Origin of the sequence: Janthinobacterium sp., from assembly GCF_031995485.1 — a bacterium.
Lineage (GTDB): Bacteria > Pseudomonadota > Gammaproteobacteria > Burkholderiales > Burkholderiaceae_D > Janthinobacterium.
This window is the reverse complement of sequence record NZ_DAMAGB010000035.1, coordinates 1-56,919: the sequence shown is the minus strand read 5'-3', so window position 1 is coordinate 56,919 and position 56,919 is coordinate 1. Positions and strand designations below refer to the sequence as shown.

At 66.6% G+C, this 56,919-nt stretch carries 48 protein-coding genes (1 of these 48 only partly in view); 26 read left to right on the top strand and 22 right to left on the bottom strand.

The window, feature by feature from the left end:
* Together RTQ46_RS18475 and RTQ46_RS18470 are read right to left on the bottom strand one after the other, a co-directional pair.
* Window positions 1-510: the 5' portion of an N-acyl amino acid synthase FeeM domain-containing protein gene (locus tag RTQ46_RS18475; protein WP_312438876.1), read on the bottom strand. Its footprint begins 237 nt before the window's first position; 510 of the gene's 747 nt are visible here — the first part of the coding sequence; it begins with the start codon at window positions 508-510; the stop codon falls past the left edge of the window.
* Window positions 511-716: 206 nt separating this feature from the next.
* Entirely contained in the window at window positions 717-1,340 is a 624-nt protein-coding gene (locus RTQ46_RS18470) for an XrtA/PEP-CTERM system exopolysaccharide export protein (protein ID WP_312438874.1), read from the bottom strand.
* A gap of 217 nt (window positions 1,341-1,557) precedes the next feature.
* Between RTQ46_RS18470 and RTQ46_RS18465 the strand changes: the two genes are divergently transcribed.
* From RTQ46_RS18465 to RTQ46_RS18405, 13 genes are read left to right on the top strand one after another with little or no spacing between them, the layout of a single operon-like run.
* Window positions 1,558-3,087 carry an XrtA system polysaccharide chain length determinant gene (locus tag RTQ46_RS18465; RefSeq protein ID WP_312438872.1) on the top strand — a complete coding sequence of 510 codons (1,530 nt, stop codon included), beginning with the start codon at window positions 1,558-1,560 and terminating at the stop codon, window positions 3,085-3,087.
* A gap of 24 nt (window positions 3,088-3,111) precedes the next feature.
* Window positions 3,112-3,960: an XrtA-associated tyrosine autokinase gene (locus tag RTQ46_RS18460; protein ID WP_312438870.1), complete on the top strand. Its 849-nt coding sequence runs from the start codon at window positions 3,112-3,114 to the stop codon at window positions 3,958-3,960.
* Between the two features lie 28 nt (window positions 3,961-3,988).
* Window positions 3,989-5,470: a TIGR03016 family PEP-CTERM system-associated outer membrane protein gene (locus RTQ46_RS18455; protein ID WP_312438868.1), complete on the top strand. Its 1,482-nt coding sequence runs from the start codon at window positions 3,989-3,991 to the stop codon at window positions 5,468-5,470.
* Between the two features lie 9 nt (window positions 5,471-5,479).
* Window positions 5,480-6,628, top strand: coding sequence for a non-hydrolyzing UDP-N-acetylglucosamine 2-epimerase (wecB, locus tag RTQ46_RS18450; protein ID WP_312438866.1), 1,149 nt, complete (start codon window positions 5,480-5,482; stop codon window positions 6,626-6,628).
* The gene (locus RTQ46_RS18445; protein WP_312438865.1) at window positions 6,625-7,470 is read left to right on the top strand and encodes an XrtA system polysaccharide deacetylase; all 846 of its coding nucleotides are present in this window, start codon (window positions 6,625-6,627) and stop codon (window positions 7,468-7,470) included. Before wecB ends, RTQ46_RS18445 begins: the two co-directional genes overlap by 4 nt.
* Window positions 7,470-8,570 carry a FemAB family XrtA/PEP-CTERM system-associated protein gene (locus RTQ46_RS18440; RefSeq protein ID WP_312438864.1) on the top strand — a complete coding sequence of 367 codons (1,101 nt, stop codon included), beginning with the start codon at window positions 7,470-7,472 and terminating at the stop codon, window positions 8,568-8,570. The genes RTQ46_RS18445 and RTQ46_RS18440 overlap by 1 nt, the downstream gene beginning before the upstream one ends.
* 2 nt (window positions 8,571-8,572) lie before the next feature.
* Entirely contained in the window at window positions 8,573-9,835 is a 1,263-nt protein-coding gene (locus tag RTQ46_RS18435; protein WP_312438862.1) for a TIGR03087 family PEP-CTERM/XrtA system glycosyltransferase, read from the top strand.
* A complete protein-coding gene (gene xrtA, locus RTQ46_RS18430) occupies window positions 9,832-11,418 on the top strand; it encodes an exosortase A (RefSeq protein WP_312438860.1) in 1,587 nt (528 codons plus the stop codon). The genes RTQ46_RS18435 and xrtA overlap by 4 nt, the downstream gene beginning before the upstream one ends.
* Entirely contained in the window at window positions 11,408-12,583 is a 1,176-nt protein-coding gene (locus tag RTQ46_RS18425; protein WP_312438858.1) for a TIGR03088 family PEP-CTERM/XrtA system glycosyltransferase, read from the top strand. The genes xrtA and RTQ46_RS18425 overlap by 11 nt, the downstream gene beginning before the upstream one ends.
* Window positions 12,584-12,593: 10 nt before the next feature.
* Window positions 12,594-14,522, top strand: coding sequence for an XrtA/PEP-CTERM system amidotransferase (locus RTQ46_RS18420; RefSeq protein ID WP_312438856.1), 1,929 nt, complete (start codon window positions 12,594-12,596; stop codon window positions 14,520-14,522).
* Between the two features lie 33 nt (window positions 14,523-14,555).
* Window positions 14,556-15,803, top strand: a complete 1,248-nt coding sequence (locus RTQ46_RS18415; RefSeq protein ID WP_312438855.1) for a TIGR04063 family PEP-CTERM/XrtA system glycosyltransferase — start codon at window positions 14,556-14,558, stop codon at window positions 15,801-15,803.
* Complete coding sequence (locus RTQ46_RS18410) at window positions 15,800-18,226, top strand: glycosyltransferase (protein WP_312438853.1); 2,427 nt, start codon at window positions 15,800-15,802, stop codon at window positions 18,224-18,226. Before RTQ46_RS18415 ends, RTQ46_RS18410 begins: the two co-directional genes overlap by 4 nt.
* A gap of 24 nt (window positions 18,227-18,250) precedes the next feature.
* Window positions 18,251-19,060, top strand: coding sequence for a class I SAM-dependent methyltransferase (locus RTQ46_RS18405; protein WP_312438851.1), 810 nt, complete (start codon window positions 18,251-18,253; stop codon window positions 19,058-19,060).
* Between the two features lie 9 nt (window positions 19,061-19,069).
* Here RTQ46_RS18405 and RTQ46_RS18400 read toward each other — a convergent pair whose 3' ends face one another.
* Window positions 19,070-19,297, bottom strand: coding sequence for a hypothetical protein (locus RTQ46_RS18400; protein WP_312438850.1), 228 nt, complete (start codon window positions 19,295-19,297; stop codon window positions 19,070-19,072).
* Window positions 19,298-19,405: 108 nt separating this feature from the next.
* On the opposite strand from RTQ46_RS18400, the gene RTQ46_RS18395 reads away from it, so the two are divergent.
* The gene (locus tag RTQ46_RS18395) at window positions 19,406-19,741 is read left to right on the top strand and encodes a TfoX/Sxy family protein (protein ID WP_312438848.1); all 336 of its coding nucleotides are present in this window, start codon (window positions 19,406-19,408) and stop codon (window positions 19,739-19,741) included.
* A 1-nt stretch (window position 19,742) separates the two neighbouring features.
* Here the strand turns inward: RTQ46_RS18395 and RTQ46_RS18390 are convergent, their stop codons facing one another.
* The 6 genes from RTQ46_RS18390 to RTQ46_RS18365 form a co-directional block, all read right to left on the bottom strand.
* Window positions 19,743-20,747 (bottom strand): 2-hydroxyacid dehydrogenase, encoded by a 1,005-nt coding sequence (locus tag RTQ46_RS18390; protein WP_312438846.1) that lies wholly within the window; start codon window positions 20,745-20,747, stop codon window positions 19,743-19,745.
* A 91-nt stretch (window positions 20,748-20,838) separates the two neighbouring features.
* Window positions 20,839-22,059: a hypothetical protein gene (locus RTQ46_RS18385; protein ID WP_312438844.1), complete on the bottom strand. Its 1,221-nt coding sequence runs from the start codon at window positions 22,057-22,059 to the stop codon at window positions 20,839-20,841.
* Between the two features lie 2 nt (window positions 22,060-22,061).
* Window positions 22,062-23,591, bottom strand: a complete 1,530-nt coding sequence (locus tag RTQ46_RS18380) for an MBOAT family O-acyltransferase (protein WP_312438842.1) — start codon at window positions 23,589-23,591, stop codon at window positions 22,062-22,064.
* Entirely contained in the window at window positions 23,581-24,660 is a 1,080-nt protein-coding gene (locus RTQ46_RS18375; RefSeq protein WP_312438841.1) for a glycosyltransferase, read from the bottom strand. The genes RTQ46_RS18380 and RTQ46_RS18375 overlap by 11 nt, the downstream gene beginning before the upstream one ends.
* Window positions 24,661-24,675: 15 nt before the next feature.
* The gene (locus tag RTQ46_RS18370) at window positions 24,676-26,160 is read right to left on the bottom strand and encodes a lipopolysaccharide biosynthesis protein (RefSeq protein WP_312438839.1); all 1,485 of its coding nucleotides are present in this window, start codon (window positions 26,158-26,160) and stop codon (window positions 24,676-24,678) included.
* A gap of 15 nt (window positions 26,161-26,175) precedes the next feature.
* Window positions 26,176-28,260: a glycosyltransferase gene (locus RTQ46_RS18365; protein WP_312438837.1), complete on the bottom strand. Its 2,085-nt coding sequence runs from the start codon at window positions 28,258-28,260 to the stop codon at window positions 26,176-26,178.
* Between the two features lie 104 nt (window positions 28,261-28,364).
* On the opposite strand from RTQ46_RS18365, the gene RTQ46_RS18360 reads away from it, so the two are divergent.
* Both RTQ46_RS18360 and RTQ46_RS18355 read left to right on the top strand, forming a co-directional pair.
* Complete coding sequence (locus tag RTQ46_RS18360; protein WP_312438834.1) at window positions 28,365-29,645, top strand: putative O-glycosylation ligase, exosortase A system-associated; 1,281 nt, start codon at window positions 28,365-28,367, stop codon at window positions 29,643-29,645.
* Window positions 29,642-30,583, top strand: a complete 942-nt coding sequence (locus RTQ46_RS18355; protein ID WP_312438833.1) for a polysaccharide deacetylase family protein — start codon at window positions 29,642-29,644, stop codon at window positions 30,581-30,583. The genes RTQ46_RS18360 and RTQ46_RS18355 overlap by 4 nt, the downstream gene beginning before the upstream one ends.
* Here the strand turns inward: RTQ46_RS18355 and RTQ46_RS18350 are convergent.
* Genes RTQ46_RS18350 through RTQ46_RS18340 form a run of 3 tightly spaced genes read right to left on the bottom strand, consistent with a single transcriptional unit; the run spans window position 30,495 to window position 35,226 of the window.
* A complete protein-coding gene (locus RTQ46_RS18350; RefSeq protein ID WP_312438831.1) occupies window positions 30,495-32,387 on the bottom strand; it encodes an asparagine synthase-related protein in 1,893 nt (630 codons plus the stop codon). The two genes, RTQ46_RS18355 and RTQ46_RS18350, sit on opposite strands and share 89 nt — an antisense overlap.
* Complete coding sequence (locus tag RTQ46_RS18345) at window positions 32,384-33,619, bottom strand: pyridoxal-dependent decarboxylase, exosortase A system-associated (RefSeq protein WP_409518352.1); 1,236 nt, start codon at window positions 33,617-33,619, stop codon at window positions 32,384-32,386. The genes RTQ46_RS18350 and RTQ46_RS18345 overlap by 4 nt, the downstream gene beginning before the upstream one ends.
* A complete protein-coding gene (locus tag RTQ46_RS18340) occupies window positions 33,616-35,226 on the bottom strand; it encodes an acyl-CoA ligase (AMP-forming), exosortase A system-associated (protein WP_312438829.1) in 1,611 nt (536 codons plus the stop codon). The genes RTQ46_RS18345 and RTQ46_RS18340 overlap by 4 nt, the downstream gene beginning before the upstream one ends.
* 215 nt (window positions 35,227-35,441) lie before the next feature.
* Here RTQ46_RS18340 and RTQ46_RS18335 point away from each other — a divergent pair, with 215 nt between their 5' ends.
* Genes RTQ46_RS18335 through RTQ46_RS18310 form a run of 6 tightly spaced genes read left to right on the top strand, consistent with a single transcriptional unit; the run spans window position 35,442 to window position 40,067 of the window.
* The gene (locus RTQ46_RS18335) at window positions 35,442-36,197 is read left to right on the top strand and encodes a hypothetical protein (protein ID WP_312438827.1); all 756 of its coding nucleotides are present in this window, start codon (window positions 35,442-35,444) and stop codon (window positions 36,195-36,197) included.
* Window positions 36,176-36,436, top strand: coding sequence for an acyl carrier protein (locus RTQ46_RS18330; RefSeq protein WP_312438825.1), 261 nt, complete (start codon window positions 36,176-36,178; stop codon window positions 36,434-36,436). The genes RTQ46_RS18335 and RTQ46_RS18330 overlap by 22 nt, the downstream gene beginning before the upstream one ends.
* A complete protein-coding gene (locus tag RTQ46_RS18325; protein ID WP_312438822.1) occupies window positions 36,433-37,311 on the top strand; it encodes a hydrolase 2, exosortase A system-associated in 879 nt (292 codons plus the stop codon). The genes RTQ46_RS18330 and RTQ46_RS18325 overlap by 4 nt, the downstream gene beginning before the upstream one ends.
* Window positions 37,301-38,161 (top strand): hydrolase 1, exosortase A system-associated, encoded by an 861-nt coding sequence (locus RTQ46_RS18320; RefSeq protein ID WP_312438820.1) that lies wholly within the window; start codon window positions 37,301-37,303, stop codon window positions 38,159-38,161. Before RTQ46_RS18325 ends, RTQ46_RS18320 begins: the two co-directional genes overlap by 11 nt.
* Window positions 38,158-39,420 carry a glycosyltransferase gene (locus RTQ46_RS18315; protein WP_312438818.1) on the top strand — a complete coding sequence of 421 codons (1,263 nt, stop codon included), beginning with the start codon at window positions 38,158-38,160 and terminating at the stop codon, window positions 39,418-39,420. The genes RTQ46_RS18320 and RTQ46_RS18315 overlap by 4 nt, the downstream gene beginning before the upstream one ends.
* Entirely contained in the window at window positions 39,417-40,067 is a 651-nt protein-coding gene (locus RTQ46_RS18310; RefSeq protein ID WP_312438817.1) for an ABC transporter permease, read from the top strand. Before RTQ46_RS18315 ends, RTQ46_RS18310 begins: the two co-directional genes overlap by 4 nt.
* Here RTQ46_RS18310 and RTQ46_RS18305 read toward each other — a convergent pair.
* From RTQ46_RS18305 to RTQ46_RS18295, 3 genes are all read right to left on the bottom strand, one after another.
* Window positions 40,054-40,791, bottom strand: a complete 738-nt coding sequence (locus RTQ46_RS18305; protein ID WP_312438816.1) for a hypothetical protein — start codon at window positions 40,789-40,791, stop codon at window positions 40,054-40,056. The two genes, RTQ46_RS18310 and RTQ46_RS18305, sit on opposite strands and share 14 nt — an antisense overlap.
* Window positions 40,788-42,008: a formate-dependent phosphoribosylglycinamide formyltransferase gene (gene purT, locus RTQ46_RS18300; protein WP_312438814.1), complete on the bottom strand. Its 1,221-nt coding sequence runs from the start codon at window positions 42,006-42,008 to the stop codon at window positions 40,788-40,790. Before purT ends, RTQ46_RS18305 begins: the two co-directional genes overlap by 4 nt.
* Window positions 42,009-42,279: 271 nt before the next feature.
* The gene (locus RTQ46_RS18295) at window positions 42,280-43,173 is read right to left on the bottom strand and encodes a LysR family transcriptional regulator (RefSeq protein ID WP_312438813.1); all 894 of its coding nucleotides are present in this window, start codon (window positions 43,171-43,173) and stop codon (window positions 42,280-42,282) included.
* 117 nt (window positions 43,174-43,290) lie between these two features.
* Here RTQ46_RS18295 and RTQ46_RS18290 point away from each other — a divergent pair, with 117 nt between their 5' ends.
* A complete protein-coding gene (locus tag RTQ46_RS18290) occupies window positions 43,291-44,781 on the top strand; it encodes an MFS transporter (protein ID WP_312438811.1) in 1,491 nt (496 codons plus the stop codon).
* On the opposite strand, the gene RTQ46_RS18285 is transcribed toward RTQ46_RS18290, so the two are convergent.
* Both RTQ46_RS18285 and RTQ46_RS18280 read right to left on the bottom strand, forming a co-directional pair.
* A complete protein-coding gene (locus RTQ46_RS18285; protein WP_312438810.1) occupies window positions 44,763-45,302 on the bottom strand; it encodes a CPBP family glutamic-type intramembrane protease in 540 nt (179 codons plus the stop codon). The genes RTQ46_RS18290 and RTQ46_RS18285 overlap by 19 nt on opposite strands.
* 79 nt (window positions 45,303-45,381) lie before the next feature.
* On the bottom strand, window positions 45,382-46,971 hold the full coding sequence (locus RTQ46_RS18280) for a methyl-accepting chemotaxis protein (protein ID WP_312438809.1): 1,590 nt from the start codon (window positions 46,969-46,971) through the stop codon (window positions 45,382-45,384).
* Between the two features lie 407 nt (window positions 46,972-47,378).
* Here RTQ46_RS18280 and lpxO point away from each other — a divergent pair, with 407 nt between their 5' ends.
* The 3 genes from lpxO (at window position 47,379) to RTQ46_RS18265 (ending at window position 51,408) form a co-directional block, all read left to right on the top strand.
* The gene (gene lpxO, locus RTQ46_RS18275; protein WP_312438808.1) at window positions 47,379-48,278 is read left to right on the top strand and encodes a lipid A hydroxylase LpxO; all 900 of its coding nucleotides are present in this window, start codon (window positions 47,379-47,381) and stop codon (window positions 48,276-48,278) included.
* A 143-nt stretch (window positions 48,279-48,421) separates the two neighbouring features.
* Entirely contained in the window at window positions 48,422-48,886 is a 465-nt protein-coding gene (locus RTQ46_RS18270; RefSeq protein WP_312438807.1) for a MarR family winged helix-turn-helix transcriptional regulator, read from the top strand.
* Between the two features lie 182 nt (window positions 48,887-49,068).
* Window positions 49,069-51,408, top strand: a complete 2,340-nt coding sequence (locus RTQ46_RS18265) for a glucose/quinate/shikimate family membrane-bound PQQ-dependent dehydrogenase (RefSeq protein WP_312438893.1) — start codon at window positions 49,069-49,071, stop codon at window positions 51,406-51,408.
* A 165-nt stretch (window positions 51,409-51,573) separates the two neighbouring features.
* Here the strand turns inward: RTQ46_RS18265 and RTQ46_RS18260 are convergent, their stop codons facing one another.
* From RTQ46_RS18260 to prsK, 5 genes are all read right to left on the bottom strand, one after another.
* Window positions 51,574-52,143, bottom strand: coding sequence for a DUF1439 domain-containing protein (locus tag RTQ46_RS18260; RefSeq protein WP_312438806.1), 570 nt, complete (start codon window positions 52,141-52,143; stop codon window positions 51,574-51,576).
* Window positions 52,144-52,369: 226 nt separating this feature from the next.
* Window positions 52,370-53,314 carry a hypothetical protein gene (locus RTQ46_RS18255; RefSeq protein WP_312438804.1) on the bottom strand — a complete coding sequence of 315 codons (945 nt, stop codon included), beginning with the start codon at window positions 53,312-53,314 and terminating at the stop codon, window positions 52,370-52,372.
* Between the two features lie 37 nt (window positions 53,315-53,351).
* Complete coding sequence (locus RTQ46_RS18250) at window positions 53,352-53,792, bottom strand: hemerythrin domain-containing protein (protein WP_312438803.1); 441 nt, start codon at window positions 53,790-53,792, stop codon at window positions 53,352-53,354.
* Window positions 53,793-53,907: 115 nt separating this feature from the next.
* The gene (gene prsR / locus RTQ46_RS18245; protein ID WP_312438801.1) at window positions 53,908-55,263 is read right to left on the bottom strand and encodes a PEP-CTERM-box response regulator transcription factor; all 1,356 of its coding nucleotides are present in this window, start codon (window positions 55,261-55,263) and stop codon (window positions 53,908-53,910) included.
* A gap of 24 nt (window positions 55,264-55,287) precedes the next feature.
* Window positions 55,288-56,919 (bottom strand): XrtA/PEP-CTERM system histidine kinase PrsK (prsK, locus tag RTQ46_RS18240; protein ID WP_312438799.1); only part of this gene is annotated, 1,632 nt, incomplete at its 5' end.

Sequence of the window (56,919 nt, the reverse complement as noted above, 5' to 3'; positions counted from 1 at the left end):
GTGGCGCGGATTGACTTCGATCACATAATCGGTAAAACCGTGGATATTGTGCGCATAGATATACGAGATATGGATCAGGGCCGCAAACACGCGCTTGCTGACGCCCTTGTCGATCGCCAGGCGCGACGGTTCGCACAGGCGCCGGCCCTGCGCGCGCAGGGTGTCGAGCTTGTCGCGAAAATTTTCGTCGGCGGGCAATCCCGTTTCTTCGTTGTCGAGGCACAAGGTCATGGTGCCCACGGTGTCGCCGGCCGTTTCGGCGAACAGCGTGATTTTATTGAGCGCATGGGCGATGCCGGGATCGACCGCGTAGCCGCGCCAGCCATACATCTTGCGGATCAGCAGGCTGGCCGCTTCGCGGCGGCCGCGCGAGTTGGCCATGCGGATATGAAAGCGCTGCAAGTCGATCTCGTGCTCCATGGCGGGATCGATCTTGCCTTCCCCGACCACCAGGTCGGAAAAGCCGACCGGACTGTCAAAAGAAATAATGGGTTGGTCTTCAAAGCTCATCTTGTCCTCACTGAGACTGGCCGTCCGCCTGATCAACAGCAAACGGACTGATGCCAATGCCTTGTGACAAGGGCTAAACCGAAGAAGTTCCCGCCTTCCGCTAAAAAACAGAATAATTTATCGATGAAATAGCAAATTGCATATCAAAATTTGTCATAAATTGTACTTTAACAAATAAACGTGTCTTTTTGATAGCTCGGCACTGTTCAGAAAAAACTTTCCGGTATCAGCAGCACGTCGCCCGGCCGCATCATGATGTTGGCGGAAATATCGCCGTCGCGCAGCAGGTCGTCCAGCCGCACGCGCAGCTGCCGCTGCCCGCCCTCGCGCATGCGGATCACGCTGGCCTTGTTGCCGGCCGCAAAATCAGTAATGCCGCCGACGGCGATCAGCACGTCCATCAGCGACATGCCCTGGCGGTACGGCAGCGCCTGCGGCTTGGCGGCCTCGCCGATCACGCGGATCTGCTCCGCATACGGCCCGGAGAAATTGGTCACGATCACCGTCACCACCGGCTGCTGGATATATTTGCTCAGCGCCTGCTCGATATCGCGCGCCAGCTGGGTCGAGGTTTTGCCGCTGGCCGCCAGGTCTTCCACCAGCGGCGTGGTGATCTTGCCATCGGGCCGCACGGCCACGGTCAGCGACACTTCCGGATTGCGCCAGACCAGGATATTGACGGAGTCGCCCGGCCCGATCAGGTAATCGTGCAAGGGGGCGCTGTCTTCGGCCGGCGCCAGTTCCTGGCGGGTGCGGCAGCCGCCGAGAAAACTGGCGGCGGCCGCCAGGGCCAGCGCGCGGGTCATCAGGGCGCGACGTAACGGATTCATGCTGGTTCCCTTCAAAAATGTCGGCCATGCGGGAGGCCGGCTGGGCCGATAGCTTCCCATGATTAATAAAACCTGCACGGCCCTGCTTGAGGAGTATCAAGAAGCAATCATCTTGGGAAATTTTGTGGCGGCATCGCCCTATACTTTGCTCTCTCGACAAGAAAAACTGCCGTTTTCGCCCTGCTGCGCCCAGCTACTGTTACCTGAAGGAAGCGACATGGAGGAATTGATACAGCAAGTGCTCTCTGCCCTGAAAGGCATCTGGAAGTACCGCTGGCATGCGGTGCTGGTGGCCTGGCTGGTGGCGATCGCCGGTTTCATCAAGGTGATCAGCCTGCCGGACAACTACCAGACTTCGGCGCGCGTGTTCGTCGATACGCAAACCATCCTCAAGCCGCTGATGGCCGGCATGACCACCGTGCCCAATACCGAGCAGCAGGTGGCCATCATGAGCCGCACCCTGCTCAGCCGCCCGAATGTCGAACGCGTGATGCGCATGGTCGACCTCGATCTCGACAGCCGCACCGTGCGCCAGCACGAGGCGCAGCTCGACGATCTGATGCGCAACATCAAGATCAGCGGCACCAATGCCTACGACATCTACACCATCAGCTACAGCGGCCCGCAGCCGAAGGTGACGCGCGACGTGGTGCAGAGCCTGCTGACCATCTTTGTCGAAGGCAGCTTCCAGGGAAAGAAAGGCGACTCGCAAAAGGCGGTGCAATTCATCGACGAGCAAATCAGGAATTACGAGGAAAAGCTGAGCGCGGCGGAAAACCTGATGAAGGACTTCAAGATCCGCAACAATATGCTGCTGCCGCGCCAGGGCATCGATTACGGCGGCCAGTTGCTGAACATGTCCGACAGCCTCAATGCCGCCAAACTGGAACTGCTGGAAGCGGAACAGTCGCGCCAGGCGATCCAGAGCCAGATCGAGGGCGACGCACCGGTACTGGACCTGGAGCCGAGCGCGGCCGCCATCACAAATCCCGAACTCGACGAGCGCATCGCCACGATTAACAAGAATCTCGACAGCCTGCGCCTGCAATACACGGAATTGCATCCCGACATCGTGGCCGCGAAACGCCTGGTGGAACAGCTGGAACAGCGCAAGATCGAGGAAAGCAAGCTGCGCAACGCTGCCGGCGACCCCGGCAAGAACTACAGCCCGATGCTGCAGCAGCTGAAAGTGGCGCTGACGGAGGCGGACGCCAAGGTGGCCGCAATCAGGGCGCGGGTGGCGGAATATACGGCGCGCAACGAACGCCTGCTGGCGCAAAGCAATGCGGTGCCCGAGGTCGAGTCGCAGCTGGCCCAGCTGAACCGCGACTATGTGATCAACAAGGAAAACTACGAAAAGCTGATCGGCCGGCGCGAAGCGGCCAAACTGTCCGGCGAACTCAGTTCCACCACCGACATGATGGCGTTCAAGATCATCGACCCGCCCACCATCCCTTTGAGTCCGATCGGCCCGAACCGGCCGCTGCTGTTCAGCGCGGCGCTGGCCGCGGCGCTGGTGGCCGGCATTGCCGCGGCGTTGCTGATCAGCCAGATCCGCCCGACCTTCCTCAGTCCGTCCGAACTGCGCGACGCGACGGGGCTGTCCGTGCTGGGCACGGTGGCAATGAACTGGACCGAACCGCAGCAGACGCGCCAGCGCCGCGCGCGCTATGCGTTTGCCGGCTGCCTGGGCAGCCTGTTCATGCTGTATGGCGGAGTGGTGGCGGCCGCGCTGCTCAAATTCTAGCTGCAGGAACGGACAGGAGAGACCATGAACGCGAACCAGCATGACGGGCAGCAGGCCAACGACGCGGCGCCGCTGGAAGTGGCGGAAGCGGCGGCGCCCTACGAGGTCGATGGCGCCGATGGCGCCAGCGCCGCCACGCCGGCCTCGCCGCACTACCGCGCACTGAACCTGGCGCGGCTGCAGGCGCAGGGCATGGTCACCCACGACGGCGGGCGCACCTCGGTGGCGGAAGACTTTCGCATCATCAAGCGCCCGCTGCTGCGCAACGCGCGCGCCACCGGCGCCGACGCGATCCGCCACGGCAACCTGATCGTCGTCACCAGCGCCATGCCCGGCGAAGGCAAGACCTACTGCGCCGTCAACCTGGCCATGAGCATCGCCATGGAAATGGACATGACGGTGCTGCTGGTCGACGCCGACGTGGCGCGTCCGTCCGTGCTCAAGACGCTGGGCCTGGCGCCCGAACCGGGGCTGATGGACGTGCTGCTCGACGAGCGCCTGGAAATGTCGGACGTGATCCTGAAAACCAATGTCGCCACCCTGAGCATCCTGCCGGCCGGGCGCAGCAACAAGCATGCCACGGAACTGCTGGCCAGCCGCGCCATGAGCCGCCTGCTGGCCGAGATCGCCAGCCGCTACGCGGACCGGATCGTCGTGTTCGATTCGCCGCCGCTGCTGATCACCAGCGAAGCCCACGCGCTGGTCGGGCAGATGGGGCAAGTGGTGATGGTGGTCGAGGCGGAAACGACGACCCAGCATGCGGTCAAGGAAGCACTGCGCCAGATTGAATCGTGCGAGCATATCAACCTGATCTACAACAAGACCAGGGGGTTTCCCGGCAACGATTACTATGGCTATGGCTATTACGACTAGCCAGGCCAGGCTATCGCGGCTGGCCCCCATGCTGTTGTTGTTGATAGCGCAGCGCGCCAGCGCGCTGGACTGGCTGGTCGCGCCGTCGCTGCGCCTGCGCGAGAGCTACAGCGACAACGCCCTGCTGGCCCCGCCCGGCCAGGAAAAATCCGATTTCATCACCGAAATTGCGCCCGCCATCGCCCTGATCGCCACCGGGCCGCGCCTGCAGCTGCACCTCGACGCCAGCTGGCGCAAGTTTCTGTCGCGCCAGCGCGCCGACAGCGACACGGTGCAACTGCAGGGCGCGGCCAATGCGGTACTGCTGAAGGACTGGCTGCACCTGGACGCGCGCGCCAGCGTCAGCCAGCAGAACATTTCGCCGTTCGGCGCGCCCGTGATCGATACCCTGCCCGACGGACAGAACCGGAGCACCGTGCGCGCCACCGTGCTGAGCCCCTATCTGCGCCACCGTTTCCCCGCGCTGGGCACGGCCGAACTGCGCTATACGCGCGCCAATGTATCGGGCGGCAACAATCTGCTGTCCACCCACAGCGACGAGCTGCAAGCCCGGTTTGACGGCGAACCGCGCGGACGGGGCTGGACCTGGAACGCCAGCGCCGATGTGCGGCGCACGCAGGACAGCGTGCTGGCGCCTCAGCGCAAGGAACGGGCCAGCGTGGGCCTGCGCTACCCGTTCAGCCGCAAGTGGGCCGGCACGGCCAGCGTGGGCGCGGAAAAGGAAGGCTATGAAGCGAACGACGGGCGCAATCCGCAGGGCCGCTTCTGGTCGCTGGGCGGCGTCTGGACGCCCTCGCCGCGCACCAGCGTGGCCTTCAGCACGGGGCGGCGCTTTTTCGGCCAGACCTACAGCCTGGACGCCCATTTCCTGCAGCGCCATAACAACTGGTCGCTGCAGTACAGCGAAGACATCACCACCATGCCGGCCCAGTTTGCACGGCTGGGCGACAGCGACGCGGCCGGCCTGCTCGACCAGCTGTGGCGCGGCCTGTTTCCCGACGCGCAGGACCGGCGCCTGCGCATCGACGCGTTCTTGCGCTATGCCAATGCGCAGGGAGATGCGGGTGCCCTCAATTACTTCAGCCACCGCTACTACCTGCAAAAGCAGCTCAAACTGAACCTGGCGCGCGCCACGCCGAAGAGCACGCTGTTGCTGGGAGCGACCGCCGTCGACCGCACGGCGCAGACCGACAGCGGCATCGACAGCGCCTTGCTGCCCGGCATCGACCTCGGCAGTACGGATCACACGCGCCAGCTGGGCGCAAGCGCCGGCTGGAGCTGGCGCGCCTCGGCGCGCGGCAGCGTCAATGTCAATGCCGCCTACGCCAGCGTGCGCTCGCTGAGCACCTTGCGGCGCGATGACAACCTCACCATGACAGCCGGCTACAGCCGCATCCTGCAACCGAACATGACGGCGGCGATCGACGTGCGCCGCACCCGGCATCACAGCAACCGCGGCGGCAATTTCCGCGAAAACGGCGTCAGCGCCACGCTCACCATGCGCTTCTAAGGAGACCCCATGTACGATCCTGTCCCGCAGTCCGGCCGGCCGCACCTGCTGTGCGTGGTGGCGGCGCGTCCGAACCTGATGAAGATGGCGCCGATCCTGGCCGCTTTTGCGCAGGTGGCGCCGCAGGTGCGCGTGACCCTGCTGCATACGGGCCAGCATTACGATGCGGCCATGAATGACCAGCTGTTTGCCGACCTGGGCCTGCGTGCGCCCGATATCAACCTCGAGGTCGGCTCGGGCAGCCATGCCTGGCAGACGGCCGAAATCATGCGCCGCTATGAACCCGTGCATATTGAACTGGCGCCGGATGCGGTGCTGGTGGTGGGCGACGTCAATTCCACGCTGGCCTGCGCGCTGGTGGCGGCCAAGCTGGGCACGGCCGTGATCCATGTCGAAGCGGGCCTGCGCAGCGGCGAGCGCAGCATGCCCGAGGAAATCAACCGCGTGCTGACCGATCAGTTGTCAAGCCTGCTGTTTACCAGCGAAACGGGGGCGCGCGCCAATCTGCTGCGCGAAGGCATCGTGGACGAGCGCATCCATTTTGCCGGCAACGTGATGATCGACAGCCTGCTGCGCCAGCTGCCGGACGCCGTGCCGCCGCGCGTGGCCTTGCAGGCACACGGCCACGACTGCCCGCCAGCCTATGGCCTGCTGACCCTGCACCGTCCGTCGAATGTCGACGATGGCGCGCGCCTGGCCGCCCTGATGGCGGCGATGGCGGACCTGTCCCGGCAGCTGCCGCTGCTGTTCCCCATCCATCCGCGCACGCGCGCCATGCTGGACCAGGCCGGGCTGGGCGAGGTATTGCGGCACCGTGCCATCCTGGCGCTGCCGCCGCTGGGCTATCTGGAAATGCTGGGCCTGATGCAGGGCGCGCGCCTGGTGCTGACCGATTCGGGCGGCATCCAGGAAGAAACCACGGCGCTGGGCATCCCTTGCCTGACCCTGCGCGACAACACGGAACGCCCCGTCACTGTCAGCGAAGGCACCAATACCGTCGCCGGCACGCAGCCGGCGATGATCCTGGCGCAGGCGCGCGAGGTGCTGCGCACCGGCGGCAAGCGCGGGCGCATTCCGCAATACTGGGATGGCCATGCGGCTGAACGGATTGCGGCCACCACCGCGCAATGGCTGGCCCGGCGGATGACCTTGCCATGAGCGCGCCGCTGCGCAATGCGCTGACCATCGATGTCGAGGATTACTTCCAGGTCTCGGCATTTGCGCCGCATATCGCGCGTGCCGACTGGCCGCGCATCGCGTGCCGGGTGGAGGCGAACGTCGAGCGCATCCTGCAGTTGCTGGAACAGCGCCAGGTGCATGCCACCTTTTTCACGCTTGGCTGGATCGCCGAACGCCACCCGGCCATGCTGCGGCGCATTGCCGCTGCCGGCCATGAAGTGGCCAGCCACGGCCATGCGCACCTGCGCGCCTGCGGCCAGTCGCGCATCGAATTCCTGCATGACGTGGTGCTGAGCAAGTCCATTCTCGAACAACTGACGGGCCAGGCCGTGCTCGGCTACCGCGCGCCCAGCTTTTCGATCGGCGCGGCCAACCTGTGGGCGCTCGACGTGCTGCAGGAAGCGGGCTACCGCTACAGTTCCAGCATCTATCCGATCCGCCACGACCATTACGGCATGCCCGAGGCGCCGCGCTTTGCCTGGCGCCCGCGCGGCGCACAGGGCGTGCTGGAACTGCCCATCAGCACCGTGCGCCTGGGCCGGCACAACTATCCGGCCGGCGGCGGCGGCTACTTTCGCCTGCTGCCTTATCCGCTGTCGCGCTGGCTTTTGCGCCGCATCAATTCGCATGATGGCCAGGCTGGCATATTCTATTTTCACCCTTGGGAACTCGATCCGCAGCAACCGCGGCCCGCCGGGCTGGGCTGGAAGACGCGTTTTCGCCATTACCTGAACCTGGAACGGATGGAAGCGCGGCTGGCGCGGCTGACACTGGACTTTGCCTGGGACCGCATGGACCGTATTTTTCTAGAAGGAAAATAATGCACGAGGCGAGCCCTTCCACCGATAGCGCAGCAGCCGTGCTTGCCGGCAGCAGCAGCGGCAGCAGCGGCGCCACCACCGTGCATCGCCTGCAGCCGCAAGACCATGGCCGCTGGGATGCGTTCGTGCAAAACTGTCCCGAGGCGACGTTTTTCCACCGCGCCGGCTGGCACACCATCATGGAGCAGGGTTTCGGCCACGCCGGCCATTTCCTGTATGCCGAACAGGACGGCCGCATTACGGGCGTGCTGCCGCTGGTCCATATGCGCGGCCTGCTCTGCGGCAAGGCGCTGGTATCGCTGCCGTTCTGCGTGTATGGCGGCATCGCGGCCAGCGGCGCGCCGGCGCGCCATGCGCTCGACGCGCAGGCCCAGGCGCTGGCGCGGCAACTGGGCGTGGGACACCTGGAATACCGCCAGCGCGACGGCGTGCTCCCTGATGGCTGGCAAGGCAAACCGCTGTATGCGACCTTCCGCAAGACGCTGCTGGCAGACGACGAACAGAATCTGCTGGCGATCCCGCGCAAGCAGCGTGCCGTCGTGCGCAAGGCCATTGCGGCCGGGCTGCACGGCACGCTCGACGATGATCTCGACCGTTTCTACCCTTTGTACGCGGGCAGCGTGCACCGGCTCGGCACGCCCGTGTTTGCACGGCGCCACTTTGCCCTGCTGCGTACCGTATTCGGCAGCGACTGCGACATTCTCACCATCTGCCATGGCAGCGAGGCACAGGCCAGCGTGCTGTCGTTTTACTTTCGCGGCGAGGTGCTGCCGTATTATGGCGCCGGCAGCGTGCTGGCGCGCCGCACCGGCGCCAACGATTTTCTGTACTGGGAGCTGATGCGCCGCGCCGCCGCGCGCGGGCTGCGCCAGTTCGATTTCGGCCGCAGCAAGACCGGCACGGGCGCCTTCGATTTCAAGAAGAACTGGGGCTTTGCGCCGCAGCCGCTGCCGTATGCCTACAAGCTGTTCGGTGCCGCGGCGCTGCCGGACGTCAACCCGCTGAACCCGAAATACGCGTTGTTCATCCGCGCCTGGCGCCGCCTGCCGCTGTCGCTGGCCAACCTGCTGGGGCCGCATCTGGTGCGGCAGCTGGGCTAGCCATGCGCGAACTGCTCTTTCTCGTACACCGCCTGCCGTATCCGCCCAACAAGGGCGACAAGATACGTTCCTGGCACATGCTGCAATACCTGAGCCGGCATTTCCGCGTCCACCTGGGCTGCTTCATCGATGACGCCGCCGACTGGCAACACACGCGCCAGGTGGCGGACCTGTGCGCCAGTACCCGCTTTATCGACTTGCCGCCGCTGTCGGCCCGCTGGCGCGCCGTGCAGGCGCTGCTGGCGCGCCAGTCCATGAGCGTGCAATATTATCGCGACGAGCGCATGCTGGAATGGGTGGCGGGCGTGCTGTCGACCGGACGCGTGCGCCACGCGCTGGCCTATTCCGGGCCGATGGCGCAGTATGTCGATGGCAGCGCCGGGCGCGCGCTGCACCGCGTGATCGATTTTGTCGATGTCGATTCCGACAAATGGCGCCAGTACGGCGACAGCAAGCCCTGGCCGCTGTCGCAGCTGTACCAGCGCGAGGCTCATTTGCTGCTGCAATATGAACGCCATATCGCGCAGCAGTTTTCCGCCGCCAGCTTTGTCTCCGAGGCCGAGGCCGCGCTGTTTCGCCTGTGCGCCCCGCTGGCGCGGCGCAAGACGCGGCATTTCAATAACGGCGTCGACACCGGCTATTTCGCGCCGGGCGCTGGCCAGTCCCATCCCTATCGGCCAGGTACGCAAGTGCTGGTATTTACCGGCGCGATGGACTACTGGCCCAATATCGACGCCGTGCAGTGGTTCGTGCGCGCTGTGTGGCCGGCCCTGCGGCGCCAGTTTCCGCAGCTGGCGTTCTACATCGTCGGCAGCCGGCCCACTGCGCGCGTGCGCGCGCTGAGGCGCGTGGCCGGCGTGACGGTGACCGGCACGGTGGACGATATCCGACCCTACCTGGCCGGCGCCACGCTGGCGGTGGCGCCGCTGCGCATTGCGCGGGGCGTGCAGAACAAGGTGCTCGAAGCGATGGCGATGGGGAAAATCGTGCTGGCCTCGCCCCAGGCGCTGGAAGGCATCGCCGCCCAGCCCGGACTGGAGTTGCTGCTGGCGCGCGATGAAGCCGAATTCATCCACCATGCGGCGCGGGTGCTGCGCGCCGCCGACGGCCAGGCCACACACGCCGCCATGGCCGCAGCGGCGCGCCAGCTGATCGTGCAGGACTACAACTGGGAGCGCAATCTGCAGAGCCTGGGCGCCATGCTGCAGGTGCAGCCCTTTGCCGCCAGCACCACCCAGCCGCCGCTGCCGGAGTTCTTTCCATGAAACTGGCCTCGCGCACGGTGGCCGCCGGCATGCCGGCCCCGCGGGCGAAACCCGCAGCGCCGCCGTCCGCCATGCTGACGCATGGCGTGCCGGCGCTGCTGCTGGCCATGACCGCCATCGTGCTGCTGTACCATGCCACCTTCTGGGGCATGCTGGAAGTGTGGTCGCGCTCGCAGACGTTCGCGCATGCCTTTCTGTTCGTGCCCATCAGTATCTGGCTGGCCTGGCGCCAGCGCGCCCGGCTGGCACGATTGACGCCGCGCCCATCGTGGGCCGGTGCGCTGCTGCTGGCCGGCCTGGGCCTGGCCTGGCTGCTGGCCGACCTGGCCTATGTGCAGGCGGCCGAGCAATATGCGGCCACGGCCATGCTGCCCGCATCGGTGCTGGCCACCCTCGGCTGGCCCGCCACGCGCGTGCTGGCCTTTCCGTTGGCCTATCTGTTCCTGGCCGTGCCGTTCGGCGAGGTATTCCTGCCGCCGCTGATCGATTTCACGGCCAGCTTCACGGTGGGCGCGCTGCAGCTGTCGGGCGTGCCGGTATTCCGTGATGGCAACTACTTTTCCCTGCCGACCGGCAACTGGTCGGTGGTGGAAGCGTGCAGCGGCCTGCGCTACGTAATCGCCTCGCTGGCCCTGGGCGCATTGTTTGCCCATTTGCATTTTCAAAGCCCGGGCCGCCGGCTGGCCGTGCTGGCCAGCGCGCTGCTGGTGCCGATCCTGGCCAATGGCGTGCGCGCCTGGCTGATCGTCATGCTGGGCCACCACAGCGACATGCGTCTGGCGGTGGGGGTCGATCATCTTATTTATGGCTGGCTGTTTTTCGGCGCGGTGGCGCTGCTGCTGTTCCTGATCGCCCGGCGCTGGCGCGAACCGGCGCCCGGCCTGCCGCCTGCCGCCATCTCCGTGCCGGCCCCGGTCACGCCGGCGCCGCGCTCCGGGTTCGCCGCCACCAAGGCCGCCATTGCCTGCGTGATGGTTGCCGCCATCTGGCCGGCGCTGGCCTTGCATAGCAGTGTCCCGGCACCGGCAGCGGGCCAGCCGGTCGGCTGGCCGGAACTGCCGGCGCCACCGGGCTGGCGCTTGGAAGCCGTGGCGCCACCGGACTGGAACGCCGTGTTTGCCGGCGCACCGGCGCGCTACGCCGCCACGTACCGCCAGGGCGATACCGCTGTCAGCGTGCAGCTGGCCTGGTATGCGCGCCAGGGCCGCGATGCGGAACTGCTGACGCATCAGGTGGCGCCGTTCGGACCGCGCTCCCTGCCTCTGGCGCAGCAAACGCGGCAGCTGACGCTCAACGGGCGAACGCAGCAGGTGCGCGAAACCCTGCTGGCCCATGGCGGCAAACGCGTGCTGGTGTGGCGCAGCTTCCGCCAGGGCGGCGTGCCGACGGCCAATCCGGTGCTGGTCAAGCTGCTGCTGGCCAGGGCCAGGCTGTCCGGCACGCGCCAGGACGGCGCCGACATCATGGTGTCGCTGCCTTACGATGAGCTGTCGCCGCCGCCGCGCGCGCAATTGCAGGCCTTCCTGCAGGCGGCGCTGCCAACCATCGAACGCCAGTTGCAGGAGTTGCCTCATGCGCCTTGAGACGGCACCGCCGCTGATCGTCCATGTGATCCACCAGCTCGACGTGGGCGGCCTGGAGAACGGCCTGGTCAACCTGATCAACCATCTGCCGCCCGGGCGCTACCGGCACGCCATCGTCTGCCTGAAAAACGCCACCGCGTTTCGCCAGCGCCTGCGCGCGCCGGGCGTCGATATCATCAGCCTGGACAAGCGCGAAGGCAAGGACCCGCTGCACTACCTGCGCCTGTACCGGGTGCTGCGGCAATTGCAGCCGAGCCTGGTGCACACGCGCAACCTGGGCTGCATCGAAGCGCAGCTGGTGGCCTGCCTGGCCGGCGTGCCGCTGCGCGTGCACGGCGAACATGGGCGCGAGATCAACGACCTGCACGGCGCCAGCCGCAAATACCGGCTGCTGCGCAAGCTGATGCGGCCACTGGTGCAGCATTTCATTGCCGTCAGTGCCGACCTGGGCCAGTGGCTGGTGCAGGCGATCGGCGCGCGGCCGTCTACCGTCAGCCATATCGGCAACGGCGTCGACAGCCTGCAGTTTCATCCGCGGCTTGGGCCGCCGGCCGTGGTCGGGCCGCCCGGCTTCCTGCAGCACGGGGCGTATGTGATCGGCAGCGTCGGGCGCATGGCGGCAGTCAAGGATTTCCAGTCGCTGGTGCAGGCCTTTTTGCTGTTGCTGCGGGAACCGGGGGCACGGGCGCGCCTGCGCCTGATGATCGTCGGCGACGGCCCCTGCCGCCAGGCCTGCCTGGAGCTCTTGGCGCAGGCCGGGGCGCAGGATCTGGCCTGGCTGCCCGGCGCGCGCGACGACGTGGCGCAGCTGCTGCGGGCGATGGATGTGTTCGTGCTGCCATCGCTGGCAGAAGGCAGCTCGAACACCATCCTGGAAGCGATGGCCAGCGCGCTGCCGGTGGTGGCGACCGAGGTGGGCGGCAACGCCGAGCTGGTCCAGTCGGGCTGGAACGGCATGCTGGTACCGCCGCGCTCGCCCGAACTGCTGGCCGACGCGCTGTCTGACTACTGCCGCAGTCCCGAACTGGGTCGCCGCCATGGCGCGCGCGGGCGGCGCCTGGTGCTGGCCGAACACAGCCTGGCCGCCATGGCCGGCGCCTACCTGGCCGTGTACGACCGCCTGACAGGGGCGCAGTCGCCCTCCCCGCTTTCCACTTATCCCTGAAAGGACGTCCATGTGCGGCATCGTCGGCATCTTTGATTTGCAGGGCCAGCGCGATATCGACGCCGCGCTGCTGGCGCGCCTGACCCGCAGCCTGCGCCACCGCGGGCCGGACGAGGACGGCATGCACCGCGAACCGGGGCTGGGGCTGGGCCACCGGCGCCTGTCGGTGATCGACCTGGCCAGCGGCCAGCAGCCGCTGTTCAATGCCGACCGCAGCGTGGCCATCGTCTTCAATGGCGAAATCTACAATTACCGCAGCCTGATGGCCGAGCTGCGCCAGTTCGGCCATCAGTTCCGCACCAGCAGCGATACGGAAGTCATCGTGCATGCCTGGGAGCAATGGGGCGAACAGTGCGTGCAGCGCCTGCGCGGCATGTTCGCGTTTGCCCTGTGGGACCGGCGCCGCCATCTGCTGTTCCTGGCGCGCGACCGGCTCGGCGTCAAGCCCTTGTATTATGGCGAACTGACGGACGGCACGCTGGCCTTCGGCTCCGAACTGAAAGCGCTGTTGGCGCACCCGGCCATGCCGCGCGAACTCGATCCGCTGGCGGTGGAGGACTATTTCGCCTATGGCTATGTACCCGAGCCGCGCAGCATCTTCCGTCATGCGTGCAAGCTGCCGCCCGGCCATACGCTGTGCATCCGCGCCGGCCAGCCGGTGCCGGCGCCGCGCCAGTACTGGGATGTACCATTCACGCCGCATGCGCCGGCCAGCGAGGCGCAGGCTGCCGACGAACTGCTGGCGCGCCTGCGCGAAGCGGTGCGCATCCGCATGGTGGCCGAAGTGCCGCTGGGCGCGTTCCTGTCCGGCGGCGTCGATTCGAGCGCCGTGGTGGCGATGATGGCCAGTGTCAGCGCCGCGCCTGTCAATACGTGCTCGATCTCGTTTGGCGACCCGGCGTACAACGAGGCGCGCTACGCCAGCATGGTGGCGCGCCGCTATGGCACCGCGCACCACGCGCAGCAGGTGGAATCGGACGACTTCGAATTGATCGACCTGCTGGCCACCCTGTATGACGAGCCGTTTGCCGACAGCTCGGCCATGCCCACCTACCGCGTGTGCCAGCTGGCGCGCCGCCGCGTCACGGTGGCGCTGTCGGGCGACGGCGGCGACGAAAGCCTGGCCGGCTACCGCCGCTACCGGCTGCATGCGCGCGAGGAAAAAGTGCGCGCCATGCTGCCGCTCGGCATGCGCCAGTCGCTGTTCGGCACCTTGGGCCGCTGGTACCCGAAAGCGGACTGGGCGCCGCGCTTCCTGCGCGCCAAGACCACCTTCGAAGGGCTGGCGCGCGACACCACCGACGCCTATTTCCACAGCGTCAGCATGCTCGGCGACGCCATGCGCGCGCGCCTGTTCAGTCCGGAACTGCGGCGCCAGCTGCAAGGCTACCGCGCGGTCGAGGTGCTGCGCCGACATGCGCAGGCCAGCCCGGCGCAGGATCCCTTGTCGCAGGTGCAATATCTTGATCTGAAGACCTACCTGCCCGGCGACATCCTGACCAAGGTCGACCGCGCCAGCATGGCCCATGCGCTGGAAGTGCGCTCGCCGCTGCTCGACCATGAACTGGTGGCCTGGCTGTCCGGCCTGCCGCCACAGCTCAAATTGCGCGGCGGCACAGGCAAATACCTGCTCAAGCAGGCGCTGCGCCCGCTGTTGCCGGACGACTTGCTGTACCGGCGCAAGATGGGTTTTTCGGTACCGCTGGCCGACTGGCTGCGCGGCCCGCTGCGCCAGCGCCTGCAGCAGCGCCTGACCAGTCCGGTCATGGCGCAATGCGGCCTGTTCGACATGGACTATGTGCGCCAGCTGGTCGACCAGCATGGCAAGGGCCAGCGCGACCATAGCGCGCCGCTGTGGTCGCTGCTGATGTTCGAGTCCTTCCTGCGCCAGGTCTTGCCGCTGCCCGCGCCGACCGTGTCCGAACTGGCCACCGCCTAGGCACACCCGACCCTCGCTGACACGGACCCGCCCATGCGCATCCTGCACATCCTCGACCATTCGCTGCCGCTGCACAGCGGCTATACGTTTCGCACCGTGGCCATCCTGGCCCAGCAGCGCGCGCTGGGCTGGGACACGGCGCACCTGACTGGCGCCAAGCAGGGCGCGACGGATGCCGCCGAGCAATCGAGCGGCGGCTGGCACTTCTACCGCACCGCCCCCATTGACCGCTGGTGGGCGCGCCTGCCGTTGCTGCGCCAGCTGGGCGTGATCCGGGGACTGGCGCGGCGCTTGCGCCAGCTTGCGCTGCAGCTCAGGCCCGATATCCTGCACGCCCATTCGCCCGCTCTCAATGCCGTGGCCGCGCTCGGCGTCGGGCGCGCACTGGGCATCCCGGTGGTGTATGAAGTGCGCGCCTTCTGGGAAGATGCGGCCGCCGACCATGGCAGCAGCCGTCCCGGCGGCCTGCGCTACCGGCTGACGCGGGCGCTGGAAACGTTTGCATTGCGCCGCGCCGACGCCGTCACCACCATCTGCGAAGGCCTGCGCCAGGACATGCTCGAGCGCGGCGTGCCGGCAGATAAAATCACCGTGATACCGAACGCCGTCGATCTCGCCGCGTTTGGCGCGCCAGCCATCGATGCCGGGCTGGCGGGCAGGCTGGGCCTCGATGGCCATCCCGTGATCGGCTTTATCGGCTCCTTCTATGCCTATGAAGGCCTGGCGCTGCTGCTGCGGGCCATGCCGCGCCTGCTGGCGGAGCAGCCTGGACTGCGCCTGCTGCTGGCCGGCGGCGGCCCGCAGGAAGCGGCCTTGCACGCGCTGGCGTTTGAACTGGGCATTACCGGCCAGGTGGTATTTGCCGGGCGCGTGCCGCACGAGCAGGTGGCGCAGTATTACCAGCTGATCGACGTGCTGGTCTATCCGCGCCTGCCGATGCGATTGACGGAACTGGTCACGCCGTTGAAACCGCTCGAAGCGATGGCGCAGGGCCGCCTGGTGGCCGCCTCGGACGTGGGCGGGCATCGCGAACTGATCCGGCATGGCAGGACCGGCGTGCTGTTTCGCCCGGATGACGCCGACGCCCTGGCCAGTACCGTGCTGGCCCTGCTGCGCGAGCCGGCCAGCTGGCCGCTGCTGCGCCGCCAGGCGCGCGACTACGTGGAACAGGAACGCAGCTGGGCCGGCAGCGTGGCGCGCTATGCGCCGGTCTACCAGCGCCTGGCGGCCGCCCGTACGGCAGAGCGGGCTGCGGGACGGCCTGCGGAGAGCCGGTCATGATGCTGGCTGGCATGCGCATCGCGCTGGTGGGACCCCAGGCGCCGCCGGCCGGCGGCATGGCCAACCAGACGGCGCAGCTGGCGCAGCTCTTGCGTGCCGAAGGCGCGAAGGTGGAACTGCTGGCCGTCAACGCCGGCATGCTGCCGCGCTGGTTCGAGCGCATCCGCTACCTGCGCGCCATGCTGCGCCTGCCCGTCTACGTGTGGCGCGTGTGGCGCGCCAGCCGCACGGTCGATCTGTTCCACGTGATGGCCAACTCGGGCTGGGCCTGGCATCTGCAGGCCGCGCCGGCCATCTGGATCGCCAGCCTGTGCGGCAAACCCGTGCTGCTCAATTACCGCGGTGGCGAGGCGGCCGCCTTTTTTGCCCGCCATCCGCGCCTGGTGGCGGCCACCCTGCACCGCGCCGATGCGATCGCCGTGCCGTCGCGCTTTTTGCAGGAGATCTTCGAGCAATACCGCCAGGCGGCCCATATCGTGCCCAATATCGTCGACCTGCACCGTTTTGTACCGGCCCGCTCGGCTCCCCCCACGCCACAAATCCTGGTCGCGCGCCATCTGCAGGCGCTGTACGACAATGCCAGCGCCGTGCGCGCGTTTGCCCTCGTGCGCGCGGAGATTCCCGGCGCGCGCCTGGTGCTGGCCGGCGATGGGCCGGAGCGGGACGCCCTGGCACGGCTGGCCGCCAGCCTGGACCTGGGCGATGCCGTCGAGTTTGCGGGCCACGTCGACAATGCCGGCATGCCGGCCCTGTACCAGGCCAGCAGCATCGTGCTCAATCCCAGCCTGGCCGACAATATGCCGATCTCCGTGCTCGAAGCGCTGGCCTGCGGCGTGCCCGTCGTCAGCACCAATGTGGGCGGCATTCCGGCCCTGCTGCAGCATGGCGTGACGGCGCTGCTGGTGTCGCCGGGCGACGTGCAGGCCATGGCGCAGGCCATGCTGGCCCTGCTGCGCGCGCCGCAGCTGGCGCAGCAGCTGGCAAGCAGCGGCCTGGCGCATGCCGCGCAATTCGACTGGCGGCAGGTGGCGCCGCAACTGGCGATGCTGTACCGGCGCATCCTGGCCGCGCCGCGGCCCGCCGGCTATGCGCGGCTGGCCGGGCGCTGGCTGTTTCCGCTGCATGAAAAGTTCAAGCGGCACGACAGCGTGCGGCTGCTGCGCCGCATGGAACGGTCGCAATGGTGGAGCGCGCAGCAGCTCGAACGCTGGCGCCTGGCGCGCCTGCGCAGCCTGCTGCGCCATGCTGGCAAGCATGTGCCCTACTACGGCGAGCTGTTCCGGCGCAGCCGATTCGATCCGCGCCAGGTGCACCGCCTGCACGACCTGGCCCGTCTGCCGCTGCTGCGCAAGGCCGATATCAGCGCCGCGCGCGACGCCTTCAAGTCCGACCGCGCCGAGGGACTGCGCCCGTTCGCCACCGGCGGCTCCAGCGGCGAGCCGCTGCAGTTCTACCTGGGCCGGCGCCGCATCAGCCACGATATCGCCGCCAAATGGCGCGCCACGCGCTGGTGGGGCGTCGATATCGGCGAGCGCGAGGTGGTGCTGTGGGGTTCGCCGATCGAACTGCATGCCCAGGACCGGCTGCGCCGCCTGCGCGACTGGCTGCTGCGCAGCACCTTGCTGCCCGCGTTCGCCATGTCGCCCGCCAAGGTCGACGGTTTTATCGCGCAGCTGCGGCGCCTGCGTCCGCGCATGCTGTTCGGCTACCCGTCGGCCCTGTGCCGCATCGCCGGCCAGGCCAGCGCGCGCGGCGTGCCGCTCGACGGACTGGGCGTGAAGGTGGCATTCGTCACCTCCGAACGGCTGTACGATGAGCAGCGCGCGCAGATCGCCCATGCCTTCGGCTGTCCGGTGGCCAATGGCTATGGCGGGCGTGACGCGGGCTTCATCGCGCACGAGTGCCCGCACGGCGGCATGCATATCACGGCCGAAGACATCATCGTCGAAATCGTCGACGCCGCCGGCCGGCCGCTCCCTCATGGCGCCCTTGGCGAAATCGTCGTCACCCACCTTGCCACGCGCGACTTCCCGTTCATCCGCTACGCCACCGGCGACATGGGCGCGCTGGGCGGCGATGCCTGTCCCTGCGGACGCGGCCTGCCGCTGCTGCAACGGATCGAGGGACGCAGCACGGATTTCCTGACCGCCACCGACGGCACCGTGATGCACGGCCTGGCACTGATTTATATCCTGCGCGAATTGCCGCAGGTGCGCAGCTTCAAGATTATCCAGGAAAGCCTGCTTCACACCCGCGTGCTGCTGGTCTGCCAGCCCGCGCTGGACGACGCCACCTGCGCCGCCATCGTGGCAGGCTTCCGCGCCAGGCTGGGCGCGCAGGTCGCGATCGGCATCGAGGAAGTGGCCGAGATCGCGCCGGAAGCGTCGGGCAAATACCGCTATGTCGTCAGCAAAGTCAATTGAGTTACCAACAAGAAGGGGCACATCATGTTCGCACTGTTGACTCCCGCGCTGCTTGCCGCAGTGCTGCTGCTGTGTCTCTGGACCTTGCGCAAGGTGCGCCTGATCCATCTGCTGGCGCATGAGGTGCGCGACCAGGCGGCCAGCGCGCCGGCCACGCTGTTTCGCCAGCTCGAAGCGTATGACGGCCTGCAGCGCGAGCTGCGCCTGGACCGAAGCCTGCCGCCCACGCGCGGCTGGGCCGGCTCGCCCGATTTTCTGCTGGAACTGGCGCGCCATGTGCAGGCCGCGCAGCCGCAGGTGGTGGTCGAATGCAGCAGCGGCGCTTCGACCATCGTGCTGGCGCGCTGCCTGCAGCTGCAGGGCACCGGCCAGGTGTACAGCCTCGAACACGACCCCGTGTATGCGGCGCAGACGCGCGCCGAACTGGCGCGCCACGGCCTGTCGCAGTGGGCGCAGGTAATCGAGGCGCCGCTGCGCATGCATCAGCTGGCAGGAGAACACTGGCCCTGGTATGCCGCCGAGCGGCTGCCGGCCGGCCTGGCGATCGACTTGCTGGTGATCGACGGACCGCCGCAGGCGACCGGCACGCAGGCGCGCTACCCGGCCGGCCCGCTGCTGTTTCCGCAGCTGGCAAGTGGCGCGGCCGTCTTCCTCGACGACGCCGCGCGGCGCGATGAACAGGCGATATTGCGCCGCTGGCGCGAGGAGTTTCCCTCGCTGCGCCAGTCGCTGCTGGCTTGCGAAAAGGGCTGTGCACGGCTACGCAATGACCATTGCGCCAGGCCAGCGCCGCAAGAGACGCGCACCGATGCCATCCTGGCGCCAGCCGATTGATGGTCTGCCCTACTCCGCACTGAATTCGGCCGCCGCCTTGGCCGCCCACAACGCTTCGTCAAAAGCGGCGAACGGCGCATCGTAGCCATCGATGCTGCCGTCGCTGTCGACAAAATACAGCCACCAGCCGTCATCCTGTTGGCGGATCGCCGTCTGGCCCGGCAGGCAGTTGCCGGCGATATCGTCGCCGGCGGCCAGGCTGACGATGGTGATGCCGCGATGGACGAGAATGTTCATGATGGGCGTCCTGCAATGATGGTTGCGCAGTGTAGCCGATTTTTCCGCCCGCGCGGCGCCATGCGCTACACTGGCGGCTGACCAGAACTGGCGAACAAGGAGTGGCGGATGGCATCACAGCAAGGCACGGTCGACTTCCTGCTCGACCAGCTGGGCGGCGCGGGCGCCGTGACGGCAAAAAAGATGTTCGGCGAAGTGGGCCTGTATTGCGACGGCAAGATGTTTGCCATTATCAGCGACGACCAGCTCTACCTGAAACCGACCGACGCCGGCCGCGCCTGGCTGGGCACGCCGCACGAGGCGCCGCCGTATCCGCACGCCAGATCGTGGTTCCTGATCGCCGGCGAGCGATGGGACGAGCGCGACTGGCTGGTGCAGCTGGCGCGGCGCACAATAGGCGCCTTGCCGCTGCCCAAGCCGAAGGCGCCAAAAAAAGTCGGCTGACTCAGTTGAGCGCCACGCTGTTGCCGCAGGCGCTGCCATTGCGGTAGCAATCGACGTTGTGAAACGTGATGGCGGCGATTTCGCGCAGTGCTTCGATGGTAAAAAAGCCCTGGTGGCCGGTGACGAGCACGTTCGGGAACGTCATCAGGCGCTGGAACACGTCGTCGTCGATGATGTCGGACGAGTGGTCGTTGAAGAACAGGCTGCTTTCCTGTTCGTACACGTCGATCGCCAGCGCGCCCAGCTGGCGCGACTTGAGCGCGTCGATCACGGCGCCCGTATCGATCAGCGCGCCGCGCGAGGTGTTGACCAGCATGGCGCCCTTTTTCATCAGCGCCAGGGTGGCCGGGCCGATCAGGTGGCGCGTGCTGTCCATCAACGGGCAATGCAGCGAGACAATGTCGGACTCGGCCAGCAGCTGCGGCAGTTCCACCATGGTGCCCAGCTGGGCGAACTGCGGCGACGGGTACGGATCGTGGCCCAGCACGGTGCAGCCAAAGCCCCTGAAGATACGCGCCGTGGCCAGGCCGATCTTGCCGGTACCGACGATGCCCACCGTCTTGCCGTGCAAATTAAAGCCCAGCAGGCCGTCAAGCGAAAAATTGCCTTCGCGTACGCGGGCATAGGCGCGGTGCGTGTGGCGGTTCAGGGTCTGCACCATGGCCAGCGTATGCTCGGCGACGGCTTCCGGCGAATAGGCAGGCACGCGCGCGACAAAAAAGCCCAGGCGCGCGGCGGCCGGCAGGTCCAGGTTGTTGTAGCCGGCGCAGCGCAGCAGGATCGCGCGCACGCCGTAGCCGTGCAGCGCTGCGAGCACGGGGGCGTCGAGCACGTCGTTGACAAACACGCAGACGGCATCGGCGCCCTGCGCCAGGACGGCCGTGTCGGCGCACAGCAGCGCATTGTGATAGACGAGCTCGATACTGCCGGCATCGGGTTGCAACGGCAAGGCTTCGTCGAAGAAGCGGCGGTCATACGGCTGGCTGCCAAAGAAGGCGATTTTCATGGGACTTCCTGGAATAGGATGCGCGGTGGCGCAAAAACGCCATCATAGCGCAGGCGCGCGCCATCATGCCGATTTGACACCCAATGACACGCTAAGGGTGGACGCGGGGCAGCGTGATCAGCTTGCGCACAAACGCAGTTTCTTCCGGATGCTCGCTGTGGAAACGGTCGCGCGCGGCGCGCATGGCGCTTTGATGCGCGGAAATATTGGCAGCAGTCAGTTCGATGCCGAAGTCGTCGGGCGGCACCAGGCCGTCATCGCCGGCGCCGAACAGGCGCGCGAGGATCATCTGGCCCACATTGTCGCGGTAGTGCGACGCTTCCCAGTAATAGCGCATTTCGCGCAGGCCGCCAAACTGCGGGATCGCTTCGCTGGTGATGCTGTTAAAGCCGGAAAAATCGACCAGGCGCACATCGCAGCCCTGCGCGCGCCGGCGGCCGGCCAGGTCCGTGATGTCGCGCTGCCACTGCTCCATCGCCGGCCATTTGCCGCGCCAGTACAGCACGTCCAGCGTCAGCGCGTGGGTGGGGTTGACATACAGGCGCAGGCGCGTGCCGTCGCGGCACAGCTTATCCACCGTGGCGCCGAACGCCTGCAGGGCGTCTGCCGTCGGCCCGGCGCCGTCGCCGAATTCCTGCAGGCGCGGCACCATCGCCGGCGCCGTGCCGCCCCAGCCCTTGATGCGGTCGCTGAAGCACAGATGGTCGCGCTGGCCGTGCAGGGCCAGGCTGGAGCGGCATACGCTGCCGAAACTGCCGTGCAGCAGGCGCAAGGTATCCTGCGTCATGTCGAGCGTCAGGCCCCGTTTGAGATTGAGCAGGGCGCGCCGCGCAAAGAAGGCGGGGCCGGGATCGGTCAGGCCCGGTTCGACGCCGGCCGAGCCCTGCTCCATCGAAAACGACGGCGCATCGATGCCCCACACCATGGTGTCGACATGGCTGACGCGGGCGGCGTGTTCGGCCAGCAGGATGGCGTCGCCGACCGAGGCGCCCGAGACGGCGCTGTTGAACACGGTCTTGCCGCCGAACCGCTCGCGCACGCTGGCCGGCAAGCCCATCTCCGTGCGCGAATTGCCGATATACACGACCGCCGGCCGGTAGCGCGCCACCGCATAGGTCTTGCCCCAGACGCTGAGTTTTTCGCGGGTCGGCTGCAGCCGCTGCAGCATCGGACTGTCCCACTGGTGCAGCAGGTAGGGATCGACCAGGTAATTGAGAGTGGAAACGAGCAGCAGCGCGGTCGCGGCGCAGCCGCAGAACAGCGCCACATAGCGGCGTGCGGCAAACGTGCCGGCGGTGTCAGGCTTGTCCATGGTCAGAACTGAAAGTAGAGAAATTCGGTGACGCGGTTCATGCCAAAGATGCAGGCGACAAACAGCGCCGCAAAGCCCAGGCTCCAGCGGCGCGTGGGCCGCCATTGAAAGGCCCGGCGGCCCAGTTGGCCGGGCTGAAATATTTTTTCAATACACGGCTCGTAATGACAGAATATTTCTTGCGTATTGGGGGCGCGAAACGCCAGCCAGATGGCAGCCAGCAATACCGGCAAGCCCGGGCCGGCCAGCTGTATCCAGCGGATGCCATCGAATGCCGGCTGCCAGCCCCATTGCGCCAACGCGGCCGCATGGTTTTCCAGGGCGCGCGGCAGGCTGACGCCATTCGCGCCGAACAGCGCGCCGAGGATGTCCCAGGCGGTAGGTACGTCCGGCGCGCGGAAGAAGATCCAGGCCAGCATGACGGCGAGGAAAGTCAGCAGGCCCGGCCACCAGCGCCCTTTGGCCGGGCCGAACAGTTGCTGCCACGCTTGCTGCAGCACCAGGTACAGGCCGTGCAGGCCGCCCCAGATGACAAAGGTCCAGCCGGCGCCATGCCACAGGCCGCCCAGCAGCATGGTCAGCATCAGGTTGCGGTAGCGCATCACCTGCCCGCGCCGGCTGCCGCCCAGCGCGATGTACAGGTAGTCGCGCAGGAAACGCGACAAGGTCATGTGCCAGCGGCGCCAGAAGTCGGCAATATTGGCCGCCTTGTACGGCGAATTGAAGTTCAGCGGCAGCTTGACGCCGAACAGGCGCGACAGGCCAATCGCCATGTCGGAGTAACCGGAAAAGTCGAAATACAGCTGGAAGGTATAGGCCAGCACCCCGATCCACGCCTCGATCAGGGTCGGCTGCGCGCCGGCCGCAAACACGGGGATCGCCAGCGGCGACAGGTTGTCGGCGATCAAGACCTTTTTTGCCAGGCCAACGACAAAGATCGACAGGCCGATGGCAAAATTGGCCGCATGGGGCCGCACATTGGCCGGATCGGCAAACTGCGGCATCATTTCGCGGTGGTGCAGCACGGGGCCGGCGATCAGGTGCGGAAAATAGCTGACAAACAGCACATAGTGGATAAAGCGGTATTCGCGTACCTCGCCCCGGTAGCAGTCCACCAGGAAGGCGATCTGCGTAAACGTAAAAAAGGAAATGCCGATCGGCAGGATGATGTCGAGCGGCGCCAGTGTGCCGGCGCCAGCAGTGGCAGCGACGGCATTGACGCTGTCGATAAAGAAATTGGCGTATTTATACCATGCCAGCAGGCACAGGTTCAGCGCCAGCGCCGCCACCAGCGCACGCTTGCGCGCCGCGCCCGAGCAAGCACCGATCAGGCGGCCACCGAGATAATTGACCGTGATCGAGGCCAGCAGCAGCGGCAGGTAGCGCACATCCCACCAGCCGTAGAAGAACAGCGAGGCGGCCGCCAGCCAGGCCGCCGGAGCCAGTGGCCGCGCGAACCTGCCCAGCAGGAAATAGCCGGCCAGCACGATGGGCAGATAGAAAAACAGAAAACTGAAGGAATTAAACAGCATGGCGTCTCCCGGCCGCGACATGGCTGGCGTGCAGATGGAAATAACTGCCGGCGATCTGGGCCGCCACGCGCTCCCAGCTGAACGGCTGCACCAGTGTCTGCACGCGGCGCCGTTCGGGGCGCTCGGCCACCAGCTGTTCGATCGCCAGCCGCTGGGCGGGACCATCGTCCCAGCGCACCTTGCGCAGCGCAAACGCCGAATCGGGCAGGTCGAGCGCGCTTTGCGCCGTCATCACCACCGGCGTGCCGGCCGCCAGCGCTTCGAGTACCGACAAGGGCAGCACCTCGCCCTGGCTGGGCAAGGCGACCACGGCGGCGGCATGGAAGGCGCTGGCCAGCAGCGGGTCGGCGTGTTCCAGGCTGCCCAGCCAGGTGACATTCGGCAAGGCCAGCACCTGCTGCAGATAGGCCCGTTCGTGGCGTGGCGCGGCGCCGATCAGCACCACGGGCAAGGAGCTGCCTTGCAGCGCCAGCGCCAGCCCCAGCTGGTTTTTATAGGCAGAGATGCTGCCGACCATCAGCACGAACGGGCCGGCAATCCCCGTTTCGCGCCGGAACAGATCTTCATTGGCGGTAAAGAAATGGCCATTGACGCCGTTCGGAAACACGCGGATTTTCCCCGCCGCCACGCCGAAGCCCTGCACGATGGCGTCGCGCTCGGCCTCGCCCAGGGCGATCACCAGGTCGGCCAGCTGCAGCGCGCGCTTGGTCTGGGCGTAGCTGGTCTGCACCATCCATTCCGTCAGCCGGCCCGCCAGCCGGTCGGCCAGCCGGGCGCGCCAGGCGGCGGCGCGGTTCCAGCCGGGCGACAGCAGCGGCGACAGCACCACCGGCAGGCCCAGCTCGCTGGCCATCTCGACCAGTCGGAAATTGCCATTGATGGCGGAAAACACATGGATCAGGTCGTATTCGTTCAGCCGGTCGTGGTTGGCGTCCACCAGCTGCACCTGCAGCGCACGCGTGGCGCCCGGCGCCAGCCGGTTCAGGGCGGCAATGGTTTCGCGCACCTGGATCTGCAAGCCGCCGTCGCGCTGGAACAGCATGGGATAAGACAGGATGCCGACTCGCATGGTGATCGCTTCCCCTCAAGGCGGAGTTCTGGCCGCCAGCAGCTTGCCGGCCAGTTTGCGCTGCAGCAGCACGCATTCGGCCGCCAGCTCGTGTTTCAACAGGAACAGCCCGCCGAGCCAGCACAGCAAGGTCGCCAGACCGGTCCCTACCAGCGCCAGCAGCGGCATGGCATGCGGCAGTTCGTTCGGCAGCAGGATCGACATCAGCAGCGGCGCGGGCGCCGTCAGGCCGCACAGCAACAGGCTTTTGCGCACGGTGCGCAGCAGCAGTCGCCAGTCCAGGCCGTTGACCGTGCGCAGCGCCCGGTACACCAGCCAGCTGCGCAGCAGCAAACTTGCCATCACGGCCCATGCCACCGCCACCAGGCCCAGCGGCGCCGCCGCCAGCACCAGCGCCACTTTCAGCGCGCCGGCCCAGGCATCGATCCCGACCTGCACGCGCAACTGGCCCGTTGCCACCAGCAAATAGCGGGCCATGCTGAACATGCTATACACGGCCGACGACAGGCACATGATGCGGATCAAGGGCACGCAGGCAAGCCACTGCTGTCCGTACAACAATTTGACCAGGGGCAAAGCCATGCAGGCGAGAAAGAAAAAAAACGGCCAGGCCAGCGCCGTCATATAGCTGACCGTGCGCAGATAGGCCGGCGCCGCCCCGCCCTGCCCGCGCTGTGCCTTCTCCCTGTCATGCTGGGCGAACAGCGGGAACACCACCGGCGAAATGGCGCTGGTAATCAACTGGTTGAACATATTGAGCACGCTTTGCGCCTTGCCGAACAGTGCCAGGCTTTCGATACCGATCAGCTTGCCGATAATCAGGTCCGGCGCCGCCACGCTGGCCTCGTCGATCAACCCGCCGCCAGTCGACACCGCGCCAAACGCCGCAATCGCCCGCATGCCTTTCGTGCCCGGCAGCCATGGCAGCTCGCGCGGACGCAGCGCCAGGCTGGCCAGCAAGGATGCCAGCGTGCCGGCCAGCGCCGCCCACACCATGCTCATGTAGCTGTAGCCCAGCAGCGCCAGCCCGACGGCCACCAGCAGATTGGTGACGCTGTTGGCCGCGTTGATCAGGTATATGGCGCGAAAACGCAGTTGCCGGCGCAGCATCGGCATGGTCAGGGCGCTGAACGGGATCAGGACAAAATTAATCGACAGCAGCTGCAATACCAGCCGCAGCCGTGGCTCGTCGTAAAACCGCGCCAGCGGACCGCTGCCCGCCAGCACCAGCGCCGCCAGCAACCAGGCGACCAGCACGCTGGTGGCCAGCGCCGCGCGCAGCTTCGGTCTGTCGAGCTGCTTTTCCTGGATCAGGTATTGGCCCACGCCGAAATCGCGCACCACCTGCGCCAGCGCCACCAGTACCGCCCCCAGCGAATACACGCCCACCTCGGCTGGCGTGAGCAGGCGCGACAACATCATGGTGGCAACGATGCCCAGCAACAGCACCGTGTATTTCTCCGCAAACGAGAACAGCAGGGAATGGCGGGTGGCATTCATGCGGCGCAGCCCCGTTCAGACCAGGCCGGCATAGAACTGGCGCAACTGCCGTTCCAGCCGCGGCATCGAATAGCGCTGCTCCGCCTCGCGGCGGGCCGCCAGCGCCATGCTTTCCCGGCGCGGCGCATCAATCAGCAGGCCGGCCACCAGTTCGCAGGCGGCCTGTTCGTCGTCCAGAGGCAGCAGCAGGCCACCGGCACAGTCGCCCAGGATATCGCGGGTGCCTGGCACATCGGTTCCCACGGCCGGCACGCCGCAGGCCAGCGCCTCAATCGTCGCGATACCGAAGCCTTCGTTGCGGCTCAATAGCAGATGCAGGTCGAAGGCCGGCATCAGCAGCTCGATGCGGGCTTGGTAGCCTGTAAAGATCACGCGCGCATCGAGCCCGGCCGCCTGCACCTGCATGCGCAGCATCGCCTCCAGCGGGCCGGTGCCGGCCAGCACCAGATACAGGCGGGGGAAACGGTCGTGCAGCTGCAGGAACAGCGCCAGCAGCGCTTCGGGCCGCTTTTGCGGCGACAGCCGCGCGACCGATCCCAGCACCAGCGCGTCCTGTGGCAGCCCCAGCTGATCGCGCGCCTGCCGCCTGCGCTGCGGGGAGACAATAAACACATCCGTATCGACACCGTTCGGTATCACGGCCAGCCGCGTATCGGGCGCCAGCATGCCGCGGTACAGCGCCATGAAGTGCTGCAGGGCCGATGGCGATACCGCATACACGCCCCTGACAGTGCGCAGCGCAGTTTCCAGCAGCGGCCGCTGCCAGGCGCTGAAGGCTTCAAAAGGAAAGGCGTTATGCACGCTGATCACGGCCGGCAGGCGCAAGCGGCTGGCCAGCCACAGGATCGAGGCGCCATACGCGGTCCAGCAGAAGGCCACATGCACCAGATCGGCGCGGTAGCGCCGCAGGCGCCAGGCGCCTGTCAGCCGGGCGCGCAGGAAATTGAGGCGGCGCCACGTCCAGTGTTCGATGAACAGCGGCGGTTCATACACGCTGACGCGCAGTTGCTGCTGCTTCAGGCCCTGTGCCCAGCGCGCATAACCGGGAAAGCGCCGCAGCGCCAGCAGGCTGTGATAGCCGGCGCCGTCGAGCATGCGCGCTTCCTGCGCCATGCGCAGCTCCATGCCGCCCAGTTCGCCTGAATAGCTGGTGAGCAGGATGCGCGCGCGCCGTTGCGGCTGCCCGCGCCAGGCTTCATGAAAGTAGCCGCGCAGATTGGCCAGCTCCCAGCGCCGCACAAATACGGCCTCCCGGTTGCGCCGCAGCCAGGCCCCCAGCAAGCCGATGCTTTCCCGCACCATCCGCCCCAGCATCCAGCGCGGCAGGCCCAGCCATCGTGGTGCATGACCCGGCGCTTCCTGGCGGAAGCGTCCCCGGCCATATAGCCAGGCGCGGCGCAGCACCCAGGCAGGCTCGACCTGCGTGGCGCGGATGATATGGGCCACGCATGCCTGCGGACAGAACCAGGCCAGGTGGCCGGCGCGCGCCAGGCGCAGATTCAGCTGCACTTCGCCGCCCATCGCATAGCTGGCGCCGTTCGGTCCGATGCCCTCGTCAAAACGCACGCCGTCCATGAATACCCGCCGCCGCACCGCCATATTGGCGCCCCACACCAGGCCGGGATAGACGGGACCGCCGGGCAGGCCCGGTGCCGTCAGGCCCCAGGTCAGGCCCGGCGGCGTGTGCGCCAGCAGCCACGGCGCCGGCGGCACGCGCCAGGCCGGCACGATGGCGCCGCCAAACAGCGCATGGCCGGGCTGGCGCGCGGCACATCGATGCAACTGTTGCAGCCAGTCCGGCCGGGGCACGGCGTCGTCGTCGCTGAATACCAGCAGGTCCTGGCCGTCGCCGGACTGGCGCAGGAGCTGGTCCAGTGCCGCGTTCAGGGCCGCATTCTTGCCCCGTTTTGCCACCTGCAGCGTGCTCATGGGCAAACGCCCCTGGAAAGCGGCGATCACCTCTGGCGTGGCGTCGCCGCTGCCATTGTCGGCGATCAGCAGCCGCCAGCCGCCGGGCGGCGGCTGCAGCGCCATGTACGCCTGCAGGACTTCGGGCAAGGTGCCGGCGCCGTTATAGGTCGCCATGATGACGGTCAGCAAGCGCTTCTCCTTGAATGTAGCGGCCAGTGTAAACAGCGTATTTTCCGGCCTGTTGACAGGGGTCAAGACCTGCCGCGCGCGATGCGTCGACACTATGCGACACCATGCGCGACATCCTGATTACCCTGATCGTCTTCGGCTCGCTTCCCCTGATCTTCAGGGCGCCCGTCAATGGCGCGCTGATGTGGGTCTGGATCAGCGTGATGAATCCCCATACGCAAGGCTGGGGGTTTGCCACCCAGCTGCCGTTTGCCATGATCATCGCGGTGGTCACCCTGTTCAGCATGGCGCTGTCGCGCACGCCGAAAGGCCTGCCGCTGACGCCGGTCAGCGTGTTGCTGCTGCTGTTCGTGCTGTGGATGAATGTGACGACGCCGTTTGCGCTGCTGCCGGCGCTGTCCTGGGTGCAGTGGAACAAGGTGATGAAGATCATGCTGATGAGTTTTGTGGTGATGATGCTGATCCGCACGCAGCGCGATATCGTCAGGCTGATCTGGGTGCTGGTGGTGTCGATCGGCTTTTACGGCATCAAGGGCGGCATCTTTACCATCCGCAGCGGCGGCACGGAACGGGTGTGGGGACCGGAGGCGACTTTTATCGGCGACAACAATGCGCTGGCTCTGGCGCTGATCATCACGATACCGCTGATGTATTATCTGCAGCAAAACAGCGACAGGCGCTGGATACGCCACGGGCTGGCCGGCGCGATGGTCTTGAGTGCGCTCGCGGCGCTCGGTTCCTATTCGCGCGGCGGCCTGCTGGCGATTGCGGCCATGTGCCTGTTCATGTGGTTCAAGAGCGGCAAGAAGGTGGCGCTGGGCGCGCTGCTGTGCCTGGTCGGCCCGCTGCTGCTGGCCTTCATGCCCGAGCGCTGGGCCGAGCGCATGGACACCATCAATACCTATCAGCAAGACAGTTCGGCGCAGGGCCGCATCAATGCCTGGAGCATGGCCTGGAACCTGGCGCGCGACCGCTTCCTGGGCGGCGGCTTCGAAGTATCCGATCCGGGCATCTTTGCCCGCTATGCGCCCGACCCGCAAGCCGTGCACGCGGCGCACAGCATTTATTTCCAGGCGCTGGGCGAACATGGCTTTGTCGGCCTGGCCCTGTACCTGGCGCTGGGCTGGGCTACCTGGCGCACGGCCGCCGCCATTATCCGGCTCTCGCGCGGCAAGCCCGAGCTGGCCTGGGCGCTGGGCCTGGCCACCATGAGCCAGGCCAGCATGGTGGGCTTTGCCGTCGGCGGCGCATTTCTGAGCCTGCTGTATTTCGACATGCCGTATTACCTGATGGCGGCGCTGATCGCCACGCGCATCCTGGTCGAACAATCCCTGGAGGCCGGCCAGCCGCTGGCGGCGCATGGCCGGCTGGTACGCCAGCCATGAGCGGCGCCGACCTGTCGATCCTGATCTACCACCGCGTGCTGGCGCAGCCCGATCCGCTGTTTCCCGGCGAAGTCGACCGTGTGCTGTTCGAGCGCCAGTTGCGCCTGCTCAGGCGCTTTTACACGCCGCTGCCGCTGCCGCAGGCCTTGCAACGCCTGCAGGACGGCAGCCTGCCGCCGCGCGCCGCCTGCATCACGTTCGACGACGGCTATGCGGATAACGCCGAGCACGCGCTGCCGCTGCTGCAGCGGCATGGCCTGCATGCCACCTTCTTTATCGCCACCGGCTACCTGAATGGCGGCCAGATGTGGAACGACCGCGTGATCGAGGCCGTGCGCCACGCCACCGCCGCCACGCTGGACCTGGGCGACCTGGGCCTCGGTCCGTTGCCGCTGGCCAACATGGCCCAGCGCCGCGCCGCCATCGGGCATGTGCTGGGCAAGCTGAAATACCTGCCGTTCGAACAGCGCCAGCGCCTGGCTGCGGAAGTGCAGCGGCGCGCAGGCGGCGCCATGCGCGGCGATCCGCATGCGATGCTGACCAGTGCGCAGCTGCAGCGGCTGCAGGCGGGCGGCATGGGCATCGGCGCGCACACGGTCAGCCATCCCATCCTGGCGGTGCTGTCGGACCGCGCCGCGCGCAACGATATCGCCAATGGCAAGCGCGAACTGGAACAGCTGCTGCAGGCGCCGGTGACGCTGTTTGCCTATCCGAATGGCAAGGCCGGCCGCGATTACGGGCCGGCCCATGTGGAGATCGTCAAAAGCCTGGGGTTTGCCGGCGCGGTGGCCACCGACTGGGGCGTGGCGCGCCCCGGCCCCGGCCTGGACCTGTTCCAGCTGCCCCGCTTTACGCCGTGGGATCGAGCACGCCTGGCGTTTCTGTGGCGGCTGCGGCAGAACCGCAAACGAACGCCGTCGCCTGTGCATGCGCGCTGAGCCACTGCTCCAGCATCATCAGTATCCACACCATGGTGCCATGATAGGCAGGATGCTGGTGCAGCAGCCGGCCCTGCAGGTCGTCGATAAAGGCCGGCCGCACGATGGCGCGCCGGCGCAGCTGCGCCAGGTTGTCGAAAGCAAACGCGCGCAGCTGCGCATGGCTTTGCAGCCACAGGCCAAACGGCAGGCCAAAACCGTGCTTTTTCTTGCGCACGATGGCAGGCGGCAGGATATCGGCCAGCGCGCGCTTGAAAAACGGCCGCAGCTGCGTGCCCTTGAGCTTGTCTTCAGGTGGCAGGCTGGACGCAAACGCCAGCATGCTCCGGTGCAGGAACGGGAACGCCGCCTCCACGCCCGCCAGTTCGCACGCCTTGCGCACCTTGGGCAGGTCGTTGTCGGCCAGGGTAAACCGCATGTCCAGCGCCAGCAAGGCATTGATCTGGCTCAAATGGCGTTCCGGCCGCTGCCACCAGGCGCTGTTCAGGCAGGCCAGCGCCATGCCGGGATCGATGGTTTCCAGGAAACCGTCTTCCAGTACCGTGCGATGGCCATAGTGCTGCAGCAGGTTATAGCTTTCCAGCCGCCCCGGCAGCGCCATGCTGGCCTGTTCGATATAGCTGCGCGCCTTGTTGCCGAGCCGAGATGGACGGCGGATACCATCACGAAACAGCAGCGGCTCGATCACGCTCTGGCGCAGCAGCGCCGGCAGGCACTCGTAGCGCGACAACAGCGCCTGGCGCGCATAGCGCTCGTTGCCGCCAAACAGTTCGTCGCCGCCGTCACCGCCCAGCATGCGGTGCACGCCGTCGGCGCGCGCCATTTTCGCGCAGTAATAGGCGGGAATGGCCGAGGCGTTGCCGAACGGCTGGTCGAAGATGGCTGCCATGGCGGGAATCGCCGCCAGCACATCGTCGGCCGTCACGTAGTATTCATGGTGCACGCTGCCCGCATGCCGGGCGGCCAGGCGGGCATAGTCCATTTCGTCGTAGCCGGGCGCATCAAAGCCGATCGAATAGGTGCGCGCGCCCCGCCCTGTTACCTGCTTGATAATGGCGGCAATCGTCGAACTGTCGGTACCGCCACTGAGGAATGCCCCGGTGGTATCGGCCGCGTCGCCCAGGCTGCTTTCCACCGCCAGGCGCAGGGTGCGCAGGAACGCCTGCCGGCGGCTGGCAAACCTGTCACGCGTGTTTTCCTGGAACGACAGGGTCCAGTAGCTGCCCTTGCACTGCCGCCCCGCGCGTACATGCAGGTATTTGCCCGGCAGCAGGCGCTGCCAGCCCAGGTGGACCGTGCCGGGCGCCGGCACCATATGAAAGAACAGGTAGTGATACAGCGCCTGCGGATCGAGCGCGCCGCGCACGCCGGTGTGCGCCAGCATGGCGTCGTGCGACGAAGCAAACACCAGCCCTTGCGCATGGCTGGCATGGCTGAGCGGCAGGCTGCCGGCTCGGTCCACCGCCAGCAGCAGTTCGCCGGCGGCCGTATCGAGGATGGCCAGGGCGAATTCGCCGCCAAGCGCTGCGCAGGCGGAAGCGCCTTGCGCCTGCCACAGTGGCGCCAGCCGTTGCGCCACGTCCAGCCTGGAGTTGCCCAGCTCGGGCCGGCCCCACAGCGCAATCAGCAAGCCGTCCTGCTGGTGCAGATGGGCGGAGCCATCGCCAGCAGCGACCGCCACGGCACTGCCACCGCTGCTCAGCATGTGTAGCGGCGCGCCGTCAAAACGCGACAGCGGCCCGGCCATGGCCTGGATCTGATCGGCCTGCCCGGCGCCAGCCAGGAAACCGCACAGCCCGCTCATACCAGCACCTCGGCCGGCAGTGGATGGCCGAGAAACGCGGTCGGACTGGCGCTGAGGCCGTAGGCGCCGGACTGGAACACCACTACCAGGTCGCCTTCGCCGGCGCGCGCCATCTCCATCTGGTCGGCCAGCAGGTCCAGCGGCGTGCACAGCGGCCCGACCACGGAGACGATCTCGCGCTCGCCGCCATGCAGGCGGTTGCCGATCGCCACCGGGTAATTCTTGCGGATCAGCTGGCCGAAGTTGCCCGATGCGGCCAGATGGTGATGCAGGCCGCCGTCGGTCACCAGGAACACCTGGCCATGCGAGACCTTGCGCTCGATGACCTGGCACACATAAATGCCGGCCTCGGCCACCAGATAGCGGCCCAGCTCGATATTCAGCCGCGCGCCCGGTGCCGACGTCGCCAGCCGCTGGAGCTGGCGCTGCAGGCTGTCGGCCAGCGGCGCCAGCTCCAGCGCGCTGTCGCCGGGAAAGTACGGCACGCCGAAGCCGCCGCCAATATTGAGTACCTTCAACGGCCCTGGCGCGTCGATCGCCAGCTGCAGCGCCAGCTCGACACTGGCCGCCTGCGCCTCGGCCAGCGCCAAGGCCGACAGGTTCTGCGAACCCGAGAACAGATGAAAACCATGAAAATCGAGCTGCAGCTGGCCGATCCGCCCCAGCAGCGCGGGCACCAGCGCGGCATCGACACCGAACGGCTGGGCGCCGCCGCCCATGCGCATGCCGGCGCGGCGCAGGGAAAATTCGGGATTGACGCGCACGGCCACTCTGGGCGCCAGCCCCAGCCGGTCGCCGGCCTGCGCCAGCCGTTCCAGCTGCGCGCGCGATTCCACATTGACCAGCACGCCCGCCGCCACCGCACGCGCCAGCTCGCCGTCGGTCTTGCCCGGCCCGGCAAAACTGATGCGCGGCGCCGGCATGACCGTGTCGAGCGCGGTGGCCAGTTCGCCGGCCGAAGCCACGTCGATGCCGTCGACCAGGCCGGCCAGCCACTGCACCACGGCCGGCATCGGATTGGCTTTCATGGCGTAATGCAGGTGCACGCCGGCCGGCAGCGCGGCGCGCAAGCTGGCCACGCGCTGCCCGATCTGCGCGCGGTCATAGGCGTAGAACGGCGTGCGGCCGATGCGCTGCGCCAGACGGTTCAAGGGCATGCCGCCAAACTGCAGCATGTCGCCGTCGCGCGCCAACTGGTGCAGGACGGCATGATCGGGGCCGGGCGCGTTCACGGCTTGTCTCCCGGCTGGCCGTACTCCGGCGCCAGCAGCTCGGCAACCTCGCGCACCAGCAGGGCCCGGTCGATCTTGCCGTTCGGATTGCGGGGCAGTGCCTCGCTGCGGATATCGAGCCACAGCGGCATCATGTAGGCGGGCAGGCGCGCACGGCAGGCAGCCAGCAAGGCGCTGCGCTCGAGCGCCATGCCGGGTGCAGCCGTGACCAGCAGGGCAATCGCCGCCCCCAGCAAGGGATGCGGCACGCCCAGCGCCACCGCTTCGCCCACCAGGCCGCTTGCATACGCCACCTCCTCGATTTCGGCCGGGCTGACCCGGTAGCCCGAGGTCTTGATCATTTCATCGTTGCGGCCGACAAAATACAGGAAACCCTGCGCATCGCGGCGCACCGTGTCGCCCGACCAGACCGCCAGTTCCGGCAGCACCAGGCCAGTTGCCTGCGGCGGCAGCGGCTTGAAGCGCTCGGCGGTGCGCGCCGCATCGTTCCAGTAGCCCAGCGCCACCAGCGCGCCGCGGTGCACCAGCTCGCCCGGCTCGTCGGCGTCGCAGACGCTGCCGTCGGGCCGCAGCACCAGTATCTCCGCGTTCGGGATCGCCTTGCCGATCGAGTCCGGGCGCGCTTCGAGCTGGTCCGGCGGCAAAAAGGTGGAGCGAAACGCTTCGGTCAGACCGTACATCAGGAAGATCTGCGTGCGCGGCAGGCAGGCGCGCAGCTTGTCGACCGTCCCCGGCTGCATCACGCCGCCCGAATTGGTGAGATAGCGCAGCGGCGTCGACAGCGGCCAGCTCAGCTGCGACAACTGTATCCACAGCGGCGGCACCGCCGCCAGGCCCGTGATCGCTTCCTGTTCCACCGTCTCGATGATGTCGCGCAGCAGCAGATAATTCATCAGCACCGCGCAGGCGCCGCTGGCAAACGCCGTGGTCAGCTGGCTCAGGCCATAGTCAAAGCTGAGCGGCAGCACGCACAGGATGCGGTCCTGCGGCGTATTGTGCAGGTAGCCCGACACGCTGAGCGCGCCGGCCACCATATTGCGGTGCGACAGCACCACGCCCTTGGGCCGGCCGGTGCTGCCCGAGGTATACAAAATGGCCGCCATATCGGTATCGATCACGGCGTGCGGCGCCTGCGGCAGGTCGGTTCCCAGCGCCATGACGGCCGCCCAGGACAGCACCGGCAAGCCATCCTGCAGGGTATCGGGCTGGCGCTCGCTGGTAACGATGAGGTGCTTCAGGGCCGGACACGCCGCCAGCACCGGCGCCAGCTGCGCCAGCCGTTCGCGCGAGGTGACCAGCACCGCCACGCCGCAATCGGCCAGGATATAGGCCACCTGCTCGGGCTTGAGCAGCGGATTGACGGGCACGAACACAGCGCCGGCGGCCGCCGCGCCAAACATGGCGATGACGTTTTCTTCGCGCTTTTCCAGGTAGACCGCCACCCGCTGGCCCCGTTGCAGGCCCAGGTGCAGCAAGGCGCTGGCGCAGTCGCGCACGCACTGCTGCAGGTCGCCATAGGCCAGCGACACGCCCTGGTACGACAGCGCGGGCGCCGCCGGAGCATGGCGCGCGGTATCGAAGATGAATTCATGAATCAGTGTCGCCATCGTCAGCCTTTCTTGGGGTGGTGCACGGGGTGATCGCAAGTGATGCATACCTTGCATCCCCTATGATTGGGACAAATGGCAGCGTTGTTCTTGATTTTCATCAACTACGGTCGACACGCTAGCGGCTGCACGGCTTGAGCCTGCGCAAGACTGTTCTTGCGCACTGGGTTGTAATGGACAACGTTGGCCGCCCAGCCTGTCCATCCACCTCCACCATGGCCCAGATCGATGCCCGTGCACGCAGCATGATTGCCACCTTCCGCCAGCTGGGCTGGCGCGATGGCGCCTGGCATGCCTGCGCGCGGTTGCTGCAGGCGGTGCCGGGCCAACGCTGCGCCCTGCACCGCTACCGCTTCGTGGCCCAACCGGTGGCGCCCGGTTCGCTGTGCCGGGGGCGCGGCAAGGCCATCGTGGTCGCGCCGTGCCTGTCGCCACAAGACTTGCCGGCCGGCCCGCCGCGGCCACGCGCCGTGCTGGAACAACGCTACCGCCAGGGCGCGCAATGCCTGGTGGCCCGCGTCAGCCATCCGGCGCCGGCGATGGCCGGCTGGCTGTGGCTGCTGCGCGGCGCCTGCCAGGAAGACGAGGTACGCGCGCGTTATCTGCTGGCGCCGCAGGCGTCGTGGGACCTCGATGTCTGGGTCCACCCCGACCAGCGCGGCGCACTGGTGCTGGCCCGCCTGTGGGAAGAAGCCAACGCCGTGCTGCATGCGCAGGGCGTGCGCTGGTCGGTGAGCCGCATCGCCCGAGCCAACCGCGCCTCGCTGGCGGCGCACGCCAGGCTGGGCGCCGTCACGCTGGGCTGGGCCACCTTCCTGCGCTGGGGGCGCTGGCAATGGATGGCGTCGAGCCTGCCACCCTATCTGCACCTGTCGCGCCACCCCGGCAGTTTTCCCCGTTTTGCCTTTGACGCCCGCATTCTTCCCGCCACCCCAACCCTGGAGATCCCATGCCACAAGCCGAAGCCGTAATCGCCATCCTGCGCACCACCCTGGGCCTGGGAAACAGGCCGCTGGCGCCAGGTACGCCGCTGCTGGGCAGCGTGCCCGAACTCGATTCGATGGCCGTGATCGGCGTCATCACGGCGCTGGAGGACCACTTCGGCATCACCGTCGAGGACGACGACATCCACGCGCGCCACTTCGCCAGCGTTGCCACGCTGCAGGCCTTTGTCGATGCCAAGCTGGCGCAAGCGGACCTGCGCCGATGATGAACGCCACCACCAGCCTGCTGCCGTTCTTCCTGCCAGCCAGCGACGGCCAGCGCTACTGCCTGCTGCACCTGCCGGCGCCGGGCCAGGCGGCGCGCGGCGGCATCATCTACATCCACCCGTTCGCCGAAGAACTCAACAAAAGCCGCCATGTGGCCGCGATGCAGGCGCGCGCGTTTGCCGCTCTGGGGTACAGCGTGCTGCAGCTGGACCTGTACGGTTGCGGCGACAGCAGCGGCGACTTCGGCGATGCGCGCTGGAGCATCTGGCGCAACGACCTGCACCTGGCCTGTGCCTGGCTGGCGCGGCGCGTCGACGGCCCCCTGACCCTGTGGGGCCTGCGCCTGGGCGCGCTGCTGGCGCTGGACGTCGCCGCGCATCCGCCGCTGCCGCTGGCGCGCCTGCTGCTGTGGCAGCCGGAACTCGATGGCCCGCGCGTCATCGACCGCTTCCTGCGCCTGCGCCTGGCCGGACGCATGCTGGGCAATGGCGGCAATACGGAAGCGCCAGGCCATGCGCGCGAGGAACTGGCGGCCGGGCGCGCGGTGGAAGTGGCCGGTTATCTGCTGGCGCCCGAACTGGCGCGTGCGATCGACACGTTTGACGCGGCCACCGTTGCCAGCGCGCTGCGTCCGTCCGTGCCGGTCTACTGGCTCGAATATGCGCACGGCGACGCGCCGGTACTGCCGGCGCCCGCGCTCAAGCTGGCCACCCGATGGCGCAGCGAGGGCACGCCGCTGGCAATCGCCGGTTTTGGCGACGGCGCGTTCTGGAGCAGCGCCGAACTGATGGCGTGTCCGCAACTGCTGGAGACCACGCGCCATCTCTGCCGCGACTGGCTGGACCAGCCTGAAGGGGAGCGCGATGAAGGATGAGCGCCACGCCCTGCAGGCGGTGCGCGAACTGGCGCTGCGGTTTCGCTGCGCCGGCGACAGCGCGTCGCGCCTGGTCGGCATTCTCAGCCTGCCACCCCTGCCGGGCTCGCGCGGCGTGCTGATCGTCACGGGCGGGCCGCAATACCGGGCCGGCAGCCATCGCCAGTTTGTGCTGCTGGCGCGCTTCCTGGCCGCGCGCGGCATGGCCGTGCTGCGTTTCGACTACCGGGGCATGGGCGACAGCGAAGGCGCGCCGCGCGACTACCGCGAAGTCGAACCGGACATCGCCGGCGCACTGGCGCAGTTTTTCGACGCCGTGCCGGCCCTGCGCGAGGTGGTGTTGTGGGGACTGTGCGACGGCGCCACGGCCGCCGCCTGCCACGCGCCGCGCGATACCCGCGTCTGCGGCCTGATCCTGCTCAACCCCTGGGTGCGCAGTCCGGCCGGGCTGGCGCGCGCCACCTTGCGCCACTACTATCTGCCGCGCCTGATGCAGGCGGACTTCTGGCGCAAGCTGGCCGGCGGCGGCGTGCACATGCAGGACAGCCTGGCCTCGCTGCGCCAGGTGGCCGCCGACAGCCAATCGGAAACGCGTGACACGGCGGCGCCGGCGCCGATGCTGTTCGAGGCGCTGCGCTGCTTTCGCGGCAAGGTACTGCTGATTCTCAGCGGCGACGACCTGGGCGCGCGCGAATGGACCACCTTGCAGCAAAGGGAACCGGCCTGGCGCGAACTGGGCGCGAGCCGTACCTGGCGCGAGGAACATATCGACGGCGCCAACCACACGTTTTCCAGCGCCAGCGCGCGTGCGCAGGTGGAACGGCTGTGCGCCGACTGGATCGCCGCATGAGCACACCGCGCCGCGTGCTGATGGTTGCCTACCATTTCCCGCCGCTGCAGGGCGGCAGCGGCGTGCTGCGCACCCTGGGCTTTGCGCGCTACCTGCCCGAGGAGGGCTGGGAACCACTGGTGCTGAGCGCCAGCGCGCGCGCCTATGCGCAGACGGCCGGCAGCGCGCAGCTCGATGGGCAACTGACCGTGCGGCGCAGCATGGCGCTGGACGCGGCGCGCCATCTGTCGCTGCGCGGGCGCTATCCGGGCTGCCTGGCGCTGCCCGACCGCTGGAGTTCCTGGTGGCTGAGCGCGGTGCCGGCCGGGCTGGCGATGATACGGCGCTACCGGCCCGATGCCATCTGGTCCACCTACCCGATCGCCACCGCCCACCTGATCGGCCTGAGTCTGCACAAATTGTCCGGCCTGCCCTGGATCGCCGACCAGCGCGACCCGATGCTCGACGACAGCGACCCGCAAGCGCCGTACCCGCCGAATCCCCGCGTGCACCGGCTGCACCGCTGGATCGAGCAGCGCATCGCGGCAAAAAGCGCCGCCATCGTCTGCACCACGCCGGGCGCACTGGCCGCGCACCGCCGGCGCCTGGCGCAGGTCGAAGCCGGCCGTTTCCATCTGATTGAAAACGGCTACGACGAAGCGGGTTTTGACCGTGCCAATTGCGCGCCGGCCGGCCACCGCAGCCGCTTCCTGCTGCTGCACAGCGGCGTGATCTACCCTTCCGAACGCGATCCGCAGGCGCTGTTCGAGGCATTGGGCCGGCTGCGCCGCGACGGCGTGCTGGCGGCCCACAATTTCCAGCTGCTGCTGCGCGCCACCGGCCACGACGCCTGGCTGGCCACCTTGCTGGCCAGGTACGGCATCACCGAGCTGGTGACGCTGGCGCCTCTCCTGCCGCACCAGGAAGCGCTGCGCGAAATGCAGTCGGCCGATGGCCTGCTGCTGCTGCAGGCGGCCAATTGCAATGGCCAGATCCCGGCCAAGCTGTATGAATACCTGCGCTGCCGCCGGCCCGTGCTGGCGCTGACCGACCTGGCCGGCGACAGCGCGGCCAAGCTGCGCCTGTGCGGCATCGATACCATCGGCCAGCTGGCGTCCTGCAGCGACTGCGCGCGTGCGCTGCTGCGCTTCCTGGAACTGGCGCGCCAGGGCCGCGCACCGCTCGCCAGCCCGTCAAGCATCGCGCTGCAGTCGCGCCAGGCGCGCAGCCACGCGCTGGCCGCAGTGCTCGACCAGCTCACTTACCGGAGCCCGACATGAAAATTTTCGTCCTGATTGCCGCCTGCGCCTGCTTCGCCGGCGCCAGCGCCGCGCCATCGAATTGCCCGCCGTATGTCAAGAGCGATCCGGGCGGCGACTACACCAACTCCGACGACCGCGCCGGCCTGGTGGTGGTCGAGCAGTACCATTTTTCGCGCGACGTGGAAGCACTCAGGAAGGGCATGACGGGCAGCCTGGGCAGCGACATCAGCTATACGCTCGAGCACTTCCCCAACCACCACCGCGCGCTGGCGGCGATGGCCAGGCTGGGCGTGCGCGACAAGCGCGTGCAGCCAGTCGGCGCGCGCTATACGGTCGGCTGCTACTTCGAGCGGGCGATCGCGTTTGCGCCGCACGACGCCACCGCGCGCATGGTGTACGGCAATTACCTGCTGGCCACCAGCCAGGACGCAGCCGCGCTGGAACAGTTGCAGGAAGCGGCGCGCATGGCGCCCGAACACGCCACCATCCAGTACAACCTGGGGCTGATGCACGTCAAGCGCAAGGAGTACGCGCAGGCGCGCGACTACGCCGCCAGGGCCTACGCCCTGGGTTTTCCCTTGCAGGGCCTGAAAAACCAGCTGAAAAAGGCCGGCCAGTGGCAGGAGCCGCCAGCCAGGGCCGCCGACGCCGCTACGGCAGAGTGACAGCCGGGCGATCCGCCACGCTCGTGCGGCCGGTCGGCGACGCTGCCAATGCCTGCGCCAGCGCGGCGCGCGCCCCGGCCCTGTCTTCGGCATTGCCGATATGCGCCAGTTCCGCCGGCTGCAGCACGGTGGCCGTCAGCATCATGACATCGCCATACGGCGTGGCAAACGAGGCGGGGATGCCTGGCGCCGTGTCATCGATCAGCACGCCCACCTGTTCGTTCTCGTCTTCCAGGCTTTCCGGCGGCGACTCCAGGTCGAGCGCCATCGACACGCTGCCGTGGCGCTGCACCAGCAAATCGATCGAACCGTGGGCAGCCACATTCTGGCTCAGCTGGTAGATCAGGTCGAACAGCCACGATTGCGCGATATTGTCGCCATCAACGCTGCCCAGCGGCGCCTCGACGCATACTTCCACCAGATAGCCGAGCGGCTCGAAGATATCGTCGTCATCCTCGAACGGATCGCTCAGGCCATCGCTGGCGATAATAATGGAGCCGGGACGGCGGATCACGCGCCAGGCCTGGCGCAGCGACGGCCAGCGCGGCCCTCCCATGAACGATGGATTGACCAGCGGCGCCAGCACGTCGCCATCTACCGCGCCCAGGCTGGCATAGAAGGCATCGCGCGCGGCGCAGGCCCTGGCCAGCATCTGCGCGCCGGCCTCCTTGCCGGTGACCGCATGTTCGGACGGGGCTACGTAAGGGATCTCTTCTTCGCTCATTTTTTCTCCACGGGTTGGACTTTCGAGGCGGCCAGCACGGCACGCTGGCGCGCGGTATCGATATCGTCGGCAGTGGCCAGCGCCACGCCCATGCGCCTGCGCGCAAACGATTCAGGCTTGCCGAACAGGCGCAGGTCCGCGCCCGGCACGGCGAGGGCATCGGCCACGCCCTCGAACGCGATGCCTTTCGCGTCCAGCTGGCCATAGATGACGGCCGAGGCGCCCGGCGAGCGCAGCGCCACGTTGACGGGCAGGCCCAGGATGGCTTTCGCGTGCAGCTCGAATTCGCTCTGCACCTGGCTGGCCATGGTGACCATGCCCGTGTCGTGCGGACGCGGGCTCACCTCCGAGAACCACACCATGTCGTCCTTGACGAACAGCTCGACGCCGAACAGCCCCAGGCCGCCGAGGTTGTCGGTCACCTTGCGCGCGATCTCGCGCGAACGCTCGAGCGCCAGCGGCGCCATGCGCGCCGGCTGCCACGACTCCACATAGTCGCCCTGCACCTGCAAATGGCCGATCGGCTCGCAGAACTGCGTCTCCACCTGGCCCGAGCTGCCCACGGCACGCACCGTCAGCAAGGTGATTTCGTAATCGAAATCGATAAATCCTTCGACGATCACGCGCCCCGTATCGACGCGGCTGCCGCTGGCCGCATACGCCCACGCGGTTTCCACGTCCGCCGCGCTATCGAGTTTGGACTGGCCCTTGCCCGACGACGACATCACGGGTTTCACCACGCACGGAAAGCCGATCTCCTGGCAAGCGAGCTGCAACTCCTGCAGGCTGCTGGCAAAGCGGTATGGCGACGTTGCCACGCCAAGTTCCTCGGCCGCCAGGCAGCGGATACCCTCGCGGTTCATCGTCAGCTGCGCCGCGCGCGCGGTCGGAATGCAGGTAATCTGCCCGGCCGCTTCCAGCGCCGCCAATGTATCGGTGGCGATCGCCTCGATTTCCGGCACGATCAGATCCGGTTTTTCCAGATCGATCAGGGCCGCCAGCGCCACGCCGTCGCTCATGTCGATCACATGCGAGCGGTGCGCCACCGGATGGCCGGGCGCATTCGGATACCGGTCCACCGCAATCACCTCCACCCCCAGCCGCTGCAGCGAAATGATCACCTCCTTGCCCAGTTCGCCGGAACCGAGCAGCATGACCTTGATGGCGGTGGAAGACAAAGGAGTACCGAAAGTGCGGGGCGTGAGAGCGTGGGTCATGGGCAGAAGAAAAGGCGTAAGGAAAGATGGCAGGAACTATAACAAATGAAACCATTCCTGGACAGGACGCACGGAAAACAGCAGACAAGGACAAGGACAAGAACAAAAGCAACGGCCACCCTGCGCAAACCACCAAATCCCGAAACGGCCCAAGTCACCAGCCAAGGCTCCCCGGGCCAAGCGGGCCTGAAAAATGTCGGGGGCAAGGCGCGGCGATGAAGACAGTACGCAAGTACGCCGAGGAAGCCGCAACGCCGCCATCGGCATTTTCTCATGCCCGCGACTCCGGCCCGCTATTTTTAAGCTTTTCAACAAGGAAATCGATAAAAACACGGAGCCGCGAAGGCAGATGACTGCTGGTAGGCCACAATAGCCAGAAAGAGCCCTGCTCCTGCGTATATTCGTCCAGCACGCTCTCCAGTTGCCCCGCCGCCAGCTCACGCTCAACGGTAAAAGCTGGCAGGTAGGCAATCCCCTGCCCCTGCAGCGCCAAAAACACGCGCATCTCCACGCTATTGCAGACCATGGCAGGAGGTGGCGCCGGAGCATCGGGCGCCAAAGGCCACTGCTCCAGCCTGCCAGTGGCAGGAAACCGATAGTGCAATTGCCGATGTTGTCCCAACTGCGCCGGCGTGGCAGGCCACCCATGTTGCGCCAGATAAGCCGGCGCCGCCACCAGCAGCCGCCGGAAACCGCACAGCCGCCGCCGCGTCAGGCCGGAATCCTCCAGCGCCCCCGTGCGCACCACCGCGTCAAAGCCGTCGCTGACGACATTGACCAGGCTGTCCGAAAAATCCAGATCCAGTTCAATCGCAGGATACGCCCGCATGAACGCCAGGATTGCCGCCTGAAACAGTCCGCTATAACGCGGCAGGCTGATACGCAGTTTCCCGCTCGGGCCTTTGCTCGATGCACTCAGTTCCTGCTCCGCCGCCTCGACTTCAGCCAGGATGCGCCGGCAGCGCGCCAGAAAGTTTTCCCCTTCCACCGTCAGCGACAAATGCCGCGTGCTGCGCCGAAACAAGCGCGCGCCCAGCCGCGCCTCCATGCGCGCCACGCTCTTGCCGACCGCCGAGGACGACAATCCCAGCTGGCGCGCCGTGGCCGAAAAACTGCCGCTGTCGGCTACCTGCACGAACATGGCAATACTGCCCAGGCTATCCATCCATATCCTTTCGCTATCGATTCGAGACATTTCTGTCCGCTATGCTCGGCAGTGTAGCCGCTTTTTCTGCAATCATCGCGCGGCCATACTCGCTGTTTTCTTCCACCGCGAGTTGCCATGCTTACCGTTTCATCATCTTCCACCCGACTGCTGCTGTCGCTGCAGGTATTGGCCGCCTGCCTGACGGGGCTGTTGATTCCCCTGTCGTTTACGGGGCCGGCCGTGGTGCTGCCTGCCCTCGGCACGCTGCCGGGCGCCAGTGCGCCGGCGCTGAACTGGGTACTCAACGCCTACATCCTCAGCTATGGCAGCGCCATGATGGTGGCCGGCAGCCTGACCGATGTGCTGGGCCGGCGCCGCGTCTGGCTGGCCGGGCTGGCACTGTTCTGCCTGTCGACCCTGGCGATTGCCGCCGCGCCTTCGGTGCCGCTGATCGCCGTGCTGCGCTTCGTGCAGGGCCTGGGCGGCGCGGCCGCCTTTGCCGCCGCCATGTCTTCACTGGCGCCGCTGTTCCAGGGAGCGGCGCGCAATCGCGTGATGAGCCTGCTGGGCACCACGTTTGGCGTGGGTCTCGCCTTCGGTCCGCTGGCGGCCGGCGCCATGCTGGGCGTGGCGCACTGGCCGGCCGTGTTCCACGCCACCGCTGTCCTCGGCTTGCTGGGCCTGCTGCTGGCCGCCGCCAGCGTGCCACGCGATCCGGTGCTGGCCACCGTGCGCCTGGACTGGGCCGGCGCCGCCACCTTCAGCAGCGCGCTGGGCCTGCTGACCGTGGCGCTGTTGCTGGCGCCGGAACACGGCTGGCGCGGCGCCGCCGTGCTGGGACCGGCAACCGCTTCGCTGCTGCTGGGGTGGCTGTTCGTGCGGATCGAAAAAACCGTGGCGCAGCCGCTGCTGGACCTGTCGCTGTTTCGCCAGCGCCGCTTTGTCGGGGTGCAGGTGCTGGCCGCTACGCCCGCGTTCCTGTTCATCGTGCCGGTGGTGATGCTGCCGGGCCGCCTGATCGGCTTTGACGGCCTGTCGCCGCTGGCGGCCGGACAGCTGATGATGGCGCTGGCCGCGCCGCTGCTGGTGGTGCCGCTGCTGGCCAGCGTGCTGCTGCGCTGGTGCGGCGCCGCAAGCCTGTGCGCGGCCGGCCTGCTGCTGGCGGCGCTGGGCCTGTCCTGGCTGGCCGTGGCAGGACCTGGCGTGTTGCCGCTGCTGCTGATCGGCGCCGGCATCGGCTTGCCGTGGGGCCTGATGGATGCGATGGCGCTGAATGTCGTGGAAGCACGGCGCGCCGGCATGGCGACCGGCATTTTCAATACGGTGCGCGTCTCGGCCGATGGCGTGGCGCTGGCGGTGGCGGGCGCCGTGCTGGCCGGCCTGATCGGCACGGGCCTGGCCGCTGTCCTGCCGGCGCAACTGCCGATCGCGCAGGCGGCCAGCCGCGCGGCCTTGGGCGACTTGCAGCAGGCGGCGCAACTGCTGCCAGGGCAGCTGGACCTGCTGCGCGCCACCTATGCGGTTGCGTTTCGCCAGCTGCTGCTGTTCTTGTCGGCGCTGGCGGTGGCGACTGCCTCGCTGCTGCTGTATCTGCTCAAGGAGCCGCGTCAGGCATCGACGCCGTAGGCCACCGCGATCAATAACAGGGCATTATTGCAGGCGCGGGCAAACGCGGTGGTGGCGTAGGCCGCCGCCACGCCAGGCTCGCGGTAGCGCAGGTAGACAAAGCTGAACATGGCGCCTGAACCGAGCGCGACGATAGCATGCAGCAAGCCGCCGCTCAGGTAATGCACGACGCCCCACAGGATCGAGCCAATGAAGACGCTGAGCGGCTGGCCCGCGCCGAAGCGCTTGAGGATTTCCAGCGGCAGCAGCTGGCCGAGGAAGGTTTCGAGGATGGGAGAATAGATCACGACCCAGAACAGCAGCAGCGGCAGCGACATTTCGCGCTGGAAGCGAGCCAGTCCCGTGTGCGCGCCCCAGTACTGGGGCGGCAGCAGCGCTTTGGCGACAAACAGGATGGCAAAACAGAGGATGCAGGTGACTATCGCCCAGCCGAATGCGTGCAGGGCGTTGCGCAGCACCGGCAAGCGCGCCTTGAAGGCGAACTCCGGGCTGTCCACATCGTGACGCCTGTGCAGCTGCATATGCGATCCTGGGGTGCGCTGGTCCGGCTGTCATTGTAGCGCGGAACAGGGACACCGGCGCGCACCCGCCGTGCGAGCGTCAGGCTGCCAGCAGCAGCGGCCTGTTGTGCGTCAGCTGCGACTGCGCCAGCTTGAATATGCCCACTTCCTGTTCCAGCTGCTCGGCCTGCTGCTGCAGTTCATGCGCGGCGGCCGCCGCTTTTTCGACCAGCGCCGCATTCTGCTGCGTCACCTTGTCCATGTCGACAATGGCGCGGTTGACCTGCTCGATGCCGGCGCCCTGTTCCTGGGTAGCGTGGCTGATCTCGGCCATGATGGAGGTCACGCGGCTGATGCCGGCCACCACGTCGTGCATGGTGGCGCCCGCCTGTTCGACCAGCACGGTGCCGGTACCGACCTTGCTGACGGAATCGTGGATCAGCGCCTTGATTTCATGCGCGGCGGCGGCCGAGCGCTGCGCCAGGCTGCGCACCTCGGAGGCGACCACGGCAAAGCCGCGTCCCTGCTCGCCGGCGCGCGCCGCTTCTACCGCCGCATTCAATGCCAGGATATTGGTCTGGAACGCGATGCCGTCGATCACGCCGATAATGTCGACAATCTTGTTCGACGAGGCATTGATCAGGCCCATGGTCAGCACCACTTCGGCCACCGCCTTGCCGCCCTGTTCCGACACGGCGGACGCATCGCGTGCCAGCTGGTTGGCCTGCTGCGCGTTTTCCGCATTCTGGCGCACGGTGGCAATCAGCTGTTCCATCGACGACGCCACTTCTTCCAGCGAACCGGCCTGCTGCTCGGTGCGCTGCGACAGGTCGCGGTTGCCCAGCGCAATTTCGGTCGAGGCCGCGGCAATGGTTTCCGTTCCATGGCGCACCTTGCCGACGATGGCCGACAGATTGTCACGCATGGTCTTCATGGCAAACAGCATGCTGCTGTCGTCGCCAGCGCGCGTGACGACCTCGATCGCCAGTTCGCCATGGGCGATGCGGTCGGCAATCGCGGCCGCGTAGTCGGGTTCGCCGCCAAGCTGGCGCAGCAGGCGGCGCGTGATCAGGGTGGCCACCACCGCGCTCAGCAGCACGCTGGCCACGGCCAGCAGCGCAATCCAGCGCACCGAATGATCATAGATGGCATGCACGGCGTCGCTGGCCAGGTTTGACTCCTGCTGCACCGACTTGAGCATGATGTCGATATCCTCGACAATCTGGCGCCGCAGCGGGCTGCATTCATTGACGAGAAAGTCGCCGTATTGGTCCATTTGCTGCGCTTCGCGGTACACGCGCGGGCGCTGCAGTTCCTGCGCCATTTTCTTCAGGCCGGCGCTGACCTTGTCGAAATGCGCGTCGCCGGCAAACTGCGGCGCCAGCTTCGCCAGCGCGTCGAGGTACAGCGCCTTCTGCTGGTCGAGGATGGCCAGTTCGCGCATCGCCGCGGCCTGGTCGCGGAAAATATAGGCGTTGCGCGCCGCCAGGCCGGTCTGGTCGAGCGCCTCGCGCGCCACGTACAGCGGCTCCAGTTTGGTCTGCTGGACGGTTTCCTGCGTGCGCATGGCGTCGGAAATGGCGCCGATGCGCAACAGCGCAAACGCGGCCAGCACCAGCAGCAAGGCGACCAGCGCGCCAAAGCCCAGCGTCAGCCGCGTGCCTATCTTGAGATTGTTCTGTAACTTCATGATGATTCCTGTTCCGGGTAACGAACATATGGCCGAACGAACGGCATCCAAAGGGTAGTTGGTGCTGATGCGGCAAGTATCCGCAAGTGGATACCTGCCGTTGACTGGCGTTTTCTGGGGCTGTCGGGGTGTTCAGGCAGCGACGGCGGCAAAGAATGAGTGCGCCTGTCGTGCAGGCGAAACTATAACCCAAAGGAAATAAAAAAGATTTCCAGAAACTTAATTTCGATGCTTAAAAGCACTAATAATTTGTTTTAAAACAAATTATGTGCGATAACGCACGTTGCCACGCGAGCCGTTTTCACGTGCACGCTGCCGCCGTGCCAGGTCAAGCATTCGGCCCTGCGCCCGAAGCCAGCGCGATTAACTGGTTATAATTGCCGCATTCTTTCAAATCGAGGTTGAGTATGAAGTGGGCCTTGCTGGGCATTTTTGTCATATCCGTTTTACATATCCACTTTCGCGGCAAGGTGCGCCTGCCGTTCCGCCGCCAGATCTTCGACCACTCGTCGTTCATGGCGCCGCTGAACATGTTCATGCACGCCTTTTCGAAAGTGCCGGCCACGCCGTATCTGGCCGTGTCGGATTTTCCCGAGCTGGTGCCGCTGCAGCAGAATTGGCAGGTCATCCGCGATGAAGCGCTGAAACTGCAGGAGCTCAAAAAGATCAAGGCGGCCGAAAAGAACGACGACGTCGGCTTCAATTCGTTTTTCAAGTACGGCTGGAAGCGCTTCTACCTGAAATGGTATGACGCCAGCCACCCGTCGGCCCAGCAGATGTGCCCGCAAACCTATGCCTTGCTGCAATCGATTCCGTCGATCAAGGCGGCCATGTTTGCGGAACTGCCGACTGGCGGCAAGCTCAATCCGCACCGCGATCCGTTCGCCGGTTCGCTGCGCTACCATCTGGGCCTGCAGACGCCGAACGACGACCGCTGCTTTATCGATGTCGATGGCGAGCGCCATAGCTGGCGCGACGGCCAGGCCGTGATGTTCGACGAAACGTATATCCACTGGGCGCGCAATGACGCCGACAGCGATCGCATCATCCTGTTCTGCGATATCGAGCGCCCGATGCGCTTCCGCTGGACGCAGGCGCTGAACCGCTGGCTGGGCCGCACCCTGATGACGGCGGCCGCCTCGCCCAACGAACTGGGCGACCAGGCCGGCGGCATCAGCAAGCTGTTCCGCATTTCCTGGAGCATGGGACAGTACCGCCGCCGCTTCAAGGCGTGGAACAAGACCGCTTACAACCTGACGCGCATCCTGCTGGTGGTGGCCGTGATCGCGCTGATCTACTATATTTGAGGGTTGGCCAGAGCCAGCATCGCAAAACCGCCTTCGGGCGGTTTTGTCATTTCTGCGCCACGTATCCGCCGAAAAAGCCATGCTGTCAGGCAAACTAATCACAATTATGATAGTATGCTATATACTTTCAGCCTGAGCCTTTCATGATCGACTTCCAGAAAACCCTCTCCGCAGGCCATATGACCAGCCGCGCGGCGCGCCTGTTTTCCCGCGTGGCCGACCGCAGGCTCAAGCTGATCGGCATGGCGCCCGGCCAGTTGCCCGTCTATTATGAATTGGCGAAGGGCGCGCAGCTGACGCAAAAAGCGCTGGCCGAGGCTGCAGCCGTCGAGCAGCCGACCATGGCGGCGACCCTGTCGCGCATGGAGCGCGACGGCTTGCTGAACCGCGCGCCGGACCTGAAGGACAAGCGCAGCAGCCTGTTCAGCCTGACCCCGGCCGCACTGGGCAACGCCGCGCTGGTGCGCCAGATTATTGATGACGGCAACAATGCCGCGCTGGCCGGCTTCAGCGACGCGGAACAGGCCGCCCTGCTCGACATGCTCAACCGTATTATCGCCAACCTCGACGGCAGCAACAGTCCCGATACCGCCTTGCCGCCGAAGTAAGCCACATTTTCGCCGTATCCAGTCGTCCTCCACGGTGCAGAGGAACCGACTCTCTGTCACCCCGCACCATCGGGCTGCGCCAGGATGGACTGGCCGCCTGTTCAACAACAAAAAAAGGAATTCCCGTGCTCTCTTCCGGCTCATCCTCTCCTTCCCGGCTGCGCTATGTGCCAGCCCTGCTCATGATCCTGTCGGGCCTGTTCCTGGCCATAGCCGGCGCCCGCCTGGCGACCCTGGGCGGCAGCTGGTTCTACCTGCCGATGGGCCTGGCCACGCTGGCCGCCGGCGTGCTGCTGTGGCGCGCAAAACCCGCCGGCGCCCTGCTGTTCGGCGCCGCCCTGATCGTGGCGCTGATCTGGGCGCCGCTCGACGCCGGCTGGAATTTCTGGCCGCTGGTGTCGCGCCTGTTCGTGTTCGGCGTGCTGGCCCTGCTGGCCGCGCTTGTCTACCCGGGCCTGCGCCGCGCCGCTGGTTTGCCGTCCGGCAAGGGTGCGTATGGCGTCGCCGGCCTGATCGCCGTCTGCCTGGCCGTGACCGCCGTCAATTTCTTCCTGCCCAAGTCCGTCATTGAAGCGGACGTGATCGCCAAAGTCACCCCGGTGGCGCCAGGCAAGGCACAGAAAGACTGGCTGCACTGGGGCAATACCACGGCCGGCAACCGCTTTGCCGCGCTGGACCAGATCAACAAGGACAATGTCGGCGGCCTGACACTGGCCTGGACCGCGCATACCGGTGATGTACCGCAAAGCAATGGCTCCGGCGCGGAAGACCAGAACACCCCGCTGCAAGTGGGCGACACGCTGTATGTCTGCACCGCCTACGGCAAGGTGGTGGCGCTCGACGCCGACACCGGTGCGCAGCGCTGGAAATACGATCCGCAAGGCAAGGCGCCGAACTGGCAGCGCTGCCGCGGCCTGGGCTACCATGACGACGACGCCGCCGTCCCGGCCGCGCAGCCGCTGCCGGCCACCGCCGTCGCCAACGCTGCGCCCGCCGCCTGCCGCAAGCGCATCCTGCTGCCGACCATCGACGCACGCCTGATCGCGCTCGACGCCGCCACAGGCCAGCCGTGCGCGGACTTCGGCCAGCAAGGCATCGTCGACCTGACAACCGGCATGGGCGAAGTCAAGCCCGGCTACTACCAGCAGACCTCGACACCGCTGATCGCCGGCGACCTGGTGGTGGTGGTGGGCGGCCGCGTGGCCGACAATTTTTCGACCGGCGAGCCGCCGGGCGTAGTGCGCGCCTTCGACGTGCACACGGGCGAGCTGGCCTGGGCTTGGGATCCGGGCAACCCCGCCATCACCAAATTGCCGCCGCCAGGCCAGACCTATACGCGCGGCACGCCGAACGTCTGGTCGGCCATGTCGTACGACGCGCCGCTGGGCCTGATCTACCTGCCGACCGGCAATGCCACGCCGGACTTTTTCGGCGGCACCCGCACGGCGCTGGACGACAAATACAGCTCGTCCATCGTGGCCGTGGAAGCGAAGACCGGCAAAGTGCGCTGGCACTTCCAGACCACCCATCACGACCTGTGGGATTTCGACCTGCCGGCCCAGCCACTGCTGTACGACATTCCTGACGGCAAAGGCGGCACCCTGCCCGCGCTGGCGCAGGTCACCAAGCAAGGCGAAATCTTCCTGCTCAACCGCGTCACGGGCGAGCCGATCGCGCAGGTCGAAGAACGCAAGGTCCCGCAAGGCAATGTGCCGGGCGAGCGCTATTCGCCGACGCAGCCGTTCTCGGTCGGCATGCCGTCGATCGGCAATGCCACCCTGAAAGAGTCGGACATGTGGGGCGGCACCGTGTTTGACCAGCTGCTGTGCCGCATCTCGTTCAAGGGCATGCGCCACCAAGGCGTCTACACGCCGCCGGGCCTGGACCAGTCGCTGCAGTTCCCGGGCTCGCTGGGCGGCATGAACTGGGGCAGCGTCTCGGTCGATCCGACCACCAGCTACATGTTCGTCAACGACATGCGCCTGGGGCTGGCCAACTACATGATCCCGCGCGCCGAGATTCCAAGCGGCGCCAGCGGCATCGAAATGGGCGTGGTGCCGCAAGTGGGCACGCCGTTCGGCGCCATGCGCGAGCGTTTCCTGTCGAAAGCGGGCATCCCTTGCCAGAAACCGCCGTTCGGCACCATGTCGGCGATCGACCTGAAAACCCGCAAGCTGGTGTGGCAGGTGCCGGTCGGCACGGTACAGGATACGGGTCCGATGGGCATCCGCATGAAAATGCCGATTCCGATCGGCATGCCGACCCTGGGCGCCTCGATGTCGACCCAGTCCGGCCTGCTGTTCTTTGCCGGCACGCAGGATTTCTATCTGCGCGCGTTTGACAGCGCCACCGGCAAGGAAATCTGGAAGCAGCGCCTGCCGGTGGGCAGCCAGTCCGGCCCGATGACTTATGTGTCGCCGAAAACCGGCAAGCAGTACATCGTCGTCAGCGCCGGCGGCGCGCGCCAGTCGCCGGACCGTGGCGATTATGTATTGGCGTATGCCTTGCCGGACAAAAAGTAAATTGGTGTTGGGGGGTGTTGTCGGATTACGCGCTGCGCGCTAATCCGACCTACGATGCAAAAACTTGCCCGATAAAAAATAATACATCACGCTCATTGCGTAGGTCGGATCAGGTCCGCAGGACCGTAATCCGACAACATTGCTGGCCAAACCAATGGCGATGTGTCATTTCACCGGCTCGAACGTGACCACCAGCCCATCGCCGGTGGTCCTGATCTGCGTCGGCACGAACTGCACCCCCGCATAGCGCAGCTCGTCCGGCTTGAAGGTGTACACCGGCGTTTCATGCATCAGCTGATCGCCGACCAGGCTGGCCACCTTGGCAAACTGCCGCTGCTGCGACTCATCCATCCCCTCGATACTGACCTTGTCCACGCTGGCGTCCGACAGGTACACGGCGCTGCGCTGGGCATCCAATACCAGGCGGCCCGACAGGGCCAGGTTGCCGCGCCAGTGCTGGCGGATGAATGGCGGCGTGACGCTGGCGTCGACGGACAGCGCGACCCGCTCGCGCTCGGGCTGCAGCGACAGCTGCGGATTGCTCAATTTCACATCGAGCACCGACATCACGCGCTTGTCGATCGGAAAACGGCGCTCCAGCCCTTGCTGCATTTTACCGAGCGACACCGTCACGTCGCGCGGACCGGACAGGGTCGAGCAGGACGTCAGCATGGCACCGGCAAGGATGGCAAGGGTGGCGGTTTTCAGCAAGGGGCGCACGGCGTTCAGGTTCATGACGATTCTCGAAAAATAGGTGTGGCTATCTTACACAGCCGTGTGCGGCTGCACAAAACAAATCCGGCGCAGACCTTGCAGTCCGCGCCGGATTTTTTGATGTTACCGCCAGCGAAAAGCGCTTAGCGGACGAACAGGGCGATCAGGATCACGATCGGCAGGGGGATGCCCAGCAAGAGCAAGAGGATGGAACGCATGGTGTTTCTCCTGTAAAAAGTGAGAGGAATTAAATGGTCACATGGCGCAGTACGCGCTCATGGTCGCGCTGACGTCCGCCAGCGGTAGCTGCCAGTGCGGCAACAAAGGCGCCAAGCAGCAGGGCCACGAACATCCACAGGGCGGTATGGGCGCCAGCCTTGCGTGCCGTTTCAGCAGCTTGCTGGGCTTTGGCCTTGGCATCAGCTGCGGCTTTGGCAGCGCGGCCATAGACGGCGTCGACGCGGGCTTCGGCATCGGCCTGCGAGATGCCGGTGCGTTTGGCAACTACCTGGCCCAGATAGGCGCGGTCGTCGGCGGCCAGGCTGCCGGCGGACAGGCTGGTGGCAAAGATCTTGCCGATTTCAACGCGCTGGTCGGCCACATTGACCGAGCTGTCGGCAGCGGCCGGCACGGCCGGCGCACCAGTGGCGGCGGCAGGCGCAGGCGCGGCGCGCAGCAGCATGTCGGAGAAATAGTCAAGCGGATTGGTGGTGCTGCCACCTTCATCCGAGTTCGCTGCCGCTGCACCGGCACCGGCTGCCGCAGCAGGCGCTACCGCCGCTGCCGCACCGGCGCCCGCATCAATGGCGCCGCTCAGGACGGCGCGCGTGCCACCGGCCAGCAAGGCGACGGTGACCAGCGTGGCCACGGCCCAGGCCAGCAGGCCGTGGGCGGTATCGCGGAAATGCACTTCATCGGTATGCACCGAACTCCATTTGCTGCGCAGGCGGCCGGCCATGTAGCCGCCGATGCCGGACGCGGCCAGCTGCATGAACGCCAGCCAGGCGATGGTGCCCACGCCGATGGCGGTGGCGTTGAACGACCATGGCGATACCGACGACAGGCCCAGGCCCACGCCGAGGATCAGCAGGATGAAGGACAGTGCGGCGGCCGCTGCGGCGCCGGCAATGACGGCGCCCCAGGAGACGCCCGGTTGATTCAGGTCCGAGACGGACAGTTGTGTCGCTTGCATAAAATTCCCCTTGGATAGATGTGTGGTTGATTGGTGATCAGGCGGTGGCCATCAGTTGTTCCTTGCGGGCGGCCATCTCGTCGCCCAGCGCATCGAGGTCGACGGCCGTCTTGCGCACCTTGGGAAACATGTCGCTTTCTTCTTCCTTGACGTGGTGTTCGATCTGCTCGGACAGCACGGTGACCTTGGCGTCGTACAGGTCTTCGGTCGGGTCCATGGCGAGGATTTGCGCGATCAGTTCCTTGGCGCTGGCGTGCTCCACCACCGCCTCGTCCATCAGGTCGCCGTCATGGATGGGGCGGCGCACGGCCGGATAGAAGATTTCTTCTTCGATCTGGGTGTGCACGGTCAGTTCATGACAGATTTGATCAGCCAGTTTTTTCTTGGTGGCGAAGGAACGGTCGCTCAGGCCCTCGTACTGTTCGAACAGTGCCTTGACGGTCTTGTGGTCCTTCATTAATAAGCTGATTGCGTTCATGGCGCCTCCTTGTTGTTGATGTGACCAAGGATGCCGCGCAGCGGAAAAGTCGTATGTGCGACGCCATACACAAGAATGATATTGCCCCCTCCCGGGAACAATTACGGATGATTAATTATTTGATGCCATGGTGATTCATCAAATCGTACAGCGTGGGCCGGCTCACGCCCAGCAGTTCTGCCGCCTTGACGATATTGCCGTCGGAACGCGCCAGCGCGCGCACCATCACCCGGTATTCGGCCGCGTCGCGCGCCTGGCGCAGATTCAGGCTCTCTTCCGGCGCCGTCCCCTGGGCGCCATCGGGCAGGCCCAGATCCTCGACCGCGATCAAAGGCCCGTCGCACATGATGACGGCGCGCTTGATGCAGTTTTCCACCTCGCGCACATTGCCGGGCCAGTGATACGCCTCGATCGCCTGCATCGCGTCGCTGCTGAAATGCAGGCTGGCGCGCGCTTCGCTGGCGCAGAAGCGGTTCTTGAAATGGTGGGCCAGCAAGGCCGGGTCGCCAGCGCGCTCGCGCAGCGGCGGGATGCGCAGCACGATTTCGCTGAGGCGGTAATACAGGTCCTCGCGGAAACGTCCCTGCCCCGCCAGCGTTTTCAGGTCTTGGTGGGTGGCGCAGACGATGCGCACATCGACGGCGATCTCGCCGCGCCCGCCGACCCGCTCGATCACGCGCTCCTGCAGGAAGCGCAGCAGTTTCGCCTGCAGCGCCAGCGGCATGTCGCCGATTTCATCGAGAAAGAAAGTGCCGCCGTGCGCCAGTTCGATCTTGCCCAGCGTCTGGCGCGCCGCACCTGTAAACGCGCCTTTTTCATAACCGAACAGTTCGCTTTCAAGCAGGTTCTCGGGAATCGCCGCGCAGTTGATGGCGACGAAACGCTGCGCGCTGCGGTTCGAGAGCGCATGCAAGCCGCGCGCGATCAGCTCCTTGCCACTGCCCGAGTCGCCCAGCAGCATCACGCTGGCCGACGACGGCGCCACCTTTTCCACGCTGCGGCACAGTTTCAGCATGCCGGGATCGCGGCTGACGATGCCGGCCAGCGGCGAGTCCAGCTGCGTCTGCAGCATGCGCCGGTTCTCCTGCTGCATCGCGTGCAGGTAAAACGCGCGCGCGATCACCAGCCCCAGCATGTCGGCATCGAATGGCTTCTGGTGAAAATCGTAGGCGCCCAGCGCGATCGCCTTTAACGCATGCGCGCGCTCCTGGTTGCCGGACAGGACGATGATTTTGGTGTCGGGCGCCAGCGCCAGGATCTGCTGCAAGGTGGCAAGCCCTTCAGTGGCACCGTCGGGGTCGGGCGGCAACCCCAGGTCCATCGTCACCACGGCGGGCTGATGGCGCCGCACCTGCGCCAGCGCCGCGTCACGCTCGCCCGCCAGCAGCACCTCGTAGCCGTCGAAGCTCCATTGCAGCTGTTTTTGCAGGCCGGGATCGTCCTCGATTACCAGCAATTTCTGCTTGCCCATGCGGTTTCCTTTACGCTTGACCGTTCACGCAGCGATGCCGCCATGCAACGGCAGGATCACGCGAAACGTGGTGCCCACCTGCGGCTCGCTGTGCACCTCCAGGCTGCCGCCCACTTCGCGCAGATATTCGCGGCTCTCGAACACGCCGATGCCCATGCCGGCCGTCTTGGTGCTGTCGAACGGCTTGAACAGGCGCTCGCGGATGAATTGCTCGCTCATGCCGCCGCCCGTATCGTTCAGTTCCACCACCGCCGTCTGCCGCTCGCGCAGCAGGCGCACCGCCACCCGCCCGCTGCTGGCGGTGGCTTCGACGGCGTTCTGGATCAGGTGGCCCAGCACGCGTTCGAGCCGCGCGCGGTTGGCCAGCACCGTCAGTTCGCCATCGACGATGTCAAGCTGCGGCGCGGGCGCCAGGCTAGCCTTGGCCGCCACCGCCTGCTGCAGCAGGCCATCGAGCAGCAGCGGTGCGGCCGCATCCGGCGCTTCGCCGCGCGCCAGCTTTTGCAGCAGGGTCTTCATTTTCTGTACCGAATGGTCGAGCGTGACCAGCATGTCCTGCTGAAACGCCGGATTGGCGCGGTGCTTTTCCGCATTGGCGAGCAGGAGCGACAGCTGGAACACCAGGTTTTTCAGGTCGTGCACGATAAAGGTGGACATGCGGTTGAACGACTCGAACTGGCGCGCCACCATCAAGGTATCGAGCGACTCGCGGTGCGCCAGGTAGCTGGCGGCCTGGCTGCCGGCAATTTTCAGCACGTCGCGCACCTCCCAGTTCAGGGCGATGTGCGTGCGCGGCTGCGCCAGCGCCACAAAGCCGAACAGGCGGCCATGCAGCATCAGCGGCACCAGCAGCCAGATGGCAGGCAGCGCCAGCAGCGAGGCCGGCATGACCAGATCGCCATACTGCTGCGGATCGCTGCGCCAGTCGGCCACTTCGATCACCCATTGCCGCGTTTCCAGGAAGCGGCATAGCGAGCCGCTCGTGGGCTCGGCGGGCAGCCCGGGCGGCCAGTTCCAGCTGGCCACCGGCGTCATGGCGTGCGGCGCCATCGCATCCGTTTCGCGTGCAATCCACAGCGCACCGGCGGGACTTTCGACCAGCTGCGCCACGGCCTGGATGGTGCGCTCGCCCAGCGCCGGGCCATCCTCGGACAGCGTGCGCGTAAAGCGCAGCCACTCCTCGCGGTAATCGAAGCTGGCCTGGTAAAAATGCTTGTTGATCAACACTTTCAGCCGGGCCCGCAGCGCGCCGGAAAACAGCACGCCGGCCAGCAGCAGCATCGCGCCACCCAGGTAGGCAACTTGCATCAGCGCTCCCCAGGCACCGCCAAAATAGCGCAGATAATAGGCGCTGGCCGCCATTGCCAGCAGGTAGATGGCCGAGCCCAGCAGCGCTGCCGAGCGGAACAGCATCTGGCGCGACACCGACAAGCCCAGCGCCCAGCCCGGATTGCGCGCGGCCGACACGGCCAGCAGCGGTGCGCACAGCGCGTCGACGATGCCGCGCGCGGCCCAGATATCGTCATTGATTTCGCGAAACAGCAACGCGTCGCTATATAAATAAAAATCATAGGCAAACAGCCCCCCCGCACCCAGGCAGGCAAACTTGATGCCCCAGCGCTTCTGCTGCGGCGTGTTGCGGTACCACTGTTCCAC

Bases quoted from the DNA above. Each gene is read 5' to 3' on its own strand.
- RTQ46_RS18380 (WP_312438842.1), bottom strand. From the start codon at position 23,591: ATGCTGTTTAATTCCTTCAGTTTTCTGTTTTTCTATCTGCCCATCGTG.
- RTQ46_RS18280 (WP_312438809.1), bottom strand. From the start codon at position 46,971: ATGAAGTTACAGAACAATCTCAAGATAGGCACGCGGCTGACGCTGGGC.
- RTQ46_RS18265 (WP_312438893.1), top strand. From the start codon at position 49,069: ATGATCCTGTCGGGCCTGTTCCTGGCCATAGCCGGCGCCCGCCTGGCG.
- RTQ46_RS18440 (WP_312438864.1), top strand. From the start codon at position 7,470: ATGCACGAGGCGAGCCCTTCCACCGATAGCGCAGCAGCCGTGCTTGCC.
- RTQ46_RS18325 (WP_312438822.1), top strand. From the start codon at position 36,433: ATGATGAACGCCACCACCAGCCTGCTGCCGTTCTTCCTGCCAGCCAGC.
- RTQ46_RS18350 (WP_312438831.1), bottom strand. From the start codon at position 32,387: ATGAGCGGGCTGTGCGGTTTCCTGGCTGGCGCCGGGCAGGCCGATCAG.
- RTQ46_RS18285 (WP_312438810.1), bottom strand. From the start codon at position 45,302: ATGCAGCTGCACAGGCGTCACGATGTGGACAGCCCGGAGTTCGCCTTC.
- RTQ46_RS18330 (WP_312438825.1), top strand. From the start codon at position 36,176: ATGCCACAAGCCGAAGCCGTAATCGCCATCCTGCGCACCACCCTGGGC.
- RTQ46_RS18360 (WP_312438834.1), top strand. From the start codon at position 28,365: ATGCGCGACATCCTGATTACCCTGATCGTCTTCGGCTCGCTTCCCCTG.
- RTQ46_RS18425 (WP_312438858.1), top strand. From the start codon at position 11,408: ATGCGCCTTGAGACGGCACCGCCGCTGATCGTCCATGTGATCCACCAG.
- RTQ46_RS18400 (WP_312438850.1), bottom strand. From the start codon at position 19,297: ATGAACATTCTCGTCCATCGCGGCATCACCATCGTCAGCCTGGCCGCC.
- xrtA (WP_312438860.1), top strand. From the start codon at position 9,832: ATGAAACTGGCCTCGCGCACGGTGGCCGCCGGCATGCCGGCCCCGCGG.
- RTQ46_RS18435 (WP_312438862.1), top strand. From the start codon at position 8,573: ATGCGCGAACTGCTCTTTCTCGTACACCGCCTGCCGTATCCGCCCAAC.
- RTQ46_RS18460 (WP_312438870.1), top strand. From the start codon at position 3,112: ATGAACGCGAACCAGCATGACGGGCAGCAGGCCAACGACGCGGCGCCG.
- RTQ46_RS18270 (WP_312438807.1), top strand. From the start codon at position 48,422: ATGATCGACTTCCAGAAAACCCTCTCCGCAGGCCATATGACCAGCCGC.
- RTQ46_RS18315 (WP_312438818.1), top strand. From the start codon at position 38,158: ATGAGCACACCGCGCCGCGTGCTGATGGTTGCCTACCATTTCCCGCCG.
- RTQ46_RS18335 (WP_312438827.1), top strand. From the start codon at position 35,442: ATGGCCCAGATCGATGCCCGTGCACGCAGCATGATTGCCACCTTCCGC.
- RTQ46_RS18470 (WP_312438874.1), bottom strand. From the start codon at position 1,340: ATGAATCCGTTACGTCGCGCCCTGATGACCCGCGCGCTGGCCCTGGCG.
- RTQ46_RS18405 (WP_312438851.1), top strand. From the start codon at position 18,251: ATGTTCGCACTGTTGACTCCCGCGCTGCTTGCCGCAGTGCTGCTGCTG.
- RTQ46_RS18390 (WP_312438846.1), bottom strand. From the start codon at position 20,747: ATGAAAATCGCCTTCTTTGGCAGCCAGCCGTATGACCGCCGCTTCTTC.
- RTQ46_RS18305 (WP_312438816.1), bottom strand. From the start codon at position 40,791: ATGAGCGAAGAAGAGATCCCTTACGTAGCCCCGTCCGAACATGCGGTC.
- RTQ46_RS18465 (WP_312438872.1), top strand. From the start codon at position 1,558: ATGGAGGAATTGATACAGCAAGTGCTCTCTGCCCTGAAAGGCATCTGG.
- RTQ46_RS18260 (WP_312438806.1), bottom strand. From the start codon at position 52,143: ATGAACCTGAACGCCGTGCGCCCCTTGCTGAAAACCGCCACCCTTGCC.
- RTQ46_RS18420 (WP_312438856.1), top strand. From the start codon at position 12,594: ATGTGCGGCATCGTCGGCATCTTTGATTTGCAGGGCCAGCGCGATATC.
- RTQ46_RS18250 (WP_312438803.1), bottom strand. From the start codon at position 53,792: ATGAACGCAATCAGCTTATTAATGAAGGACCACAAGACCGTCAAGGCA.
- RTQ46_RS18320 (WP_312438820.1), top strand. From the start codon at position 37,301: ATGAAGGATGAGCGCCACGCCCTGCAGGCGGTGCGCGAACTGGCGCTG.
- RTQ46_RS18290 (WP_312438811.1), top strand. From the start codon at position 43,291: ATGCTTACCGTTTCATCATCTTCCACCCGACTGCTGCTGTCGCTGCAG.
- purT (WP_312438814.1), bottom strand. From the start codon at position 42,008: ATGACCCACGCTCTCACGCCCCGCACTTTCGGTACTCCTTTGTCTTCC.
- RTQ46_RS18255 (WP_312438804.1), bottom strand. From the start codon at position 53,314: ATGCAAGCGACACAACTGTCCGTCTCGGACCTGAATCAACCGGGCGTC.
- RTQ46_RS18410 (WP_312438853.1), top strand. From the start codon at position 15,800: ATGATGCTGGCTGGCATGCGCATCGCGCTGGTGGGACCCCAGGCGCCG.
- RTQ46_RS18340 (WP_312438829.1), bottom strand. From the start codon at position 35,226: ATGGCGACACTGATTCATGAATTCATCTTCGATACCGCGCGCCATGCT.
- RTQ46_RS18370 (WP_312438839.1), bottom strand. From the start codon at position 26,160: ATGAATGCCACCCGCCATTCCCTGCTGTTCTCGTTTGCGGAGAAATAC.
- RTQ46_RS18395 (WP_312438848.1), top strand. From the start codon at position 19,406: ATGGCATCACAGCAAGGCACGGTCGACTTCCTGCTCGACCAGCTGGGC.
- RTQ46_RS18375 (WP_312438841.1), bottom strand. From the start codon at position 24,660: ATGCGAGTCGGCATCCTGTCTTATCCCATGCTGTTCCAGCGCGACGGC.
- wecB (WP_312438866.1), top strand. From the start codon at position 5,480: ATGTACGATCCTGTCCCGCAGTCCGGCCGGCCGCACCTGCTGTGCGTG.
- RTQ46_RS18355 (WP_312438833.1), top strand. From the start codon at position 29,642: ATGAGCGGCGCCGACCTGTCGATCCTGATCTACCACCGCGTGCTGGCG.
- RTQ46_RS18385 (WP_312438844.1), bottom strand. From the start codon at position 22,059: ATGGACAAGCCTGACACCGCCGGCACGTTTGCCGCACGCCGCTATGTG.
- RTQ46_RS18455 (WP_312438868.1), top strand. From the start codon at position 3,989: ATGCTGTTGTTGTTGATAGCGCAGCGCGCCAGCGCGCTGGACTGGCTG.
- RTQ46_RS18445 (WP_312438865.1), top strand. From the start codon at position 6,625: ATGAGCGCGCCGCTGCGCAATGCGCTGACCATCGATGTCGAGGATTAC.
- RTQ46_RS18415 (WP_312438855.1), top strand. From the start codon at position 14,556: ATGCGCATCCTGCACATCCTCGACCATTCGCTGCCGCTGCACAGCGGC.
- prsR (WP_312438801.1), bottom strand. From the start codon at position 55,263: ATGGGCAAGCAGAAATTGCTGGTAATCGAGGACGATCCCGGCCTGCAA.
- lpxO (WP_312438808.1), top strand. From the start codon at position 47,379: ATGAAGTGGGCCTTGCTGGGCATTTTTGTCATATCCGTTTTACATATC.
- RTQ46_RS18310 (WP_312438817.1), top strand. From the start codon at position 39,417: ATGAAAATTTTCGTCCTGATTGCCGCCTGCGCCTGCTTCGCCGGCGCC.
- RTQ46_RS18295 (WP_312438813.1), bottom strand. From the start codon at position 43,173: ATGGATAGCCTGGGCAGTATTGCCATGTTCGTGCAGGTAGCCGACAGC.